53 protein-coding genes and 1 tRNA gene (2 of these 54 running past the window's edge) are annotated in these 56940 nt (G+C 54.8%); 24 read left to right on the top strand and 30 right to left on the bottom strand.

Features of this window, described 5'->3' with window-relative positions; translation table 11 throughout:
• Positions 1-14: the final stretch of a GSCFA domain-containing protein gene (locus tag ABD851_RS07830; protein ID WP_344977939.1), read on the top strand. Its footprint begins 967 nt before the window's first position; 14 of the gene's 981 nt are visible here — the last part of the coding sequence; the start codon falls outside the window, past its left edge; its stop codon occupies positions 12-14.
• Positions 15-76: 62 nt separating this feature from the next.
• Here ABD851_RS07830 and ABD851_RS07825 read toward each other — a convergent pair.
• A tRNA-Cys gene (locus ABD851_RS07825) sits at positions 77-147 on the bottom strand.
• A 142-nt stretch (positions 148-289) separates the two neighbouring features.
• Here ABD851_RS07825 and ABD851_RS07820 point away from each other — a divergent pair.
• A complete protein-coding gene (locus ABD851_RS07820) occupies positions 290-1165 on the top strand; it encodes a nucleoside phosphorylase (RefSeq protein WP_344977937.1) in 876 nt (291 codons plus the stop codon).
• 17 nt (positions 1166-1182) lie between these two features.
• Positions 1183-1965 carry a diaminopimelate epimerase gene (gene dapF / locus ABD851_RS07815; RefSeq protein WP_344977935.1) on the top strand — a complete coding sequence of 261 codons (783 nt, stop codon included), beginning with the start codon at positions 1183-1185 and terminating at the stop codon, positions 1963-1965.
• Positions 1966-1992: 27 nt separating this feature from the next.
• On the opposite strand, the gene ABD851_RS07810 is transcribed toward dapF, so the two are convergent.
• The 13 genes from ABD851_RS07810 to ABD851_RS07750 form a co-directional block, all read right to left on the bottom strand.
• The gene (locus ABD851_RS07810) at positions 1993-2985 is read right to left on the bottom strand and encodes a DUF5777 family beta-barrel protein (protein WP_344977933.1); all 993 of its coding nucleotides are present in this window, start codon (positions 2983-2985) and stop codon (positions 1993-1995) included.
• A gap of 6 nt (positions 2986-2991) precedes the next feature.
• Positions 2992-3537, bottom strand: coding sequence for a YceI family protein (locus ABD851_RS07805; RefSeq protein ID WP_344977931.1), 546 nt, complete (start codon positions 3535-3537; stop codon positions 2992-2994).
• A 4-nt stretch (positions 3538-3541) separates the two neighbouring features.
• Positions 3542-3925 (bottom strand): hypothetical protein, encoded by a 384-nt coding sequence (locus ABD851_RS07800; protein WP_344977929.1) that lies wholly within the window; start codon positions 3923-3925, stop codon positions 3542-3544.
• Between the two features lie 122 nt (positions 3926-4047).
• Positions 4048-4611: a CHRD domain-containing protein gene (locus tag ABD851_RS07795; protein WP_344977927.1), complete on the bottom strand. Its 564-nt coding sequence runs from the start codon at positions 4609-4611 to the stop codon at positions 4048-4050.
• A gap of 176 nt (positions 4612-4787) precedes the next feature.
• Complete coding sequence (locus ABD851_RS07790; RefSeq protein WP_344977926.1) at positions 4788-6227, bottom strand: porin family protein; 1440 nt, start codon at positions 6225-6227, stop codon at positions 4788-4790.
• Complete coding sequence (locus ABD851_RS07785) at positions 6196-6792, bottom strand: RNA polymerase sigma factor (protein WP_344977924.1); 597 nt, start codon at positions 6790-6792, stop codon at positions 6196-6198. The genes ABD851_RS07790 and ABD851_RS07785 overlap by 32 nt, the downstream gene beginning before the upstream one ends.
• Positions 6793-6997: 205 nt before the next feature.
• Complete coding sequence (locus ABD851_RS07780; protein ID WP_344977922.1) at positions 6998-7480, bottom strand: hypothetical protein; 483 nt, start codon at positions 7478-7480, stop codon at positions 6998-7000.
• A gap of 90 nt (positions 7481-7570) precedes the next feature.
• Positions 7571-9835 carry a cation:proton antiporter domain-containing protein gene (locus ABD851_RS07775; protein WP_344977919.1) on the bottom strand — a complete coding sequence of 755 codons (2265 nt, stop codon included), beginning with the start codon at positions 9833-9835 and terminating at the stop codon, positions 7571-7573.
• Positions 9836-9877: 42 nt separating this feature from the next.
• Positions 9878-10597 (bottom strand): LytR/AlgR family response regulator transcription factor, encoded by a 720-nt coding sequence (locus ABD851_RS07770; RefSeq protein ID WP_344977917.1) that lies wholly within the window; start codon positions 10595-10597, stop codon positions 9878-9880.
• Complete coding sequence (locus ABD851_RS07765; RefSeq protein WP_344977915.1) at positions 10563-11372, bottom strand: sensor histidine kinase; 810 nt, start codon at positions 11370-11372, stop codon at positions 10563-10565. Before ABD851_RS07765 ends, ABD851_RS07770 begins: the two co-directional genes overlap by 35 nt.
• Positions 11373-11403: 31 nt before the next feature.
• Entirely contained in the window at positions 11404-12186 is a 783-nt protein-coding gene (locus ABD851_RS07760; RefSeq protein WP_344977913.1) for a 3-keto-disaccharide hydrolase, read from the bottom strand.
• Between the two features lie 31 nt (positions 12187-12217).
• The gene (locus tag ABD851_RS07755) at positions 12218-13714 is read right to left on the bottom strand and encodes a sigma 54-interacting transcriptional regulator (RefSeq protein ID WP_344977911.1); all 1497 of its coding nucleotides are present in this window, start codon (positions 13712-13714) and stop codon (positions 12218-12220) included.
• Positions 13715-13720: 6 nt separating this feature from the next.
• Positions 13721-14818: a vWA domain-containing protein gene (locus ABD851_RS07750; RefSeq protein WP_344977909.1), complete on the bottom strand. Its 1098-nt coding sequence runs from the start codon at positions 14816-14818 to the stop codon at positions 13721-13723.
• A gap of 181 nt (positions 14819-14999) precedes the next feature.
• On the opposite strand from ABD851_RS07750, the gene ABD851_RS07745 reads away from it, so the two are divergent.
• Both ABD851_RS07745 and ABD851_RS07740 read left to right on the top strand, forming a co-directional pair.
• Positions 15000-16118, top strand: a complete 1119-nt coding sequence (locus ABD851_RS07745; RefSeq protein WP_344977907.1) for an AI-2E family transporter — start codon at positions 15000-15002, stop codon at positions 16116-16118.
• A gap of 93 nt (positions 16119-16211) precedes the next feature.
• Entirely contained in the window at positions 16212-17096 is an 885-nt protein-coding gene (locus ABD851_RS07740; RefSeq protein WP_344977905.1) for a sugar phosphate isomerase/epimerase family protein, read from the top strand.
• A 170-nt stretch (positions 17097-17266) separates the two neighbouring features.
• Here ABD851_RS07740 and ABD851_RS07735 read toward each other — a convergent pair whose 3' ends face one another.
• From ABD851_RS07735 to ABD851_RS07725, 3 genes are all read right to left on the bottom strand, one after another.
• Complete coding sequence (locus ABD851_RS07735) at positions 17267-20350, bottom strand: glycosyltransferase family 117 protein (protein WP_344977903.1); 3084 nt, start codon at positions 20348-20350, stop codon at positions 17267-17269.
• Positions 20351-20434: 84 nt separating this feature from the next.
• Entirely contained in the window at positions 20435-21262 is an 828-nt protein-coding gene (locus tag ABD851_RS07730; protein ID WP_344977901.1) for an SAM hydrolase/SAM-dependent halogenase family protein, read from the bottom strand.
• A 79-nt stretch (positions 21263-21341) separates the two neighbouring features.
• The gene (locus tag ABD851_RS07725) at positions 21342-22157 is read right to left on the bottom strand and encodes an SDR family oxidoreductase (RefSeq protein ID WP_344977899.1); all 816 of its coding nucleotides are present in this window, start codon (positions 22155-22157) and stop codon (positions 21342-21344) included.
• A gap of 102 nt (positions 22158-22259) precedes the next feature.
• Here ABD851_RS07725 and ABD851_RS07720 point away from each other — a divergent pair, with 102 nt between their 5' ends.
• The 3 genes from ABD851_RS07720 (at position 22260) to ABD851_RS07710 (ending at position 23722) form a co-directional block, all read left to right on the top strand.
• Positions 22260-22517: a hypothetical protein gene (locus tag ABD851_RS07720; RefSeq protein WP_344977897.1), complete on the top strand. Its 258-nt coding sequence runs from the start codon at positions 22260-22262 to the stop codon at positions 22515-22517.
• An 89-nt stretch (positions 22518-22606) separates the two neighbouring features.
• Positions 22607-22954, top strand: coding sequence for a hypothetical protein (locus ABD851_RS07715; protein ID WP_344977895.1), 348 nt, complete (start codon positions 22607-22609; stop codon positions 22952-22954).
• Positions 22955-23188: 234 nt separating this feature from the next.
• Entirely contained in the window at positions 23189-23722 is a 534-nt protein-coding gene (locus ABD851_RS07710; protein WP_344977893.1) for a hypothetical protein, read from the top strand.
• On the opposite strand, the gene ABD851_RS07705 is transcribed toward ABD851_RS07710, so the two are convergent.
• Entirely contained in the window at positions 23605-24693 is a 1089-nt protein-coding gene (locus ABD851_RS07705; protein ID WP_344977891.1) for a sensor histidine kinase, read from the bottom strand. The genes ABD851_RS07710 and ABD851_RS07705 overlap by 118 nt on opposite strands.
• A 427-nt stretch (positions 24694-25120) precedes the next feature.
• On the opposite strand from ABD851_RS07705, the gene ABD851_RS07700 reads away from it, so the two are divergent.
• From ABD851_RS07700 to ABD851_RS07685, 4 genes are read left to right on the top strand one after another with little or no spacing between them, the layout of a single operon-like run.
• Positions 25121-26545 (top strand): sigma-54-dependent transcriptional regulator, encoded by a 1425-nt coding sequence (locus ABD851_RS07700; protein WP_344977889.1) that lies wholly within the window; start codon positions 25121-25123, stop codon positions 26543-26545.
• A gap of 7 nt (positions 26546-26552) precedes the next feature.
• Positions 26553-28160 carry a PAS domain-containing sensor histidine kinase gene (locus tag ABD851_RS07695; protein WP_344977887.1) on the top strand — a complete coding sequence of 536 codons (1608 nt, stop codon included), beginning with the start codon at positions 26553-26555 and terminating at the stop codon, positions 28158-28160.
• 10 nt (positions 28161-28170) lie between these two features.
• Positions 28171-29619 (top strand): hybrid sensor histidine kinase/response regulator, encoded by a 1449-nt coding sequence (locus tag ABD851_RS07690; RefSeq protein WP_344977885.1) that lies wholly within the window; start codon positions 28171-28173, stop codon positions 29617-29619.
• A 12-nt stretch (positions 29620-29631) separates the two neighbouring features.
• Positions 29632-31113 (top strand): alpha-amylase, encoded by a 1482-nt coding sequence (locus ABD851_RS07685; RefSeq protein ID WP_344977883.1) that lies wholly within the window; start codon positions 29632-29634, stop codon positions 31111-31113.
• Positions 31114-31168: 55 nt separating this feature from the next.
• Here the strand turns inward: ABD851_RS07685 and ABD851_RS07680 are convergent, their stop codons facing one another.
• Complete coding sequence (locus ABD851_RS07680) at positions 31169-31321, bottom strand: lmo0937 family membrane protein (protein ID WP_344977881.1); 153 nt, start codon at positions 31319-31321, stop codon at positions 31169-31171.
• 442 nt (positions 31322-31763) lie between these two features.
• Between ABD851_RS07680 and ABD851_RS07675 the strand changes: the two genes are divergently transcribed.
• Positions 31764-32108 (top strand): response regulator, encoded by a 345-nt coding sequence (locus tag ABD851_RS07675; RefSeq protein WP_344977879.1) that lies wholly within the window; start codon positions 31764-31766, stop codon positions 32106-32108.
• 10 nt (positions 32109-32118) lie between these two features.
• Positions 32119-32754: an NUDIX hydrolase gene (locus ABD851_RS07670; RefSeq protein WP_344977877.1), complete on the top strand. Its 636-nt coding sequence runs from the start codon at positions 32119-32121 to the stop codon at positions 32752-32754.
• On the opposite strand, the gene ABD851_RS07665 is transcribed toward ABD851_RS07670, so the two are convergent.
• Complete coding sequence (locus ABD851_RS07665) at positions 32722-34062, bottom strand: bifunctional folylpolyglutamate synthase/dihydrofolate synthase (RefSeq protein WP_344977875.1); 1341 nt, start codon at positions 34060-34062, stop codon at positions 32722-32724. The genes ABD851_RS07670 and ABD851_RS07665 overlap by 33 nt on opposite strands.
• Positions 34063-34074: 12 nt before the next feature.
• On the bottom strand, positions 34075-34950 hold the full coding sequence (locus ABD851_RS07660; protein ID WP_344977872.1) for an energy transducer TonB: 876 nt from the start codon (positions 34948-34950) through the stop codon (positions 34075-34077).
• A 99-nt stretch (positions 34951-35049) separates the two neighbouring features.
• Here ABD851_RS07660 and ABD851_RS07655 point away from each other — a divergent pair, with 99 nt between their 5' ends.
• Positions 35050-38871, top strand: coding sequence for a sensor histidine kinase (locus ABD851_RS07655; protein WP_344977870.1), 3822 nt, complete (start codon positions 35050-35052; stop codon positions 38869-38871).
• Between the two features lie 55 nt (positions 38872-38926).
• Here ABD851_RS07655 and plsX read toward each other — a convergent pair whose 3' ends face one another.
• Genes plsX through ABD851_RS07640 form a run of 3 tightly spaced genes read right to left on the bottom strand, consistent with a single transcriptional unit; the run spans position 38927 to position 40675 of the window.
• On the bottom strand, positions 38927-39883 hold the full coding sequence (gene plsX / locus ABD851_RS07650; RefSeq protein WP_344977868.1) for a phosphate acyltransferase PlsX: 957 nt from the start codon (positions 39881-39883) through the stop codon (positions 38927-38929).
• A gap of 42 nt (positions 39884-39925) precedes the next feature.
• Entirely contained in the window at positions 39926-40123 is a 198-nt protein-coding gene (gene rpmF, locus ABD851_RS07645) for a 50S ribosomal protein L32 (protein WP_344977866.1), read from the bottom strand.
• A 12-nt stretch (positions 40124-40135) separates the two neighbouring features.
• On the bottom strand, positions 40136-40675 hold the full coding sequence (locus tag ABD851_RS07640; RefSeq protein WP_344977864.1) for a YceD family protein: 540 nt from the start codon (positions 40673-40675) through the stop codon (positions 40136-40138).
• A 392-nt stretch (positions 40676-41067) separates the two neighbouring features.
• On the opposite strand from ABD851_RS07640, the gene ABD851_RS07635 reads away from it, so the two are divergent.
• Together ABD851_RS07635 and ABD851_RS07630 are read left to right on the top strand one after the other, a co-directional pair.
• On the top strand, positions 41068-41820 hold the full coding sequence (locus tag ABD851_RS07635; RefSeq protein WP_344977862.1) for a DUF4397 domain-containing protein: 753 nt from the start codon (positions 41068-41070) through the stop codon (positions 41818-41820).
• Positions 41821-41980: 160 nt separating this feature from the next.
• A complete protein-coding gene (locus ABD851_RS07630; RefSeq protein WP_344977860.1) occupies positions 41981-42775 on the top strand; it encodes a DUF4397 domain-containing protein in 795 nt (264 codons plus the stop codon).
• 23 nt (positions 42776-42798) lie between these two features.
• On the opposite strand, the gene ABD851_RS07625 is transcribed toward ABD851_RS07630, so the two are convergent.
• Positions 42799-43650 carry a hypothetical protein gene (locus ABD851_RS07625; RefSeq protein ID WP_344977858.1) on the bottom strand — a complete coding sequence of 284 codons (852 nt, stop codon included), beginning with the start codon at positions 43648-43650 and terminating at the stop codon, positions 42799-42801.
• Between the two features lie 136 nt (positions 43651-43786).
• Between ABD851_RS07625 and ABD851_RS07620 the strand changes: the two genes are divergently transcribed.
• Together ABD851_RS07620 and ABD851_RS07615 are read left to right on the top strand one after the other, a co-directional pair.
• Positions 43787-45226, top strand: coding sequence for an L-serine ammonia-lyase (locus ABD851_RS07620; RefSeq protein WP_344977856.1), 1440 nt, complete (start codon positions 43787-43789; stop codon positions 45224-45226).
• Between the two features lie 47 nt (positions 45227-45273).
• Entirely contained in the window at positions 45274-48201 is a 2928-nt protein-coding gene (locus ABD851_RS07615; protein WP_344977854.1) for a hypothetical protein, read from the top strand.
• A 35-nt stretch (positions 48202-48236) separates the two neighbouring features.
• Here ABD851_RS07615 and ABD851_RS07610 read toward each other — a convergent pair whose 3' ends face one another.
• Positions 48237-50897, bottom strand: a complete 2661-nt coding sequence (locus tag ABD851_RS07610) for a valine--tRNA ligase (protein ID WP_344977852.1) — start codon at positions 50895-50897, stop codon at positions 48237-48239.
• 482 nt (positions 50898-51379) lie between these two features.
• On the opposite strand from ABD851_RS07610, the gene ABD851_RS07605 reads away from it, so the two are divergent.
• The 3 genes from ABD851_RS07605 to ABD851_RS07595 are packed head-to-tail and all read left to right on the top strand — an operon-like array spanning position 51380 to position 52500.
• The gene (locus ABD851_RS07605; RefSeq protein ID WP_344977850.1) at positions 51380-51556 is read left to right on the top strand and encodes a hypothetical protein; all 177 of its coding nucleotides are present in this window, start codon (positions 51380-51382) and stop codon (positions 51554-51556) included.
• Positions 51546-52007, top strand: a complete 462-nt coding sequence (locus ABD851_RS07600) for a helix-turn-helix domain-containing protein (protein ID WP_344977848.1) — start codon at positions 51546-51548, stop codon at positions 52005-52007. The genes ABD851_RS07605 and ABD851_RS07600 overlap by 11 nt, the downstream gene beginning before the upstream one ends.
• A 1-nt stretch (position 52008) precedes the next feature.
• Positions 52009-52500, top strand: coding sequence for a hypothetical protein (locus tag ABD851_RS07595; protein ID WP_344977846.1), 492 nt, complete (start codon positions 52009-52011; stop codon positions 52498-52500).
• A 104-nt stretch (positions 52501-52604) separates the two neighbouring features.
• On the opposite strand, the gene ABD851_RS07590 is transcribed toward ABD851_RS07595, so the two are convergent.
• From ABD851_RS07590 to ABD851_RS07575, 4 genes are all read right to left on the bottom strand, one after another.
• Positions 52605-53012: a GNAT family N-acetyltransferase gene (locus ABD851_RS07590; protein WP_344977844.1), complete on the bottom strand. Its 408-nt coding sequence runs from the start codon at positions 53010-53012 to the stop codon at positions 52605-52607.
• A 215-nt stretch (positions 53013-53227) separates the two neighbouring features.
• Positions 53228-54526 carry a radical SAM family protein gene (locus tag ABD851_RS07585; RefSeq protein ID WP_344977843.1) on the bottom strand — a complete coding sequence of 433 codons (1299 nt, stop codon included), beginning with the start codon at positions 54524-54526 and terminating at the stop codon, positions 53228-53230.
• Between the two features lie 37 nt (positions 54527-54563).
• A complete protein-coding gene (locus ABD851_RS07580) occupies positions 54564-55193 on the bottom strand; it encodes a hypothetical protein (RefSeq protein ID WP_344977841.1) in 630 nt (209 codons plus the stop codon).
• A 63-nt stretch (positions 55194-55256) separates the two neighbouring features.
• Positions 55257-56294 (bottom strand): agmatinase family protein, encoded by a 1038-nt coding sequence (locus tag ABD851_RS07575; RefSeq protein ID WP_344977839.1) that lies wholly within the window; start codon positions 56292-56294, stop codon positions 55257-55259.
• A gap of 115 nt (positions 56295-56409) precedes the next feature.
• Between ABD851_RS07575 and ABD851_RS07570 the strand changes: the two genes are divergently transcribed.
• The gene (locus ABD851_RS07570; protein WP_344977837.1) at positions 56410-56823 is read left to right on the top strand and encodes a cytochrome c maturation protein CcmE domain-containing protein; all 414 of its coding nucleotides are present in this window, start codon (positions 56410-56412) and stop codon (positions 56821-56823) included.
• Between the two features lie 98 nt (positions 56824-56921).
• Positions 56922-56940, top strand: partial view of a cytochrome c biogenesis protein CcsA gene (gene ccsA / locus ABD851_RS07565; protein WP_344977835.1) — the 5' end (the start) only. The gene runs 2435 nt beyond the window's last position; the window shows 19 of its 2454 coding nt (coding positions 1-19); its start codon is at positions 56922-56924; the stop codon falls past the right edge of the window.

The raw sequence follows: 56940 nt of genomic DNA, 5'->3' as shown, positions 1-56940 counted from the left end.
GCGCTGTAAACTAAAAAACAGCTGGTTACCAGCTGTTTTACGATTTTGTTCTTATCCCGGGCGGACCCGGTGTAAGAGGTGCTGAGCGGATTCGAACCGCTGTATAAGGTTTTGCAGACCTCTGCCTAGCCACTCGGCCACAGCACCTTTTTTGGGAAGGCAAATGTAGTGTTTTTTCCGTAAAACAAGCAAGGATTACCGTACCCTCCTCAGGAATACGCGTGTTTCCGGGTGAGGGTCTGTTTTTTCAGTTAATTTCCTGTAGGTTTGCTCCGTCAAATCACCGGTTATGACCGTCCTTGCCGCATCCGAAATGATCCTGAACGAACGCGGCGCAGTGTATCACCTGAACCTGCGACCGGAAGAGCTGGCTCCCCTTGTGATTACCGTTGGCGATCCGGACAGAGTAAAGGAAGTGTCTGCGCATTTTGACAGGGTGGAATGGCAAACCGCTCACCGCGAGTTTGTCACCCATACCGGGTATATCGGACCGCAACGTATATCCGTAGTGTCTACCGGCATCGGTACCGACAATATCGATATCGTGCTCACCGAGCTCGATGCGCTGGTGAATATCGACCTTGAGGAGCGTCGGGTGAAAAAGCAGCATACTGCGCTGAAGATCATCCGTATGGGAACCTGCGGCGGGCTGCAGCCCGATATCCCTACGGACGGCCTTGTGGTCTCGGTCTTCGGTATCGGTATGGACAATCTGCTGCACTTTTATCGCCGGGAAACACCGCCGGAAGAGCAGCGGCTGCTGGACGCCTTTACTACCCATGTCAGCGCCGGCAATGCAGTGCATCCCTATATCGCCGGTGCGGACAGCGGATTGCTGGAGCGGTTCGGGGAAAAGGATTTTATTCCCGGCATCACGGTCACCTGTCCTGGTTTTTACGGCCCGCAGGGACGGCGTATCCGTGCAGTCCCGGCTTTCCCTGACCTGCAGGAGCAGCTTTGCTCCTTCGTTCATGAAGGGCGCCGCATCACCAATTTCGAAATGGAAACGGCGGGTATCTACGGGATGGGAAGATTGCTGGGTCATGCCTGTCTTTCGATCAGCACCGTAGTGGCCAACCGGAGCTCCGGTACTTTCAGCGCCGACGGCAGAAAAGCGGTAAAGCGGATGATCGAGCGTTCGCTGGCCGTTCTGCCGGGCATTTAAAACACAAATTTTTGAGTATGCAGATCCATTTTTATAAATACCAGGGCGCCGGCAACGACTTTGTGGTGCTGGACAACCGCGAAGGCATCTACGACGGGCTTTCCACGGCGCAGATCCATTTTTTATGCGACCGCCGTTTCGGTATCGGGGCAGACGGTCTTATGATGCTGAACCCGCATACGGAAGGCGATTTCGAAATGCGGTATTTTAATGCCGACGGCCGGGAAGGCAGCATGTGCGGAAACGGCGGACGATGCCTGGTGGCCTTTGCCCGCCACCGGGAGCTTATCGGAACATCTACCCGCTTTTATGCCGTGGACGGCTGGCACGAGGCCCATATACAGGACGATGGCTGGGTAAGCCTGAAAATGCAGGATGTCGGCGAAGTGGAGCGCAGCGGCGATGACTTTGTCCTCGATACCGGTTCCCCGCACTATGTAAGGTTTGTGCCTGATGTGGATGCGGTGGATGTGTGGAGATCCGGGCGGGATATCCGGTATAACGAGCGGTTTTCCGGGGAAGGTATCAACGTGAATTTTGTACAGCGTACGGACGGAGGACTGAAGATACGGACCTACGAACGCGGCGTGGAAGCGGAAACGCTGGCCTGCGGCACAGGGGTGACCGCCGCCGCTATTGCGGCCGCCGGAGATCAGCCCGGTTCCCACGCCGTAGCGGTGAATGCCCGGGGAGGCCGGCTCGAGGTCCGTTACCGGCAGACGGATGAACAGCATTTTACAGACGTCTGGCTTTGCGGGCCGGCCGCTTACGTCTTTGAAGGCAATATTCCGGTGGAATAACGGTGCCGGGTAAACGCCGTTAAGACGCTATTTCCCGTATCCCGTCCCTTCCTTCCTGCTTTGCCGGGGAGAGAGGCTGAACGTGCGGGAGATATTGAACCCCCAGCGGAAGCCTCCATGCGTCCAGGAACGGGTGGTATAGGGTATAAACTGGTTTTCCAGCAGGGCGGTGGAGTTGGTAAAGTTGATGTGAAAAACATGCCCTCCCGTTTCGATCTCCCAGCCTATGGCCAGGGGCGGGTAAAACGTGATATCCTGCTGTTTGAAATAGTCCCGGCTTTCCCGGCTGCGGAAAGGCAGGAAGCAGTCCATGATAATAGCCATATGTCGTGTGAATTTTATCCTTCCGCCGAGTCCCAGTGAAAAAAGATTGTTCATATCCCCAAAGGCCACCAGGTTGCGCCTGGAATAGGTGGGCAGCACCGCCAGCGAAAAATTGTCGCTGAACTTGCGGGCAATGATCGCCTGCCCGGTAAAGCTCCACCGGTCGCCGAAATCGCTGAAGCTGATGTCGGAGGTAGGGTCGTCGAGCGCGGCCCGGGAAGAAATCACCGCGTTGGAAAAGAGGGTGATGGCAAGGGGAACCTTGTTGTCCGTGGTCTGCTGCAGCAGCCGGAATTTGAGGCTGCCTTCCCAGAGCTGTGTCTCCGAGTTGAAACCAATGGCGGTGGCGCGGGCTTCCGGAGCGCCCTTGGCCCTGGCAAGACCCGCCGTCAGGCGGTCGCTGATGCCGTACTCCAGCTGGATCTTTATGTCGGTGGAATTATCGAGACCAAAAAATGTTTTGATGCCTCCGTATTTACCGGCGATGTCGTCGAAGCGGTGAGATATATTGACCACCAGGTCTTGCCGGTGCAGCGTTTCGTTGGATTGTCCGTTTACAATATGATCCGACTTAAAAGTGGCCGTTACCGGCTGGGGCTGCTGCAGCGAATCGCCGGAAAAAAGCCGGCTCAGGGATTCCTGGGCGGCTACCGGGGCAGATATGACCGGTAGCAGTAGAAAAAAGAGGTACTTCATAGCGGATTATGTTTTTTTATACAGGGCATGGACCTTTACGGCAACCACTTCTGCGATGTTGTTAAAAAGCAGACGCGGGATGGTTATCTTATGATCTGTCAGGCGTACCTTGAAGGCGGCATCGATGGTGATCTGCCCGTTCTTTACCGTCATCGTTCCCGTTTCCCGGTAGGTTTTGTTAACGCCGTGGATGGAAAGCTGTCCTTCCACGGTCACCGTATGGCTTCCTTCGGCGGAGATATTTTCGGCATCTGCAAAGCGGCCGTTGAACTCAGCATAGGGGTAACGGTCGCTTTCCAGATAGTCTTCGTTGAAATGCTCCTGCATCAGCTGTTTCCTGAACCGGAAGCTTTTAACAGGTACCTTGAAATAGATGGTCTTCCGGCTGGTGTCCAGGGCCGAGAGGCCTTGTTCGGTCCGGGCTTCGATATCTTCGATAGGGGCAGATGAAAAAAAGGAGACCTGCGCATTTTTGCAGACAAATACATCCTGACCGGTAGCTGCGCCGGCGACGCCCAGGCTTAACAGTCCTGCCAATAATAACTTTTTCATAAGCTTAGTTTTCCGGTGCGCAGTTGCCGATCCAGATATTCAGGGAATCCCGGATGCTTTTCGGCAGGGGGGCATTGCCCTGTGGCATGTCTGCGTGGTCCTGTATGACCCGGATGTTGAATGCCCCGGTATAGGGACGCAGGCCGGCATAGGTTCTGAAATCACCCGGGGAAATGCCGCCGTTGCCGTTGTGACAACTGGAGGTGCAGTAGGTGCGGATGATATTTTTTACATAGTTTTCGTAGGTCACGTGTTGGTCGGGGAAGCGGGGGGTGCAGTCGCTTCCGTTTCCGGTTTCCGCCGGTTTCTCGGCTGTCTTGGTACAGCCCCAGTATAGGGAAACGGCGGTCAGCAGCAGGGCTGCCACGGCTAAGGTTTTCTTTTGCATAACAGTGGTTGTTTGTGTGTGCAGTCCGGGGTGGCTCCGTGCAGCGGGTTTTCTGTGGGGCGGGTCCTCCGGGCCCTGCCATCCCGGCCGCGCCGGGATGGCATGCCGAAGGAATAGCAGGTTTAATACGAATAGCCCCCGCCGCCGCCATTATCAGGGGGAGGCGTGGTGGTGCCCCCGGTAGCGGATTTTTTCTTTAACGGGAAAATGATTTCCCCGCCGGGATATTTGGCCGTATGGATCTGGCCGTACAGCTTGCCCGCTTCGAGATCCTGTATCCAGGCATCGTCTGTCAGCGTGGCCGATCCTGAAAAGGTGCCGCTGGCATCGGTAGGGAAGTCGCCTTCTTCGAAATGTATGATAATGGATCCATCGCCCTTATGGATATGAAAGCCGCCTATGGTACCGGTAAGCCCGCTCCATTGGAAGGTATAGGACAGCTTTTTGGTAGCCGGGTCATACGTGGCGCTTGCCGTGCCGGTAGCGGTGGTTTCCACAGATGAGGAGGAGGGTTCGGCCGTACTTTCAAACGTTTCCTTGCTCGGGGCCGGAGGGGTATCGCTATCCTTGTTGCAGGCGCTGAAGAACAGTGCGCCGCTCAGGGCGAGACAGCTGAAAAGGGCCGGGACCAGGGCTGCCGACGGACGGGCTGCTGTCTTAAGGGATGTAATGCATGATCGTTTCATGGCTTTGTTTTTTTAAGGGTGAAATGATAACTGAATAGCGCGCAGGCGGCCTGTCTGCCGGCGTGAGCACAGCAGTCCCTCCTGACGTCACCGGCGGGTGACAGTCCGCACATTACGCAATGCGTCTGATAAATGGTTGTTTGGCTTTTTACGCCGCCCTGCAGGATTTGCGGCGTTTAAAATCCGTATTTTAAAGAGACGAGAATACCTGTTCCGGTCAGCCGCACCTTTCCGTATCCTATGCCGCCCATGGGTATTTTTACATACGGCGCTGCCTGTAAGGAAAGGCGCTTCCAGCGGTATTCGTATCCCATGGATAAGTTGACTATGGAAAACAGGTGCCGGTTTTGGTTATAGATGCTCCATTCCCGGCTCCGGGTTATCCCGTCTGTTTTATAGTTATAGGTATAATCTTCTTTTTTCATCCAGAATGAAGAAAGGCCGGCGCTGGCATACAGACGACTGTTGCTTTTCTGCAGGAAGTCGTATTGTATGTTCAATGGCAGGTCCAGGACCGTACAGTTGGCGTCCACGCTGCTGAGCGGATATCCCGGAAGCGTAGGCGGGTGATAATCTTCCGGCCTTGAGGAATAGATCTTGGTGGCGGCCAGCAGACCTGTTTCCACGGACCAGCGCCGCGAGAAACGGTACTGCAGGGTCAGGCCCGCATTGACGCCGGGGGCATGGCCGCTCTTGCCGTGGATAAAGCCCATATCAGGGCCGGCGGTCAATCCTATCTGCCATCTGGGCGCTTTATATCCTGCTGCTTTCTTTCTCGCGTTGCCGTGTACAGCCCCGCTATCTTCTGATAAAGCGTCGGGGAGGCTTTTCCTTTGCCCCGGCGTTTCGGTGTCCCCGGTAAGTCCCCTTTCCGCATCTCCGGCAGCTTGCGCGGCGGCGGGAACCGTGTTCTTTCCGGCGGCCGGGAGCGCGGCATGGCCTTCAACGCCCTGATCCGCGGCCGGGGAAACGGCGTTATCCGGAGTACGCTGCGCTGCAACCTGGGATGCCGTATGGTTTGCCCTGCCGGACCGGGGGAGCGGCGCACCGGATACGCCGGCTGCGGCATTGTCTGATCCTCCGGACCCGGGCAGCCCGGTCCTTCCGGAGAGACCGGAAGCCTCCCGGGCAGGCTTCCCGGCTGCTTCTCCTGCAACATCTCCGGGGGCATCCTCGGCAATCCTCTCTTGTCCCCCGGCATCCGGCTGTTGCCTTCCGGTGCCTGTCTGCTGTCCCCCGGCGCCCGTTTGCTGTTCTCCGGCATTTGTTTGCTGTCCGTCGGCATTTGGCTGATGCAGTCCTCCGGTCGTTGCGGATGCTCCGGCTTCCCCGGAACTTCCGGCGGCGCTATGGAGGTCCGGTCCCGCAGCCACTTTGTTTTCCTGCTGCCGGCCCGGCATCTGCCAGAGCAGCACGGCCACGGACAATAGCAGCAGCAGCGCTATCCATCCGTATTTCAGGAAACGGTTTTTGTTTTCCTTCCCGGGAGGCTTGTCCAGACGCTGTGCAAACCTGTCCCAGGCATCCGGTTCGGGAGGGGGTTCATACTGCGCTGCCGCTTCCCGGAATAACCGGTCCAACTCCTCATCGCTCATATTTGGCGGCGATTTCTTCATGCGTATTTTTTAACAGGTGGCGTAAATGAAGTCTCGCCTTGGACAGGTTCGACTTTGAGGTTCCTACCGAGATGCCCAGTATGGCGGCGACTTCCTCGTGGGAAAACCCGTCGATAACAAAAAGGTTGAACACAGCCCGGTAAGCCGGGCTCAGCTGCTGGACCACCCCGATCAGCTCTGCATAGGTCATACGGTTCAACGGGTCTCCCTGCTCATACACCGCCTCTTTGCCTTCCTGCAGCTCATATTCATGTTCCTGTGCATGGTGTCTGGCGGAGCGGTAATAATCGATGGCGGTATGGATCATGATCTTCCTGATCCAGGTAACCAGGGAACTGGGCAGCCGGTTTTCGTCCTCAGGATAAGAGAAGCGGGGCAGGCCTCGGAATACTTTCAGAAAGCCGTCGTTCAGGATTTCCAGGGCATCTTCATAATGCCGGGCATACCGCATGCAAATGCTCATGCCATACCCGTAAAACCGGTTATACAGCTCCTTCTGACTCGCCCGTTGCTCCCGCTTGCACCCTTCCAGGATAATCCGCAGGTTATGATCAGCAGGTATCACTCATTTAGTTTTCATCTGTTAAGATATGTTTTTAATGATCATCCCGCCTTAGGCGGGAACATATCAACATATCCGGTGCGATCCGCCTTTGGTGGATTGCCATGCTCGGTTTCCTGCATGATAATCCGTAATGCATCAGTAATAGCGGAACTGAAGGCATAAAGGTTGCCCGGGAAAGAAAAAAACAGGGGAAGTAAGCGGCAGGTTACTGGCGCTGCAGGGTATAGATAATGGAAGCCTGCTGGCCCTCCACGTCTACCGCAGCCTTCCAGGTCATCATATTGCCTTCCAGCGAAGCGATGTTTACCCGGTAACCGGTTGCAATGTCTTTAGGCTTCACGCCCTGTTCCATTTTTTTGAACTGGAACTGGCCGCCTTCCACCGACCATATGATCTGCTGGGTAACGGCGTTACAACCCGGATTGGCCTGCAGGGTATACGATCCGTCGCCATTTACCTTGAGGTTCCAGCTGCTGCCTTTGAAACAGGGGTACGCCGCTTCATCGAACAGGGTGACTTTGGATCCGTCGGGTATGCCTTCGAAGCGGATATCCGAGATCACCCAGTTGCCGGTAAGGGATCGCATAGTGATGCCGGAATTGCCGGTGGTGCCCATCTGTGTAGCGCAGGAGCTGAAGATGACGGCGGTAACGAGGGCGGCGGAGATAAGATGCAGGGCTTTTTTCATCGTCTGGTTTTTTTATGAGGACAGGGCATAGGGATCATGCCTGTTTTCCGATTAAAAGTAAGGGATTTTTGGCATAAATCCATCTGTCGTTTAAGGTTTTATGACCAGTACGGACGGAATATGGCTGAGCCATAAGCTTTGGGTGCCGATCAGCTTTCTCCAGCTTTCCAGGCTGACCAGCATCAGGTCCTGCCGGCTGAGCAGCTCCTTTTCAATGGCGTTGTCTTCATAAAAAGCAATATGATTGGGTGCGGTCTGCTCAATGCTCCGGATCGTTTCCTTGATGGCCGTGTGCTGCCGGATGGTGCCGGAGGCGTCGAGAATGATCACCCTTGCCTCATTGTTATGGATCAGCTTTTGGGCATACTGCAGCAGGAAATGATCCTCGCCGGAAAAAAAGGGGATAAATACCGAGTTGGAAGCACGGAATCCCTTGTTGATGAATATGCCGAGCGGAACGCGCGCATAGCGGATGATCTGCCGGACCCGTTCGTCGAAGATCTTCTCAAAAAATTTCTCCCGGCCGGTGATCGAGTCCAGCCAGCGTTCGGGGTTGATGATATGGGAGGTAATGCCCAGGATCTTGCCCAGCATGGAGCCGGTGTATATGGACTGTCCGCTGCCGATCAGCAGCAGATCGTAGTTGCCGTTGTTGGCAGCTTCGGGTATGGACCTGTCGATATCCGGAGAGGGTCTGAACAGCAGCTTCACCGTTATGCCCAGGCGGCCGGACTCGGCCTGCAGGGGCGAAAAGCTCTGACGTTCGTAGGTAACGGTATTGAACCGGCCGATATCATTGACGGGGGTAAGATGCAGGGCCGTGATGTCGGCATGATGGGGAGATTTCCGGGTAAAGCCGTGTGCCAGCCGTAGCAGACTGCGCCCGCCTTCGGGGTTACCCAGGGCAATCAGTATCCGGTATTTGCGGTGTTCCTCGATCTCGTTGGGTATGGGGCGCGCTTTTCCGGGTCTGCCGATCCGGCCGGTGAGGGCCAGCAGGGGAGCGGTCATGAGGGTAGTGATCAGCGTGATGATGACCATCAGGGTGAACAGCGCAGGCGGCAGCACGCCCAGATCGTACCCGATGTTCAGCACCACCAGTTCCACGAGCCCGCGGGTATTCATCAGCGTTCCCGTCATAAAGCTTTCCCGCCAGCGCTGTCCGGTAAACCGGGCGGCCAGCGCAGTACCCAGCAGCTTGCCGGCAACAGCGGTCAGCAGCATCCAGGTGAGGGCGGTCCATGCAAGACCGCTCGCCAATATGCCGGTATGGGTGCGTAAGCCCGTATAAAGGAGAAAAAGCGGCAACAGCAGCACGAGCGCCACATCTTCGATCTTTTCGATGAAGATCCGGCGGAAGTTGACATTTACCGGCATGATCACACCCGCCAGAAAAGCGCCGAACAGGACATGGATGCCGATCGCCTCCGAAATATAGGCCGATCCCGCCAGCGTCAGGAAGAAAACGGCAACCACCGGTTTGCCGAAGTTTTCCCGGTTGGAATAGATATCGCCCAACCTTTTCAGAAAGGGACGGATGAGCTTCAGCATAGCGGTGACATAGATCACCGCCAGCAATATCGTATATCCGGCACCGTAAAGAGAGCCGGCTTTTATAAAAGCGATCATTATGGCCAACAGGCACCAGGTAACGATATTGCTGACCGCGGCGCTGCCCAGCGCAAGGCTGCCTGTTTTTGTCCTGCTGAGCTCCCGCTCCTGCACGATCCGGGCCAGCACCGGAAAAGCCGTGACGCTCATGCAGATGCCCAGGAACAGGGCCAGAGCGGGGAAGGAGACGGCCCCGTAAACAAAACGGGGATAGAGATATCGCGCCAGTCCCACCCCGAGGACGAAGGATAAGAGGATGCCGGCGTAGCTGATCATCGCGGTATCGCCGGCACGACGTTTCAGCATTTTCAGGTTCAGCTCCATGCCGATGATGAACATGAACAGGATGAGGCCGATGCGGCTGAGCAGCTGCAGATTGCCGAGCGAGGCAGCGGGGAAAAGAAAACCCGAAAAGGCCGGAAAGCAGGCGCCGAGAAACGAGGGCCCCAGCAGAATGCCGGCCAGGATTTCGCCGGTAACGGCCGGCTGTCCGATCTTTTTAAAAAGATAGCCCAGTATCCGGGCCGCTCCGATGATGATGACCAGCTGCAGCAGCAGGACGGAGAGCGGCGCCGCAATATTGCTTTGCAGGGAGCCGGCAAACTGGAGCCAGGGAGGGGCGTCCGGCTGCGGAGAAGCAGGCTGTAAGCTTTGTTCTCCCCGCAGCCACCAGGCTGTCAGCAGAACAAAAACGAGGGCGCTGCTGCCGTAGAACAAACTATTCCTGAATTTTCTGCTCCGCATTGGCCGGTGATTGTAAACCATTAAAACGGCTGGCCGCCCGCTTTATTTTTGCAACAACCGGAGGAAACGGCTTCTGTAGGCGTCGCCGAGGGGCAGGCGAACTTCTTCATCCTGGTTTTGCTTCAGCTGGATGACTGCTTCGTCGTGCGAAAAGTACAATAAAGTTTTCAGGGCGATGATGTCGCGTTTGTTGATCCTGCAGAACCGTTCGGCAGGCAGCTGCTCGAGCAGCCTTTCCAGCGAGAGGTTTTTGATCAGCAGGTCCTGACCGTTGCGAAGGTACACCTTCTTGTCCCGCTTGTCGTTTTCCGAAACGGTGATATAGGCGATACGGTCAAAGAAGAGGACAGTTTTTCCCCTGTCGCTGTTGACCTGCAGAAAGGTCTTTTCCGGAAAAACGGCCCTGAGGTAGTGCGCGGCCTTTTCCACCGCTTTCTGCAGACGCTCCTGCTGCACGGGCTTGCGGATATAATCCACGGCTTCGAGGTCATAGGCCTCTGCGGCATACTCCTTATAGGCGGTGACAAAAATAACGGGTTTGTTCTTCAGCAGCCGCACCAGCTCCAGGCCATTGATACCGGGCATTTCTATATCCAGTATGCAAAGGTCGAAGTCCAGCGCAGCGCTTTCCTTCAGCAGCTTCATCGGATCGTTGAACGCCTTTACCACCTCCAGCTCCGGCATCTGCTCGCAAAGCATCTTCAGGTAGGTAAGACCCGGCAGCTCGTCATCCAGCAGCAAGCATTTTAGTTTTGTGTGCAAGCAGGTCTATTTTTAGGTGTGCGGTATATACGTCCTTATCGGCAAACTGTTCCAGCTTGTAGTTGCCGCTGTACAGGATATCCAGTCTTTTTTTGAAGTTTTCCTGTCCGAAGCCGCTCTTGTTTTTTTTCAGGGCGGGCCGGCTGCTGATCTTGTTGGATACGGTAAGGGCAAACTTATTATCCTTCAGCTCAAAGACGATGCTGATAAAGGCATCGGGACTTTGCAGGTCGGCATGCTTGAAGGCATTTTCGATCAGGTCGATGCTGATCATCGGGGCCACCAGCTTCTGCAGAAAAAGCGGGTCCGATTCATTGATCTTCTTTTTTATGTTCAGCTCAAAAAGCGGGCTCAGCTTTAAACGGTTGACTTCGATCAGGCTGAGCGCAAAGTCCAGCTCGTCTTTCAGCGTCACATACTGGCGGTCGCTCTCATACAAAATATAATCCAATACCTCGGCCAGCTTGTCCAGCGCGTAATAGGTCTGATAGGCGTGGGACTGGATGGCGTTGAGGGTATTTTTAAAAAGATGCGGGTTCATCTTGTACCGGATGGTATCCAGCTGGATATTGTTCAGCTCCGACTGCATATGCAGCAGCTCTTCTTTCATCTGTCTGTTGCGCCGCGCCGCGCTGCGGAGCTTCCAGCCCGTCCAGAGAAGGGCGAGCAGGAAGAGCAGCAGCAGTCCCGGCAGCAGCCATCCCTGTCCTCCCGCGGGAGCTACCCGTAACAGGAGAGGAGTGCAGGCGGCGGTGCAGGCTTCAAAGATCATCATAGCTGAAATTTTCCTGAAGGGGTCTTTGATATTACAGCTTCCGGATCCAGATATTCCGGTAGCTTACCGGATGATTATGGTCCTGGAGCTCCAGCGGCAGGTCGCCGTGCTTTTTATAAAAATGCTTACCGACATAGAGGGTCTGCCCTTTTATATCGACGTGGTTCTGGATGAGCACCCCGTTTTGCAGCACGGTTTCATAGGCTGGGCTTTTCACAGAGCCGTCCTCGTTAAACCGGGGAGCGGTATAGAAAATATCGTAGGTCTGCCATACGCCGGGCGGGCGGCAGGCATTTACCAGGGGCGGGGAGTCCTTATAGATGCTGCCGGCCTGTCCGTCCACATACGTGGAGGCATGATAGGAGTCCAGCACCTGCAGCTCGTACTGGCTCTGCAGGAAGATGCCGCTGTTGCCCCGGTCCTGGCCGGTGCCCTTCGGTGGGTTTGGCGTTCGCCATTCCACATGCAGCTGACAGTCCCCGAAAGATTGTTTGGTATGGATGGGCCCGGTGCCGGTTTTGGTAGTCATCGCGCCGTCGCTGACGGTCCACCCGGCCGGTCCGCCGTCCTTGGAGCTGACCCAGTTATTCAGGTTTTTACCGTCAAACAGGACGATGGCATCGGAGGGCGCTTCCCCGCAGTCTTTTCCGGGTGTAACGACCGGAGGCACGGGAGTATAATACTCGGTTTCTTCGGGTTTCATGTTTTTGTTTTCCGCCGGCTCGCTGGAAAGGTATTTGGCCGGTTCCTGGGCGAAGGTTTGCAGGGCGGCCAGCAGCAAGGCGGATGTCAAAAACAGGGCGGTTTTTTGCATAGTGCGTGATTATGGTTTGAGGAAAGAGGGTTTACATTTCCGCTTCTTCGTCTCCCAGGTTGAAGTTCATCATGGTGCCCAGCAGATCGCCGAACTCGGTCTGCTGCTCGGCGTTTTTCCGGCTGATGAGGGAGTGGGCCGCCAGGCCGTAGAGGACGAATTCCATCAGCAGGGCCGTTTCGCGGGCGTTGGCGCCCGGCACATGTTTTTTTACAAGATCCCGCAGACCCTGTACCCGGTTCAGCAGTTTTTCCTGCTCCCGATCCGGCGCATCCTGTATGAGGGGCAGCTTGTTGCCCTGTTCGAACCAGCTGATCACCGATTTATAGGGGTTCTGTCCGTTCGTCTGCTTCTTTTTCTTAAAAAGCTCGGGATCGGGGAAGTAATGTACAAAGGTGCTGCGGATAGACTTGTCGAGCAGATTGTGCGCCACCTGCTGGGGACCTTCCTGTTCGCCTTCGTATACCAGCTCTATCTTACCGGTGATGGCGGGGATGATGCCGATCAGGTCGCCGATCCTGACCTGGGTGTCTTTTTCCCCGTTGATCAGGGTACGCCGCTCCGCCGCGCTGACGGCATTTTCGTAGGCGGCGATGGAAAGACGGGCGGATACCCCGCTTCGTTTATCCACAAACTCGCTTTCCCGGGCTTCGAAGGCCACCTGCTCGATGATCCGTTTTACCAGGTCGGCTATCTTTACCCGGGCAGACTGGGCCGCGTCTATATTCGATTCCTGCGCGGTAATGCGCAAGGCCGTTTCCACATTGGCGGGGTAGTGCGTGATGATCTGGCTTTCTATCCGGTCCTTAAGAGGCGTCACGATGGAGCCGCGGTTCGTATAGTCCTCGGGGTTAGCCGTGAATACAAAAAGGATGTCCAGCGGCATCCGCAGCTTGAAGCCGCGGATCTGGATATCGCCCTCCTGCAGGATATTGAACAGGGCCACCTGAATGCGGGCCTGGAGGTCGGGCAGCTCGTTGATGACAAAGATGCCCCGGTTGCTGCGGGGAATGATGCCGTAATGCAGGGCCCTTTCATCGGCAAAGCTCAGCCGCAGGTTGGCGGCTTTAATAGGATCGATATCGCCTACCAGGTCGGCCACCGATACGTCGGGGGTGGCCAGCTTTTCGCCATAGCGTTCGCTGCGGTGCATCCAGCCGATTGGGGTATTGTCTCCCTCCGCGGCCAGCAGCTCGCGGGCGTAATGCGAAACCGGGTGAAACGGATCGTCGTTGATCTCCGAACCGGCCACCACGGGTATATATTCGTCCAGCAGATCGGTCAGCTGGCGCGCCATGCGGGTTTTGGCCTGCCCGCGCAGACCGAGGAACAGAATATTGTGCCGCGACAGCAAGGCTCTTTCCACATCGGGGATCACCGTATCCTCATATCCGAAAATACCGGGAAAAGGGGTTTTCCCGGCGCCGAGCTGCTGTATCAGATTGTTCCGGATTTCTTCTTTGACCGGCCGGGTGGCATGGCCGTGCTTCTTCAACTGTCCAAACGTCTTGATGTTTTTCAATGCCATACTTATTCAACTTAAATACTTCCGTTTATTCCGTTCAAAATCTACAAATACGAACTTGCCCAGCTGATCCAGTCCCGAGAAAAAGGCCTTGCCGTTGTTGGTTTGGGTAAACTCCCTGACGAACTGCTGCAGCCAGGGATCGCTGGCTACCATAAAGGTGGTGATCGGTATTTTCAGCTTGCGGCATTGTGCCGCCAGGTTCAGCGTACGGCTCAGGATCTTCCGGTCCAGGCCGAAACTGTTTTTATAATACTGCTTGCCCTGCTTCAGACAGGTGGGCTTGCCGTCGGTGATCATAAAGATCTGCTTGTTGGGATTTTTCCGCCTGCGCAGCAGGTCCATGGCCAGCTCCAGGCCGGCGACGGTATTGGTGTGGAAAGGTCCGACCTGCAGATAAGGAAGATCTTTGATGGCGATCTGCCAGGCATCGTTTCCGAAAACGATGATGTCCAGGGTGTCTTTCGGGTACTTGGTCGAAATGAGCTCGCTCAGCGCCATGGCGACCTTTTTAGCCGGCGTGATGCGGTCTTCCCCGTACAGGATCATGGAGTGGGAAATGTCGATCATCAGCACGGTGGAGGTCTGCGCCTTGAAATCGGTTTCCCGGATCTCCAGGTCGTCCTGCGCCATGTTAAAGCTTTCCAGCCCGTGGTTGATCTGGGCATTGCGGATGGAAGCGGTAAAATCGATCTGCTCCAGCGTATCCCCGAACTGGTAAGGGCGGGTGTCCGGATTCAGCTCATCGCCCATGCCCGAGGTATAGGTAGGATGATTGCCGGGTGACGATTTTTTCAGCTTTCCGAAGATCTCCTCCAGGGAACGTTTGCGGATGCCCTGCTCGGTTTTCGGCGTAATCTTGAACCGGCCGCTGCCCGGGTCCCTGTCCAGGTAACCTTTTTCTTCCAGGTTTTCGATAAAGTCCCCGATGCCGTACTTGCCGTCGGTCAGCTGATATTCCTTATCCAGCTCGGTCAGCCAGCTCAGGGCTTCCCCGGCATCTCCGTTCGTATAGGTAAGCAGTTGTAAAAAAATATCGAGCAGCTGCTCAAACGGCGACTTCCCCTCCGCAGCAGGCATGATTTTGCTAAACAATACTGCACGCATGATCGTTTCTTTTTCCGTTTCTGCGGTTACTGATGTGCTCTCAACACTGAAATTACACCAAAATGAGGGATTTGGTTGCGTTCTTTTTTCGTGTTTAGCAGATGCTAAAAAGGCATAACTTCGGAAGACGATGTAATGCCCTGTTAATGTACCGGTTTCAAATAAATTCAAATTATATATCATGCAAGTAAAAGCCCCTGTCCTGCCGTTTTACGCCAAGCTGGCCTTTGTGCTGGTATCGCTGCTGATCACCGGTTACCTGGCCATCATCGGGAAGGAGATCATCTCTCCGCTGCTGTTTGCGTTTTTGTTTTCCATCCTGCTGCTGCCCCTGGCCAATTTTTTTGAACGGAGGTGGTATTTTCCGCGCAGCCTTTCGGCATTGCTGTGCGTGCTGTTGCTGGCGGCGGCGATATGCGCGGTGCTGCTCCTGATCGGCTCGGAGCTGGTATCGCTGATGAAGGACTGGCCCCGGTTTAAGGCGCAGCTGATCAATTCTGTGCACGATATACAGGCCTGGATACAGGTACAGTTTCACCTGAACCTGGAAAAGCAGCGCGATCTGGTGCAGAATGCCACCAGCAATATGGTTTCCACGAGTCCTTCTGTCATCGGCAGAACGCTGCTCTCCCTGTCTTCGCAGATCATCCTGTTTATTTTTATGCTGGTCTACGTGTTTTTCCTGCTGTTCTACCGGCACCTGCTGGTGCGTTTCCTGGCTGCGGTATTTCATCCGCGGCACAGCACCACGGTATATGAGGTGGTGAGGCAGACCAAGTATATCATCAAGCGGTATGTGGTGGGGCTCTTTTTCCAGCTCTGCATCGTGGCCGCCCTTACTACCGCCGTGTTCTGGATAGCGGGTATCCCGTATGCGGGGTTGCTGGGCATCTTTACCGGTCTGCTGAACGTCATCCCTTATGTAGGCATCTTTGTGGCGCTTTTTCTCAGCATGTTCATCACCTTCAGCAGCGCGGCGGCCGGCAAGCTGCTGCTGGTGGTCATCGCCGTGCTGGTCATCCATTTCCTGGACAGCAATGTCATCCGGCCGCGTATCGTGGGCTCGCAGGTGCGGGTCAATGCGCTTATCTCGGTGCTGGGGGTGATCGTAGGGGAGGTCATCTGGGGCGTTGCGGGCATGTTTCTTTCTATTCCCATTATCGCTATCGCCAAGATTGTGTTCGACCGGGTGGAAGAGCTTCGCCCCTGGGGGCTGATCCTGGGCGAAGAGCCGGAAGAGCCGGGCAGCAGGATGCTCAGGCTGCGCCGGAAGGCGGGACGGCGCAGGGCCGACAGATGAGCCCGCAAGCGCCGGCACATATTGCCCGGTTAACCGATATTTTGTAATCTTGGGCTTCCGACATCGCTTTTTCTAACCTTTTAAACACAATGTATGAAACGTATCGTTCAATTTGCCGCAGTGCTGCTGCTGGCCGGCAGTATCTCCGCCTGCCAGTCTTCGGGCGGAAGCGGTTCCGCTGAGCAGGGAGACTCCACACAGGACTCCGTCACGGCTGATGCCCTCGGCTGGAAGATGGGCGTACAGGCCTATACCTTCCGCAACTTTTCTTTCTTTGAGGCGGTAGACAAGACCAAGTCGCTGGGGCTGCACTATATCGAGGGCTTCCCCGGTCAGAAGATCGGCGGGGGGCTCGAAGGCACGCTCGATTTCAAGATGGATGCCGCCGCTCAGCAAAAGGTGCTGGACTATCTGAAACAGCAGGATGTCAAGATGATGGCCTACGGGGTGATCACTCCGGAAACGCCGGAGGATTGGAAAAAGCTGTTTGACTTTGCCCGGAATATGGGGATCGAGAACATCGTTTCCGAGCCCAAGCCCGAGCATATGGATCTGGTATCGCAGCTGTGCGATCAGTACAGCATCAACGTAGCCATCCACAATCATCCCGCCCCTTCGCATTACTGGAGCCCGGATACCCTGCTGGCCGCCATACAGGGGAAAAGCAAACGTATCGGCTCCTGCGCAGATGTGGGCCATTGGATCCGTTCCGGTCTCGATCCGGTGGAATGCCTGAAAAAGCTGGAAGGGCGCATTATCGAATCGCACTTTAAGGATGTCAGCGCACGGGAGCCCAAGGCCGAAGATACCATCTGGGGCACCGGCGTCTGCAATCTGCCCGCCATGCTGGAAGAGCTGCACCGGCAGCATTTCCAGGGCTTGTTTTCCATCGAGTACGAAAGTCATCCGGAAGATAATATCCCGCAGATCCGGGAGAGCCTGCAGCATTTCGATCAGGCGCTGGCTAACCTGAAATAGCGCCGGAGCCCCCTTCGGGCACACCGGATATTCCCGGCGCTGTATCGCATAAAAAAACCTGTCTCGCCTTGGTGAGACAGGTTTTTTTATGCGATCGTCTGCGGCTGTATGACCGTCTGCAGATGGCCGGCTTGCCGCCGTACGGCTGGCGGCCCCCCGTAAGCCACGGGTTATTTTGCCCTTCCGGAGTCGGCGGCTTTCTTGCCGGAATCGAGCACCTGCGGCAGCTCCGGGGAAACGGTACCGGTTTTTCCGAGCTTTTCCTTCCACTCCTGCAGCTGGGAGATGATCATATTGGCCATCCGGGCATCCTGCTGCAGCCCCTGGCTGAATTTGCTCTGCGGCAGCGCATTGTAATAGTTGAGCTGCTGCTGACAATCCCGCATGATCTCGTCGGAGATCTTGCCGGCCTTGACCGTATCCCCCGCCATATAGTAGGCATACACCGTGGTGAGGGAGGTAATGTTATGCGAGTTGTTGGGGGACGTTAACGCATACGGGAAATTCTCCTCCAGGATGTTTTTATCGCTGCGGTTCAGGGCCTTCAGGGCGCTGTCCTTCTTGCCTTCCTGGGCAAGCGCAAGGCCCAGCTTGGCATAAGCGCTGCGGATAGACATCAGCATACGGCGGTTCGGCTCGTCGAAATAGGTGCCGGGCGTTTGCGCACCTCCGAAGCTGAACTTGTCCATCATGTTTTCGTAGGCGAAGCTCACATTTACATTTCCGGCGTCAAACAGGCTGTTGTTGTCCCCGGCGCTGCGCATGGGTACCAGCCGGTAGGTGAGGCCGTCCATCTCCAGATAGCTGCCCAGGCCGATGCGGCTGGGGCTCAGCGGGCTGGTGAAATAGACGGGGCGTTCCCAGTGGCTGGCCGCGATGATATTGAGCATCAGCAGGTCGTTCTTGAACAGCAGGGTCTTGGGGATCTGGAAGGGTACCTGGGCCAGGATCTGGCTGGTATCCGTTCCGGGGGGCACTACCTTGTCCCGGACAGCCTTTTCCTTATCCACCGGGATAAATACATTCTTGGTGGGCAGGTAGTTGAGCGGCTCCCCGCCGCCGCCGGATACTTTGTATTTGGGATCGTCATTGCCCATGAAGTTCATGATCTCGTTGAGGTCGAAATACCGGTCCTTGGGGATATTCTGAGCTTCTACCAGCGGAATATAATTGCGCTTGTCTCCCACATATTTATCCGGGGCCCAGCTCATGGGCACGGGAGCAGATTTGTTCACCGCATGGCGCAGGGCATCGATATACCAGTCTACCCCCAGCAGGCTGAGGTTGATGATCCGGATATCGGGCCGGACGCCTTCCACCTCCTGGGCATACCAGAGGGGATAGGTATCATTATCACCTTCGGTGAAGAGGATGGCATTGGGAGCGCAGGATTCGAGATAATCCGAAGCCACATCCCGGGGCAGCGTTTTCTGGGAGCGGTCGTGATCGTCCCATTCCTGGAAGCCCATGATGACGGGTACCGCCAGCAGGCAGAGCACGGAGGCGCCGGCCGCCGACAGGGTCCCGGAAACTTTCTTTTTAAAGAAGTCGTAGACGGACAGCACGCCCAGGCCTATCCAGATCGCAAAGGCATAGAAGGAGCCCGCGTAGGCATAGTCCCGTTCGCGGGGCTGGTTGCCCGGCTGGTTCAGATAGATAACGATGGCGATGCCGGTGAAGAAAAACAGCAGCAGGTTCACGAGGAAGTCGCGCCGGTGCCGGTTCAGGTGAAACAGCAGCCCGATGATGCCCAGGATAAAGGGCAGGCCGTACAGCTTGTTATGCGCCTTGTTGTGCTGGAGGCTGTCCGGCATCTGATGCTGATCGCCCAGCCGGATATTGTCCACGAAGGGGATACCGGTAATCCAGTTGCCGTCGCGCACGTTACCAAAGCCCTGTACATCGTTCTGCCGCCCGCTGAAGTTCCACAGGAAATAGCGTGTATACATCCAGGTAAGCTGGTAGGAAAAGAACCAGCTGAGGTTGTCGCCGAAAGTCGGTTTCTGTCCCTCGGCCAGCCCGAGCCACTGCCGGTAGAAGTCGGCATGTCCCTGCTCGTTGCCCGCATCCCAGATACGCGGGAAAAGGTGTTCGTCGCCCGCGTCGTATACCGGAACGGGCTTTCTGCCGGCTACCTCGTACTTGCCGGTCTTGAGGTTCTTTTCATAGACCTTGGCTCCGTCGTCGTAACGGATGGGCTTGGCGGTAAAGTCCGGCCCGTAAACAATGGGGAAGTCGCCATACTGGCTCCGGTCCAGGTAAGAGACCAGTGCGATGGGGTCGCTTACGTCCTGCATATTGATGGAGGGGCTGGCATTGGCGCGGATGAGCGTGGTGAAATAAACGGAATAGCCGATCAGGATAAATACCACGGAATACAGGCCCAGATGCACAAAATAATGTTGTTTTTTCCGGGCCCAGCGGATACCGAGGATCAGCAGCACAATGAGCAGGGCCAGATAAAAATAAGAGCCGCTGTTAAAGGGCATTCCGAAGCCGTTGACGAACATCACATCAAAAGCGCCGGCGCCTTTTACCGAATACTGGATCACAAAGACCTGCACAAAGCCGGTGATCAGGCATCCGATGACGAAGGCCCACAGGGTACCCCAGCGGGTAACCTTATACCGGCGGAAGTAATAGATCATCACGATGGCCGGGATGGTCAGTATACACAGCAGGTGGACACCGATAGAGAGCCCGATCATCAGCGCGATAAAGAGTATCCAGCGGTCCGCATGCGGATCGTCGGCCTGGTGTTCCCATTTCAGCATGGCCCAGATGATGAGCGCTGTGAAGAGGGAGGCCAGGGCATATACTTCGCCTTCCACGGCGGAGAACCAGAAAGTATCCGAAAAGGTATAGGCCAGCGCGCCGACAACGCCGGCTCCCATGATGGCGATGATCTTTTCGGTGCTGAGCACCTCATCCCGGCCGGCCATGGTCCGCCGGGCAAAATGGGTGATGGTCCAGAACAGGAACAGGATGGTGAAGCCGCTGGCCAGGGCGGAAAGCAGGTTCACATCCCGGGCAGCCGTCTGGGCCGTACCCCCCAGAAAGATCACAAACAGGCGACCGAGCAGCAGGAAGGTGGGGGTGCCGGGCGGATGGGGCACCTGCATCTTAAAGGCGCTGGAGATAAACTCCCCGCAGTCCCAGAAGCTCGCGGTAGCCTCACGGGTAAGGGCATAGACCGTACAGGCGATAATGCAGACGATCCACCCCGTAATATTATTGATCTTTCTGAAGTTCATGGTGCCGGTTTAAGGTTGCGGCAAAAATAGAAAAATATTGGTGCTTCCCCGTATCTATTTGGATATTTGGCAGGGGGCGCGGCTTTATTCAAAATAGATGCGGACGGTTTGATAGAACAGCTGGCTCTGGTAGTAATTGCCGCCCTTGAGCTGTTCCTGGTTAAAGCTCTGCAGCCCGAAAAGACCGGCCGCGTTTCCCTTGTTGACGGCGATCTCCAGAAAGCCGGCCGTATTGAACAGGGCCAGCTTGTTGCCTTCCGCCACGTCGGCATAGGTGTCGCTGATCTGGCTGATATACTCGTCGCGCATCACCAGGATGCGAAAAGGGCGTCCCCGCCGCTGGGCCTCAAACTGCTGCCGGGTAATGTTGATCACCACATTTTCAAAATGGTCGATATGGATGATCTGTCCTTCTATCCAGTCGTCATGGATCAGGGGCTGCAGGCTGAGCCTTTCCACCAGGGTATCCGTTTCCTCACCCAGTCGGTTGAGGGCTTCTCCCCGGGACAGGCGGTCGATGGCCATTCCGAAAAGCCGGACCACGCCCACCAGATGCCGGGGTTGATCCTGTCCGAAAGGCAGCCGGATGGTCATATCCGGTTTTCCGCCGAGGATCATGGTGAGCAGCCCGTTGTCGGCGCAGCAGAAATAATGGCCGTCGTGCCAGGCCAGCAGGAAGTGATCCGGCCGCCGGTCGAACAGGTTGACCAGGATAAGGTGAAAGGTGTTGTCCGGGAAATGCGGATAGGCGCTTTTGCAGAGATAGGCCGTTTGGGGGAAGTTGAAGGGGGTAATATTATGTGAAATGTCAATCACCTCGTGATCGCGGCACAGCTGATGAAGCTGTCCCCGGATAGCCCCGATCAGATAGTCCTGCATACCAATATCAGATGTAAGCGTAATGACTGACATGAAACCTATAAAATGTGCGAACCGGCAGGGCCCGGGTGCAAGTTTACTAAAAGCGGGGCATAAAACCCGTAATGACCGCCTATTTTAAAGGAGATCCGGGCTCTTTTTTAAAATGATTATAGACGATCCTGTCCATCATACCGGGTATCAGCCGGTTCAGCCATACGGTAAGTTTTCCCTGTCCGGTGAGCACGAGGGTGCGTTTCCGCTTCCGGATGGCGCCGAGGGTAGCCGCGGCCACTTCGGCAGCGGTCATCAGCCGGTCTTCCTGCAGCGGCGTTTCTCCCTGCACTTCCCCTTTTTCATTCAGCGCCGTATTCCGGATGTTGGAGGCGGTGAAGCCGGGGCATACCCACATCACATGCACGCCTGTATGAAGGAGCTCGGTCCTGAGGGTCTCCAGAAAGCCCTGCATGGCAAATTTGGAAGCGGAGTACCCGGTACGGCCCGGCAGCCCCCGGTAACCCGCAATGGAAGATATCCCCGCAATGACGCCCCGGCGCTCCCGGATATGGGGGAGGGCGTAGTGCGTGCAGTAGACCGTTCCCCAGAAATTGCTGTCCATCAGCTTCTTTAATACGGCCATGTCTTTCATGTCTCCGAACAGGCCCCGCATGGAGCCGCCGGCATTGTTGATGAGGATGTCGATGCCTCCCCAGGCGTGGACAACCGCGTCGATGAAGTCGCGGCAATCCGTTTCCCGGCTGACGTCGGCCCGGCGGGTGAGCAGGTCGCTGCCGGCGTGGCTGCTTTGCAGCGCAGCAAGCGCGGCTTCCTGCCGTCCGCAGGCGGCCACCTTGGCCCCTTCCTGTAAAAAGGCCTTTACCAAGGCTTCCCCGATACCGGAGCTGCCTCCGGTGATGACCACTACTTTGTCCTTAAAATCGGCGCTCATAGATCGTTTGCTTGGTTTGGAATGCAAAAATAGGAGAGATGGGGAGAATACCCCTATGTCGGGCATGTTTTTTGAAGTTTAACCGGAAAGACAGGCGATCACATGGTCGAGTTCAATATAAATTTCAACTATGACGCGGCGGACCACATGGCCGTGGTGCTGAAATCCGTCACGGCCGACCGTACAGACTATATCGTACGGCCGGTGGACCCCGAGTTGGTGCTTCGTTTTGGCAAGCAGGTCATTATCTTCAAGGAGCACGACAACTATAACTGCGGCAGCCATGTGGACGAGACCTTTATGGATTTTGTGGATGCGCTGGCCAATGCCATCCGGCGTCAGGACCGGTATGAAGCCTGAGCTGCCGGTTATCGTCCGCAGGATCCGGGATCCGGCTGCAAGCCGGTGAACGGAACGCCACTTTTCAACAGGTATCAATACAGCATCATATGGAAAAGCCATCAGAAATGACCACCGTCACGGCGGTGCTGGAGCAGCTTCATGCCCGCCGCATGGATGAGGAATTCGTATATACGCCGCAGGGTCTCGGCCTGGGCAGCGGAGCGGCCGAGTACTACCAGCCGGATGAGCTGAAGATCATAAAGGTCTATCGCTTCGAAGGCGAGTCCGACCCCGCCGATTCGGCCATACTTTATCTGATAGAAGCGCCGGGCCACAAGATCGGCTATAGCCTCGACGCTTATGTGGCCGATAACGGGCACAGCCAGGAATACAACAACTTTATCCGGCAGATACCGGTAGAAGACCGCGACGAAGCCCTCATCTTCAACTTGTAGAACCCGGCCGGCCCGGCGGGTTTTTCTTACCCAGAAAAATGCGGAGCTGTGGAGATTTTACCGCGACCTCAGGGTAGCGGAACCGTACGCAGCGCCTCTTGCAGAATGGCGCATTTCTTGTAAAATAAAAAGAAGAATCAACCAACATAACCCGATCATTTTTTGTTGGAAGAGAAGACAGCGCGACGGTCAAATCAGACGTCGGCTTTTGTAACCCCCCATAAGCGGATCATTATGCGTACACCACTCAGCCAGGCCGAAATCAGCCGTATACTTTATGAAAAGGATAACGGGTATATCGGTTTTTATGATGGGCTTCTGTCCCATCTGACCGCCGTAAAGTTTTTCCGTTCTGCCCACTATATTGTGGCGAGCACGCTGAGTAACAAGGTGCTGGATCACCTGCACGGGGGTATGGATGTTTGCCTGGTCGTGAACGACATCACCGAAACGGGCGATACCATAGAGGTGACGGTAAGGGGCCGGTATGTCGTACAGTCTTTCCCGCCCACCGAATCGATGCTGCCGGAGGCGGTCCAGATCCTGCACCAGCCCGGGGGGCAGTTCACGCCCACGGCGGCCGTGATCCGCGTAAAAATGCAACACCTTTCCGGCTGCCGGATATCCGTTCCCCGTGCGCTCAAAAGCCTTCACGCGGAGGAAGTGCCGCGCGAAGCGGTGCCTGTGATCTCTTTCCGCGAAGGAAGAGGAAAGTACAGTTCGAACAGCGCGCCGGTAGGAGAGCCGCTGGCCGTCACCAGGCCCTGATGATTGGTCATGACCTTGTGCACCACAGAGAGCCCCAGGCCGCGCCCGGGATAGTGTGAGGGAGTGGCGTGGAGGCGTTGGAAAAGCCGGAATATCTTTTTCCGGTAGAGGTTATCAAATCCGATTCCGTTGTCGCCGACGGCTATTTTATAGTATTGCTGTCCTTCCACAGCAAGGTCGTCTCCGATGTTTTCCCCGTTGACGACCGCACAGGAAAGGCGGATATGAAGGGGGACTTCCGGACGGGAAAATTTCAGCGCATTATCCACCAGCGAGCGGAAAAGGGCTTCGAGCTGATGCGGATAACCATATATCACAGGCAGCTCGGGAAGATCGAGGGTCGCCTTTTTTTTCCGCAGCTCCCCGGCAAAATCCTGCCACACCTTTTTTAACAAACGGTTCAGATTTACTTCCTCCGGCTGCTCGTCATGCAGGGAGAGGTTGGCGTAATGAACGATATCCTCCACCAACGACTGCATACGCAGCGCGGCCTCCTCGGTTCGTCTCAGCATCTGCTGCGCCTGATCGTTTAGATCCTGACTGTGACGCTGTATCAGCAGGTTGTTGAAAACCCGGATCTTCCGGATGGGTTCCTGGAGATGATGGGCAGTGGCAAAAGCGATCTGCTCCAGCTCCGAAGCATGCAGCTTCAGGGCCTGGTTATTTTTTTCCAATTCTATCCGGTACAGAAATCTCCGCCGGAATTCCAGTATGCCAAACAGAAAGGACCCCAGCAACAGAAAAAGCGACAGGTAGAAGATGGTATTAAAGTATTGGAACGATATTCTTTCGTACCGCTGAAGCCCGTGTTTCAGCTTTCCGATATTTGCACTGGCGGTATGGCCGGGATTTGTCTGGCCTGCGTATACCGAAAGGGTTTTTAGCTGGCGGTGAAACTGGATAGTAAGCCCGCTCAGCAGGGCCAGGGACAGGAAGAGGGCAATTCCGGCGAGTAGAAGACCGCGTTTCATGTGTCTGTTTGTTTTTTGACCGGAAAAACCTTGTGCTGGAGACGTTTTCTCCATCAGCTTTTAACCATCTCTTCCCCCGTGCCGGCTTTTTATGCCGGAAAGTAATCCCACATTTCCGTTCATTCATCGTTCTTTCGAGCAACACGGTGTCTCTGCAATATAAAACCAAAGAGGGCTGGGTAAAAGATGATCCGGTTTGCCGGGGAAACGGCTTTTGTTGTGGAAAAAAATCCCCATTTTATGGTAACTTTAACCTAAAGGAGATCTGTCTGCCACAACATGCGGTTCGTGTTCCTATGCAAAGATAAAGGACAGACGCCGGAATTTATATTTTACTTTTCAGGGAAGTCTGGCGTTATAGTTGCGGAAAATAAAGGATAGTGCTTTGGAAAAAACTCCGCAGCAGGAAAGCCATCAAAAAGAAACCATGCAGCAGTTGCTAATTATTGACGATGATCAGGACATGTGCCTGTTACTCAGCCGCTTTTTAAAAAAGCACGGATATACCGTACATATCGCCCACAGCGGGAAGGGCGGGATGGCCCTGCTGGAGCGTCATAAGGTAAACCTCGTGATCACCGATTTCCGGCTGGGGGATACGGACGGGGATAAATTGTTACAGGGTATAAAAACCAATTATCCGCAGCTGCCGGTGATCATCATGACCGGATACAGCGATATCAAGATGGCCGTGCAGGTCATGCGGGCCGGCGCTTATGATTATGTAGCCAAGCCCTTGCTGCCGGACGAGATCCTGCTCAGCATACGGCATGCCTTGTCGGATTTTGGGGAGAGCGCTCCCGAACCGGTTCCGGAAGAAAATACCGTCCGTCCTTCATTGCCGGCTCCCCAGACCTCGGGACCTTATATCTTCGGCGGCAGTCCGGCTTTCCTGCAGATCCTGGACCAGGTGGACCGGGTAGCGCCTACCAACTACAGTGTGATCCTCTATGGGGAAAGCGGCAGCGGCAAGGAAGTGATCGCGCGGGAGATTCATAGCCGGAGCCTGCGGGCAGACCGTCCCTTTGTAGCGATCGACTGCGGGGCCTTGTCCAGGGAGCTGGCCGGCAGCGAGCTGTTTGGTCATGAAAAGGGGTCTTTTACGGGCGCCTTTCTGCAGAAAACCGGGAGCCTGGAGCTGGCCAACGGCGGCACAGTGTTCCTCGACGAGGTAGGCAACCTCTCCTATGATATCCAGGTTTCGCTGCTGCGGGTGACCCAGGAACGGGAAATGCGCCGGATAGGAAGCAATAAGAACATCGTGCTGGACGTGCGCATTATCGTGGCCAGCAATGAAAAGCTCTGGGATGCCGTACAGGAGGGAAAATTCCGCGAGGACCTGTATCACCGGCTCAATGAATTTTCCATTGAGATACCGCCGCTCAGGGAAAGGCGGTATGATATTCCCGTTTTTGCCGCCCATTTTCTGAAAATGACCAACAAGGAGCTGGATAAGCATATCAGGGGCTTTAGCCCGGAGGTAGAGGAAATATTTAATAACTATGCCTGGTACGGAAACCTCCGCGAGCTGAAGAATGTGATCAAAAGGGCGGCATTGCTGACAGACGGGGAGTATATATCGCCCGTTTCCCTGCCCTTTGAGATTTCGCATTACCAGCGGCTGCAGTTTCCCGACACGGAAAAAGCCTCTCTGCCTGCCGGTCCTGCACTGACGGAAGCATCAGGAGCCAACAAGCTGAAAGGGAAAGGCCTGAATGCGGAATATGAAATGATCATTTCCACCTTGCAGAAAGTCAACTTTAACAAAAGTGAGGCTGCCAGGATACTGAATATCGACCGGAAGACGCTCTATAATAAAATGAAGCAATACCAGCAATTAAATAACGTTTAGCCCGTTCATGATGTCACCGTCTTCTTCGAAGGATGAAAGCCGCCGCGAGATACCAAGGCCGGGGCTTGGGGATGAGCTGGAACAGATGAGCTCCATGTTCCCGGGCATCGTGTATATCTATGAGGTAGGCAGCCAGAAATTCCGTTTCGTCAACGAGAAGATCAAGGATTTTCTGGGCTATACCCGGGAGGAGATCAGCGCCTGGGAGGACGACCTGGGCAACCTCGTTTTTAAGGACGATGTGGAGGTCGTGCGGAAAGCTTTTGAGGAGTATGCCAGCTTGCAGCAGTCGGTGAACGAGACCAGTTTTGAATGCCGCTTTAACCGGAAGCAGGGCGACTGGCGCTATTTCCGCACCCACGGAAAGGTATTGCATCGCGATGAACAGGGGAAGCCCGTCTCCTTCCTGATGATCTCCCAGGATATTACCGAACAGCTTTTGTCCGAAGAAGAGTTCCGTAAAGCCCGGGAGCTGGCCCTGGAAACCGAGCGGATGCTGCAGTACGGTATTTTCGAATGGGATTTCAAGAGAGAAAACGGCTCCTGGTCCCCCGGCTTATACGAGCTGCTGGAATATCCTGCAGAGCAGCGGCAGCCCAGTCCCGGCTACCGGCAGTACCAGAAACATCTGCATGCCCCGGAACGGCGCCAGCTGGATCTGATGGTGAAAGAAGCCCTGGAAAAACGTTCTGAGTTTGAATATGAGCACCAGGTGCTGACCGAGCAGAACCAGGAACGGACGGTGATCACCATGGGGAAGGTAATCGTAAACGAAGAGGATGATCCCGTAAAAATTATCGGGAACACCCGCGACGTTACCCGTATTCGCGAATATGAAAAGACCCTCAAAAAGAACCTGCAGGAGCTGAACCGTTCCAACAAAGAGCTCGAGGAATTTGCTTATGTAGCTTCACATGACCTGCAGGATCCGCTGCGGAAGATCATTATCTTCACGGAGCGCATCCAGGCCAAGGCCGGCCATCTGCTCAACGAGGAGGGCGTTATGTACTTCAGCCGTATCATGAATTCAGCCTCCACCATGCGCCGGCTGATTGACGATCTGCTGGAGTTTTCGCGCGTGAGCCGGCGCAATACCGAATTTGAACCCACCGATCTGAATGTGGTGCTGAAGAGTATCAAGAACGACCTGGAACTGAAGATGGAGGACACCCACACAACACTGATCATCAGAGATCTGCCGGTGCTTGAGGCCATTCCGCTGCAGATGAGCCAGCTTTTTGGCAACCTGCTGGGCAACGCCATAAAGTTCAGAAGAAAAGATATACAGCCGGTGATCACGGTGTCTTCGGCTCCGCTCAGCGCCGCGGAAAAGAAAAAGTTCCGTCTTCCGCACAACCGGAAGTTTTTTAAGCTGTCGGTAAAAGACAACGGTATCGGCTTTGAAGCCGCTTATTCCACAAAGATATTCCAGCTTTTCCAGCGTATGCACGGAAAAACGGAATATCCCGGCTCGGGAATCGGACTGGCCATCTGTAAAAAGATTGTGGATTATCATCAGGGGGTTATATTCGCAGAGAGCGACGGGGAGACCGGAGCTACCTTTATCATTATCCTGCCGGAGCGGCAGGAGGAGCGTATACCTGACCATTTATGATCTGTAAGTCATGAACCATCTCAAAGATATCATACGGGTATTGATCGTTGACGATGACGAGGATGATTATTTCATCACCTCCGAGTATCTCCGGGAGATCGAAAGCCGGCATTTTCATACAGACTGGTGCTACCGGTATGAAGATGCCTTGTCTCATATCCGGGAGCGCACCCATGATATCTATCTGGTGGACTACCGCCTTGGCGCCCAGACCGGGCTGGACCTGCTGAAGGCCGCCATGGAGCGGGGCTGCGAAGAGCCCATCGTGCTGCTTACCGGGAAGGGCAATAAGGTGGTGGATAACGAAGCCATGGCCACGGGCGCCACGGACTATCTTATTAAGACGGAGCTGAACGCCGAAAAGCTGGAAAGATGTATCCGGTACAGCCTCGACCGCTCGTCCTCGCTGAAGGCGCTGCGCGCTAACGAAAGGAAATACCGCGGAGTATTCGAACGGTCGAAGGATGCCGTTTTTATCGCCAGCAGCACACTTCAGTTTCTCGATGTCAACGAAGCCGCGACCCAGCTGTCCGAATATTCCCGCGAGGCGCTGCTCGCCATGAAGCTGCCGGACCTTATCCCCGGACGCCAGCAGCAGGCGCAGCTGTACGATATCCTGGCCGAGACCGGCGAGATCAACGATTATGAAACCGACCTGGCCGGAAGCGGGGGACAGAAAAAGCATTGCATCATTTCCGCCACGCAGGAGCGCGATCTGGAGGGAGGCATATACGTGCACGGTATTATCCATGACATCACCAACCTGCGGCAGGCCCAGAAAGCCCGGCTGCAGGTGGAGAAGCTCGCCGCCGCCGGGCGGCTGGTACGGACGCTGGCCCATGAGGTGCGCAATCCCCTGAACAATATCAACATGTCGGTGGAGCAGCTGAATGGGGAGATGCAGGACGAAGAGAACCGCGTTTACCTCGATATCATCAGCCGCAACAGCAAGCGTATCGGCGACCTGATCAGCGAGCTGCTGGACTCCTCGCTGCCTTCGGAAGTGACGCTCCGGCGGATCAGCCTGCAGAACATCCTGGACGAAAGTATGGAGGTGGCTTCAGACCGCATCCGTCTGCAGAAGATCCTGCTGCAGCGCAAATATCCGGATAAGGCCGTTTATATCCGGGCCGACAAGGGAAAGCTGAAGCTGGCCTTTCAGAATATTATCATCAATGCCATCGAGGCGATGGAAAGCGAAAACCGGATGCTCGATGTGGAAATACTTCCCGGTAAGGAAAGACATACGGTGGCCGTAAGGGATTCGGGCTGCGGGATCAGCGAAGAGCACCTGACGCGGCTTTTTGAGCCCTACTTTACGGCAAAGCGCAACGGGATGGGGCTGGGCCTTTCCACCTCTTTCAATATCTTTCAATCTCATCTGGCACATATTGACGTTTCCTCAACGCCGGGCAGCGGAACCGTATTCACCATTTCTTTCCCGGTCGTAACCCCTTAACATTACTACTTCATGCAGCAAGGAACCCTGATGCAGTTCTTCCACTGGTATTACCCGGAAGGACAATTATGGAAACAGGTGATCCGTGAATCCGGCCGCCTGTCCGAACTCGGTATCACCGCCGTATGGCTGCCCCCGGCTTATAAGGGGAGCAACGGTTCGCACTCGGTAGGATACGACACCTACGATCTGTACGACCTTGGAGAGTTCGACCAGAAAGGAAGCACAGTCACCCGTTACGGATCGCGCAGGGATTATATCCGGGCAGTGCAGGCTCTCCATGACCACGGCATTCAGGTATATGCGGATATCGTGTTGAACCATAAGGCGGGGGCCGACGAAGCGGAGGATATCCATGTCCGGAAGATGAATCCCGACAAACGGAACGAAGCCATCAGCGAGCCTTATGTCATCCGGGCCTATACCAAGTTTACCTTTCCGGGACGCCAGGGAAAATATTCCGGGTTTATCTGGGACCAGCAGTGCTTTACGGGCATAGACTGGGATGAGCAGCACCAGGAAAAAGGCATCTTTAAGATCATGAATGAATACGGTGAGGACTGGGCTGAGGTGATAGAAACGGAGAAAGGGAATTATGATTACCTGATGTATGCCGATATCGAATTCAGGAATCCTGCCGTACGCGAAGAGCTGAAGCGCTGGGGAGGCTGGTATCTTGAAAATACGGGTGTGGATGGCTTCCGGCTGGATGCGCTGAAGCATATCAGCCCGGCCTTCTACGTGGAATGGCTGGATCATCTGCGGCAGCATACGGGCAGCGAGCTGTTTACCGTAGGTGAATTCTGGCAGCCGGATAACCGGGATGTGCTCATGGAATATATGCATGCCACCGGTCAGCGTATGCATCTCTTTGACGCCCCGCTGCACCGTAACTTTCACGAAGCTTCCCGTACCGGTAAGGACTATGATCTGCGTAACATCTTTAGCGGTACCCTGCTGGAAGCCGACCCGGAGCATGCCGTAACGCTGGTGGATAATCATGACACACAACCGCTGCAGGCACTGGAATCGCCGGTAGAGGCCTGGTTCAAGCCCCTGGCCTATGCCCTGATCCTGCTGCGTGAAAAAGGATATCCCTGTATTTTTTATCCCGACCTCTATGGTGCGGAATATGACGATAAAGGAAAAGATGGCGGAACACATCATATCGTGCTCGAGCCCTGTGCACACCTGGAGAAGATGCTTGATATCCGTAAGACAATCGCCCGCGGCGGGCAACGGGATTATTTTGATCATCCCAACCTCCTGGGCTGGACCCGCGAAGGCGTAAAAGAAGATGCCGCTTCAGGCTGTGCAGTCCTGATCTCCGGCGGAGACGGAGGCGAAAAGGAGATGGAGCTGGGCGCCGCGCATGCCGGAAAGACATTTTCGGAGCTTACCGGCAGCCGGGAAGAAAAAGTAACGCTCGATGAAAACGGGAAAGGCGTCTTTTTTGTAAATGGTGGGAGCATTGCCATCTGGGGCGCAGCATAAAGCCCGGGTATACAATACCCGGGCAGTAGTTTAATGGTTTAAGCAGGCTGCGGTATTATGCCCGCCGTCCGCGAATGATATCCAGCAGGATGACAATTACGGCGATCACCAGCAATACATGGATGATGGCTCCCACGGAATAGACGAAGAAACCCAATATCCATCCGATGATCAGAATAACGGCAATCAGATACAATAGTCCTCTCATAAGTAAGCGTTTTTAATAAAAAAATACCGGGATGTGGATAGGCAACCATGCCCGGGTTGATTTTCGTCAGCGTTTTTTATACTGATATATAAAACAGGGGCTGATGATAAGCCTTACAAGAAATTGACAATTGTCATGCCAATGTTATCTTGCGGGAATGAAGGCCCGGCGGGGGACATGCCGTGATTATTTTAGTGCATATTGTTATCTTTGTGGTATGATTTTTTGGGATAAAGACTAACAGCTGGTACTAACTGGGACGGATATGTGGAATTTTCTCCGCATGGGCGCCCCGCGTTTACTGTATCTGCAGCAGCATATGCTTCCTGATGATCAAACCGCTCTTTATTGAGCTTATCACTGTGGAAACAAACAAATTGTATCTTGCTGTACACAAACCTTCTCGCGGGTATTATCGTATATATCGGAGAGGTACAGTGGCATGGAGGAAAAGAAGAAAATATTGATCATTGATGATGAGGAAGATCTCTGTCTTCTGCTGGGCAATTACCTGATGCGCAAGCAATACGAGGTATACATTGCGCATACGCTGAAGGAGGGCCTGGCCGTCCTGAAAGAGATCAATCCCGCTATCCTGTTTCTCGACAACAATCTTCCCGACGGTATGGGCTGGGAAAAAGCAATGGCTTTCCTCGAGATCAATCCCGCGCTGCAGATTCATTTTATCAGCGCCTACCAGCACAACACCGTCTATCAGAAACCCGGCATCTCCATGAAGATATGGGAAAAGCCGCTCAGCTTCAGAGAGCTGGACCGCTATTTTTAGGGAAACCCGCATGATAGTCTTGCCGGAGGCGGGAGGGAACCGGCGCTTGTTGTACCTTGCAGGACTTCAAACCGATGACGATATGCACGCGCTGGACTGGAAAACACTTTCTTCCGAATACCTTTACCGCGATCAATGGCTGACCGCACGGCGCGACCGCTGCGTTACGCCCGAGGGCAAGATCGTGGATCCTTATTATGTACTGGAGTACCCCGACTGGGTAAATGCGGTAGCCCTGACAGACGCGGGGCAGCTGCTGCTGATCCGGCAATACCGGCAGGCATACGGGGCCACCATCCTGGAGCTGCCGGGCGGCGGCATGGAGCCGGAGGATGCCGGACCCGAAGCGGCTATGCGGCGGGAGCTGCTGGAAGAAACCGGCTTTGCTTTCGACCGTTTTGAGTACCTGGGAAAAGTATCCCCGAACCCGGCCACCAGCAGTAATCTTACGCATATGTTCCTGGCCACCGGCGGAAAAAAGGTGCAGGAGCAGCAGCTGGATATGAATGAAGAGATCATCGTGGAACCGGTGGAGCGGGAGGATATTTTCCGGCTGCTGGCCGGAAACCAAATCGTCCAGAGCCTGCATGTCAGCTGTCTGTATTATGCTTTTCTACGGCTGGGCTGGCTGAAGCCGGCCGGCTGATCCTTCTTCCGGTAGCACTTCACCTACCACAAAAAAGCTGCCGCATACCAGGATCATATCTTCCGGCCCGGCCCGGCGCTGCGCCGCCCGGAAAGCTTCCTGCACGCCGGGCCAGGCTTCGCCCTGCAGTCCGGCTGCCGCCGCCTGCGCCTGCAGCACCTTTTCATCCATCGCGCGGGGAAGGGCCGCCCGGCAGAAATAATAGACTGCGTTGCGGGGCAGCAGGGTCAGGATATGTCCTACCGTCTTGTCCTTTACAAAGCCCATCACCACATGCAGCTGCCGGTAAGAAGTATGGGAAAGCTGTGCAACGATTTCCCGGATGCCCCCTTCGTTATGGGCCACGTCAAATACTGTCAGCGGGCGGTATCCGGCGATTTCCCAGCGCCCGCGCAGGCCTGTGACCGCGCGGACCTGCTTTATGCCCTGCTGTATGACGGGAAGGGTGAGCCCCCATCCCCGCTCTTCCAGGAGGGTGCAGGCCGCGAGCAGCGTGCACAGGTTCTTGGACTGGTAAGCGCCGCCGAGGTCCGGCTCCAGGATATGATCAGCGCCGTCTTTTCCCCGGAAATAATACCGGGGCTCTCCCTGCTGCAGCGCCTGCCGGTGGAGCTGCCATTCCTGGTCGGCAAAGCGCAGAGGAGATCCCAGCCGCCGGGCGGTCTCCCGGAAAACGGGAGCGGTTTCCGGCTGCGTTTCCCCGATGACTACGGGTATGCCGGGTTTGATGATGCCGGCTTTTTCCCCCGCTATTTCGGGCAGCGTGTGGCCGAGTATATCCTGGTGGTCCAGGCTGATATTGGTGATGACGGACAATTCCGGCAGGATGATGTTGGTGCTGTCCAGTCGCCCGCCCAGTCCGGTTTCAATAATGGCAACATCCACCCGCTCCCGGGCGAAATGCGCAAAGGCCATGGCCACCGTGATCTCAAAAAAGGAAGGCTGCAGCGCTTCCATCATCGGCAGCAGGCGGTTGACAAAGTCCACGACCGCTTCCCGGGGGATCATCGTTCCGTCGATGCGGATGCGTTCCCTGAAATCCTTGAGATGCGGCGAGGTGTACAGCCCTGTCCGGTACCCCGCCGTCTGGCAAACGGCCGCCAGCATATGGCTGACAGAGCCCTTGCCGTTGGTGCCGGCGATATGAATGCTTTTGAAATGCTGTTCGGGGTGATCCAGGGCTGCGCAAAGCGCCCTGATATTGTCCAGGTCGGCCCGGAAAGCCGCGCTGCCGACCCGGCTGAACATAGGAAGCCGTTTGTACAGGTAATCGAGGGCCTCCCCATAGCTGCTCACCGTAAAAGACATGGCTGCGCCGCTTTACTGCTGTATTTTGAATACGAATACGATCTCGCCGAACTGCACGACGGGCGCGTTGGGGTTGACATTGAACTTGATCTGCTTCACCTTTTTCTCTGCCAGGCGGCTGATGGTGGGGTTGTCCGCGCTGATAATGCTGTATCCCGTGACATTACCCTGCTGATCCACCTTGATGCTGAGCCGTACCCGGCCCGGCTCCCGGAAAGCCCCTTCGCGGGAAGGATAGGTGACAATATGACGACCGTTCAGCCGGTAGCTGAGGCTGTTGCCGCCGAGCCCGGAAAATTCGCCGTTGTGATTGGCCGCGGTGGGATTGCCGTTTACCGCACCCTGGTCGCCCTGGCCGCTGGTGAGGCCCTCGTTCCGCGAATCGTTGGAAGTGCCGGCGCTGTTGCCGCTGCTGGCCTGGCTCGACGTGCCGCCGCTGTATATGGCCTTGGGCTTCCGCGTGGGCTTGGGCTCTACGGGAGCGTCGGGGCGGGGCGTTTTTGCTTTATTTTTTACTTCTTCATTGATGTTTTTGGAAACATCGGGCTTTTTCTTTTCTTCGGGTACTTTCTTGATCACGGCAGGAGCGTCCTCGGCGTCGTCGGTGACCACGTCCTCCGTGCGGGAGCCCGTTTCTGAACTGGCGGGGCTGGCTTCTGCAGGCTGGGCCGGCACGGGAGTAGGAGATTGCGGATTGGGATTCAGCGGCTGCTCGGTGCCGGAGCCGTCCCGGGCGTTACCCAGGTTGATCTCCATGCCCATATCCTGGTTGGGCAGGGGGGGAGGAGCCGAAAAGCCGACCAGAATGCACACGACGATCACCAGGCCGTATACCAGCACGGTAATGCCCAACGCCTTCACATTTTTTTGTTGCTCAAAACTGCGCATGAATGCTCCTTGCTTGGTTAACCCAAAAGTAATCATTTTATGCCTTCCGGCATAGGGTTCTCAAAGGTACCGTATCCTTAGTATATTTACACCGGCTTGATGGATGCAAAAGAAATACGGCTCTTTTTTCTCCGGCACGGCTATCTGCTCATTACGGCAGCCTGGCTGGTGACCATTGCTTTCCTGGTCAACAATTACTGGTTGTATTATTCTTCCCCCGCAGGGGTCAGGAACTCGCTGGAGAAAAACCTGCAGCGCCGGGAGCTGGAATTTAACAAGCTCTGTGACGATACGTCGCTGATGCGGCAGCTGCTGAACCGGGATTATGACGAGGCCCTCCTGCGACGGCTCACCCGTCCCCAGAGCGACTTCCATTTTTTTGTATTCAACGGTGAATGGGAGACCTTCTGGAGCACCAACAGCGTGGATCCAAGATCGCTGACCGCCCACCGCCTGACCGAAGGAAGTCATTTCCAGAAGCTAAAAAGCGGGTATTACGAAATTATCCGTAAAAATCTCAGCGAAGACGGCCAGCAATACATCCTGGGCATTGTTCCCGTAAAGGAGGAGTACTATTTCACCAACAGCTACCTGCCCAACCGCTATTACCAGCTGTCCCGCATCGGCAGGGAATATGTGATCAATCAGGAGGGGGAAGGGCAGCCTGTGCACACCGTTACCGGCCGCACCCTTTTTTACCTGGAGCACCTTCCCACCCGCCAGATGCTCCAGCCCAGCGGCATCAGCGGTATCCTGAAAATGCTGGCCACGCTCTGCATCCTGATCTTTGTCAACCTGTTTGCCGTATTTATCGGCCGGCGCAGCAATCCCTGGGTCGGTTTTTTCTTCCTGGCGGCCTTTTTGTTCCTGATCCGGCTGATCAGCTATGTCAGCGTATTCCCCTTCGCGTACCGGAGCTATGCGCTGTTTGACCCGAAGATATACGCCTCCAGCAATATCCTGCAATCCCTCGGCGATCTTTTTATCAACGTGGTGCTGGTCTTCTGGCTGATCCTGTATTTCCGGACACAGCTGGGCGACCGGCTGAAGCTGCCTGAGATGCCGCGGCGCTGGAAGTACCTGCTAACGGTGGCGCTGTCGTTTATCATGTATTATACAGGGCAGTTTTTTTCCCATATCGTACAGACGCTGGTCATTGATTCCAAGATATCATTCGACGTTACCGATTTCTTCAGCCTGAATTTCTTCAGCATCATCTACAGCATTATCGGTTTTGTGGTGCTGGGACTGATCGCTTTCTGCTTTTTCTTCTTTTCCCAGATCGTGAACCGGCTGCTGGACCAGCTGACCGGGGAACGGTATACCACCAAATATATCATCCTCGGTCTGGTGGGACTGCTATGGCTGCTGCTGCGGGTAAGGAATCCGGAGCTGGGTTACTCCGTAGGACTGATGATCTGGCTGCTGGCCTATATCTTTCTACTGGACATCATCCACCAGCGGATCAGCCCGGGGCTTTCCACCATCCCTTTTATCTTCTGGCTGCTGCTGCTTACAGTCACCACCACCGCCATACTGGTATATTACAACAACCAGCGGGAGCTGGAGAACAGGGAGCAGGTAGCCCGCCGCCTGTCCAAGCAGAAAGACCCCACCCTGGAATTCAACCTTGAGGTGATCAATAACAACCTGCTGCAGGATCCCCCGCTCCGCAATTTCCTCGTTACCCGCGATTCCGCCCATAAGCGCGATCTGGAAGAAAGACTGCTGGCCAGCTACTTCGGAAGGCTGGACAACCGCTACGAAGTCAGCTTTTATACTTACGATGATACGGGCCGCGCTATCAACAACGTGGATACCACCGGCATACGAACCTTCAACTATGTGCTGGAAAACCGGTCGGAGCCTTCGAGCTCTCCCAACCTGTATTTTCACGAGACCTCATTTAACAATTACAGCTACATCGCCCGGCTGCCGGTGTATGATACGGTACTGCTGTATAACTTTCCCCAGCGCAGGCTGGATGGCTTTCTGTATTACCGTCTTACCCCCAAGACGTTCAAAAAGGAAAGCCTGTACCCCGAGCTGCTGACCAAAACGGAGGATTATAACCTGGACCTGAACCTGGACAAATATTCCTATGCGGTATACGACAAGCTGCAGCTGGTCAGCAATCACAACGATTACCCGTTCCCGTTACAGCTGTCCATGAAAGACGTGCCGCTGATGGAGTTTTCCTATCGCGATGAAGACGGTTTCTCCCAGCTGTGGTACAAGCCGACCAAAGATAAAGTGGTGGTGATCGTGAGGCGGAACCGCAATGTGATCGAGGCCATCACCCTCTTTGCCTACATGTTCTGCATCTTCCTGGTGCTGGCGGGCATTTACCGGCTTTTCGACATGCTCATCCGCGTCGGTATGCGGCCGGCGGCCATCCGCGATATGATCCGGATCACCATACGGGTGCAGATCCATGGTCTGATCATCTTTATCGTGGCTTTTGCCTTTGTCATCCTGGGGGTATCCACCATCTCCTTTTTTATCAACCGGTACGATAAAAACCACCGGGACAAGCTGAGCAAGGATATCAACATACTCCTGGCGGATGTGCAGAAGGTCTATCATAACTTCCTGGAGTTTGACGATACGCAGCATTTCTATTCTCCCGCTTTCCAGAGCCGGCTGCAGACCACCATACAGAACATTGCCGATACCCACGGCGTGGATATCAACATCTACGACCTGGACGGCAACCTGGATATTACCACGCAGAACCTCATCTTTGAGAACGGGCTGCTTTCCGCCAAGATGGATCCGCTGGCCTATTACAAGCTGCACTATATGAAGCAGGTGCAGGTGACCCAGAAGGAGGATGTGGGCAACCTGGACTACCTGTCCAGCTACGCGCCCATCCGTGACTACAACGGGGAAACCCTGGCCTACCTGAACCGGCCGTATTTTACCTCGGAAACCGACCTGAACCAGGAGATATCCAACTTCCTGGTGGCGCTGATCAATCTGAATGCGTTTATCTTCCTGCTGTCCGGTTTGCTGGCCGTCTTTATCACCAACTCCATCACCCGTTCTTTTACGCTGATCAGCGAAAAATTCAGCCAGGTGAACCTTTCCCGTCAGAACGAGGAGATCGAGTGGCACCGCGATGATGAGATCGGCATGCTGGTGCGGGAGTACAATAAGATGGTGAACAAGCTGGAAGAAAGCGCGGCCATGCTGGCCAAAAGCGAACGCGAAGGCGCCTGGCGGGAAATGGCGCGGCAGATCGCCCATGAGATCAAGAATCCGCTTACCCCCATGAAGCTCAGCCTGCAGTACCTGCAGAAAGCCATGGGGCGCGACAATGCCGATGTGCGGTCGCTGGCGGAGAATGTGGCCCGCACCCTGATCGAGCAGATCGAGCACCTGTCACAGATCGCTTCCGACTTTTCAGCCTTTGCCAATATTGCTTACGCACATAACGAGGTGCTTTCGCTGAACGAGGTGCTGCATTCCGTGGTTTCGCTTTTCGGGGGCTATGCCAATGCGCGCGTGGAATACCACGAGCCGGAAGAGCGCCTGTATGTATATGCTGATAAGACGCAGCTCAACCGGGTGTTTACCAATCTGCTGCAAAATGCGGTACAATCCATTCCCGAAGAGCGGATCGACGGACTGATCAGCATTACGGCGGTAAGGGAGGGAGATCATGTGGTGGCGGCCATCCGCGACAACGGTACCGGCATACCCGAAGAAGCGCGGGCCAGGATATTCACGCCCAACTTCACCACCAAAAGTTCGGGGACGGGGCTGGGCCTGGCGATGTGCAAAAATATGGTGGAAAGGGCCAAAGGGCGGATATGGTTCGAGACGGAAACCGATACCGGCTCTACCTTCTTTGTGCAGCTGCCGTTGGTCCCGGATCACGGGCAGGGGGCATTGCCCGGAGCGGAAGAGGCCGGCTGAGGCCGAAAGTATCCGCAGCGTCCATAAAAAAGCCGGCTACGGCCGGATAAAAAAGTTAATCTTTGGCGGGGGTGAAGTTTTCCCGGAACTTGTCGAGCAGGCGGGTCTCCAGCACTTCTCCGGCGAGGGAGATCATCTTTTCAAAAGTGCTGCCTTTGGAGATGCCGTGCCCGATGATGACGGGTTCGTTGACCCCGAGCACCGGCGTGCCGCCGTAGTATTCGTAGTTGAACAGCTCGAAGTATTCGTCGCGGATCTGCCGCCGGTTCATGATGTCATAGACCGATTCGGCCATTTTCAGGACGATATTGCCGGTAAAGCCGTCGCAGACGATCACGTCGGCCTTCCTGCTGAACAGGTCGCGCCCTTCGATATTGCCGACGAAGCGTATCTTGTTGTTGTCTCTGAGCAGGGGATAGGCCGACTGGGACAGCAGGTTGCCTTTCCCTTCTTCTTCCCCGATATTGAGCAGGCCTACGCCGGGATCGGCGACCTTCAGGATGTTTTTGGCGTAAAGCGTACCGAGGATGGCGAACTGGACCAGGTGTTCGGGCTTGCAGTCCGCATTCACGCCCACATCCAGCAGCAGACCCGTCGAGCCGTCTTCACGGGGAACAAGGGTGGATATGGTGGGCCGCTGTATGCCGGGCATGCTTTTGATCGAATACAGCGCGCCGACCATTACGGCGCCGGTATTCCCGGCACTGATAAAAGCCTGGATCTTGCCTTCTTTGAGAAGATGCAGACCGGTATTGATGGAGGAGCGGATCTTCTCTTTCAGGGCCTTGGTGGGATGCTCGTGCATCCCGATTACTTCGGGAGCATGGATCAGGCGGTAACGGGAAGCGTCTATGCCGGCCTCATCCAGAAGCGGCTGGACCTGCGCTTGGTCTCCGATAAGGGCCAGATGAACGGCAGGAGAGGGGTGTTTGTCTAAAAATAATTTTACTCCGTTTACCGCTTCGCGGGGGGCGAAGTCTCCCCCCATCATATCAAGCCCTATGACCATCATGCGCTGCGTCGTTTAATCATTTTCCCGGTAAAGATAGCAAAATTATGACGCGCTGCTCTGTTGTTTTTCCATGACCACTTTACCCTTGTAATACAGCTTGTCTTCAGACCAGTGGGCACGGTGGCGCACATGGGTTTCGCCGCTGGCAGCGTCGGTGCTCAGGGTATCGGCTACCGCCTTGTAATGCGTTCTGCGTTTGGCGGAACGCTGCTGGGAATGGCGTCTTTTCGGATTTGGCATTTTATTCGGATTTTAAATATTCTTGAATTGGTCTAAATCTTTCCAGATGGGATTCCCGGTCTTCTCCTGCTGCTGCCGCATGGCATCAAGCCTTGCCAGCACCTGCGGGTTACAGCCGCTCTGGCCGTCGGGCCCATCGGGATGAATCCGCTGCATGGGGACGCTGAGCAGGATAAATTCATACAGCCAGTCTTCCACATGCAGGTGGGAATCGGTGCGTGCGATATAGGCCACATCCGGATCTTCATCCTGCGGCAGCGCATCGGGATCATCCACCAGCTTCACCACCATGGGAAACTCGTCCCAGATGTCGAGCATAAAGGGATCCCCGCAGCGGTCACAGATCACTTCCACAGCGCCGGTTACCTCGAACTTCAGCAGGAAAAATCCCGGCTGTTTATCCAGCGTCAGGTTCACCTGCAGCTGGCAAACGCCAAAATCCGGTTTTGTTTCCCGCGCCTCGAAAAAACGGTTATCAATATCATAACCGAAATGATGCACACCCTGCTTCAGCCCTACAAAAGCAATGTCGTATTGATGTCGCGGCTTCATGCCCGTACGTTATTCCCTCCGGAATTAAGGCTGCAAAGGTAAGTAAATCATTCGATAATGGGAAAAATAATGCACAGTTATTATCTTTGCATCCGCCGGGCAGGAGGGGAAGGCCGGGCACGCTCCCGGAATTACCCCGCCCGGAAAATATTTACCGGCTTTTGGCGTTTTCTCCCTGATATTTCCGGAGGTATGCAGCGTTTGTGCCCGGATGGCTGTCTCGCATGAGAAAGGTCCCCGGATCCTGTAAAACATTGAAACAAAACAGTCAAGGTCCCGGGGGCGGTTAAACGGAAAACAATTATAGGAAACCGAGCATAATACTGTCTTCTGTATACGGAAGTATGGATAAGCGAGGTTCGACCTGATCCTTAAAAAACAAAAAACCACAGATGAAAAAGAAACTCCTTTTTGTTGGTGCACTGGCTTGTTGCGGTCTCTTCCTGCTGACGGCCTGTCTGAAGAGCAATGACGACAATCCTTACCCCAATGGTCAGGCCTTTTATTTCCTGATCCAGACCTCACCCGACGCCACCCCGCTGCAGGTGCTGCTGAACGGGCAGGATATTACCGGCGGGAAAACCCTTTCCTATCCGCAGCGTACGCAGGGTTACCTGGCGGTGGGCGCCGGTCCTTTCCAGATGCGTCTGGTCGACGTTGCCAGCAAGGATACGGTGATCCGGATCGATGATTCCCTGTCCATGGGCGAGCCGGCTACCGTTGTGCTGTACGACTCTGCCGCTGCGCTCAAAAAGATGTTCATCCGGGACGATTACAGCGATTTTAACCCCCAAAAGGTGCTGGTACGGTTTATGAACCTCAGCCCCGATGCCGGTCCTGTAGACGTGTACCTGGATTCCACCCTGCAGTTTTCCGGACGTACTTTTGCGGATAATGCGGGTAATTCGTCCTATAATATGTATACTTCCATTAATCCCGGGAAGTTTAAATTAACCGTTACGAAAGCCGGAACCACCGATACGCTGGCTTCCTACAGCAATGAGAGCACAGGCGATAATCAAGTGGACCTTTCCGGAAGCGATGCCGCCGGCGGCTTTACCCTCTTCCTGCGGGGATATGCCTCCCATACGGACAGCCTTGGTCTGAAGGCCGATTACATGGTTCATTATGTAAGCGGATATTAAGTAAATGTTTTTTTGCGCCGCTCTGCCGGGCGATATCTCCCGGCATCGGCGCATTTTAAATATCTTTGTGATCCGATACCCTGTATAACCAGGTCATCGCACTTTAGTAGGTTTTGCTGATTATCCGGTAAAACAAAACTTATCTTAAAGAGCGCAGCATATGGTGAAAAGAATTGTACGGCCCCTGGGTGCCCTGTCTGTGATAGCTTTGTTTACGGGTCTGGCTTGTACCAAGTACCGCAATAACGACCCGCTTTCCAATTCCGGAATCATGTTTGTGCAGGCGTCGCCCGACACCCTGCCTCTGACGGTGCTGGTCAACGGCAAGGAAACCGGCGCCCCGCTGGGATTCGGGGACAGGACCGGCTATGTCAATGTGTCATCCGGCAGCGCTTCCCTGGAAATACGGCAAAACGCGAGGATCATTGACAGCATTACCGCCGATACCCTTGTCACCGACAGTGTCAGCATGACGGACTCCGTTGTGCTCGATACCATCTACCGTGATACGGTCTATAACCTGCTGGACGCCTCGGTGGACGTCGACGGCAACCGGGCCTACTCCATATTTGCCTATGATACCACCCGGCCGGTCAAATACCTGCTGCTGAATGACGGGCTGACCACCACTCCCCTGGAGGAAAAAGCACGGGTGCGCTTCCTGCAGCTTGTGCCCGGCGACAGCGCCCTTACCCTGTATGCCAATAATACGCCTGTATTTAAAGACCGGGAGTTTGCCGATGTGGCCAAGGATCCTTCAAAAGGCGCGTACCTGGAAATGGACCCCGGCAATTATACCATCTCGTTGAAATCTGCGGTCACGGACAGCCTGACGGCTCCCCCGTCCAGCGTTTCCTTCCGCGAAGGCGGTATCTATACGCTTTATGCCGGCGGATTGCCCGGCGATACCTCAACTCCGGTGATCCTCCACCTGGTCACCAGCTATGAGCCCTGACGGCTGCGCCGTTCTCCGACGGCTTACGGCAAACGGATATAGACGGGCCTTCCGTATTGGATAAATATGGAGTCTTTCATGGCGCTGCTGTCTTCCGGGGCTGTCCGGAAAGGCACCGAGAGCGTATAGCGAACGGAATCATGTGTGGTCAGGCGGATATGATGTCCCCAGCTTTTCAGCTCCTCATAGCGGTGCAGGGCGCGACTTTTCCCTGCTGTTTCGAATACCACTTCATATTGCAATAAACCGGTCGCAGCAGCGGCGCTATCGGTTGCCGGAGGCTGTTGCGGCTTCACCAGCGCCGATTCCTGCGGGGCGGCAGGCGCCGGTAAAGGGCCTTTCCGGATACCCTGCATCCGGAAAAAATAAAATCCTGCCAGCAGGGCCAGCACCACGAACAGAAAGGACAAAGCAAGCAGCAGGTTCCTGCCCGTCCGTTTTTTCCCGGCCGGATGGGCTTTTACCCGGCTCAGCGGATGAGCGGAGGAGGGAGCCGCAGCGGTTTCCCGGGTGCGGGGCGCCTCCCGCAGGTGGATAAGTCCCCGCGGGTCCATATAAAGCGTGCCTATGCCTTCAAAATCAAAAGGCTGGCGGATATTCAGCATTTCACGGGCCTGCCCGGCGAATGATTGCAGATCGGCAAGCGCCAGCGAGCGCATCTTCCCGGTTTTTTCCATAATATAGCGGATGAGCGCGTCATCCGCCTCCGTCCGGGCATCCTGGGTAAAGCTTAGTTCGACAGGCATTTCCGCCCCGTCCTGCTCCGCCTTTTCCCCCGTCCCCGCACGAAAGGTTCCCAGCCCGGGAACGGGAAGTACCCGCTGGGCATAGAAATACTGTTTCAGGAGGGAGGCCAGTGTCTGCGTATGCAACATAATACGGACAAATATAATGAAACAGGGCAGAAAAGTATATTAAACTTGATAGATATTATGACTTTTTCTAAAAAGAAAAAGTCGCCGGCGGCAGTTCGCCGAAACGAAGCTATCTTTATCATTACAGCTATACATCATGACAGCGCAGGAAGACATTTCCGTATTCGATATCTTTAAGATCGGGATAGGTCCCTCCAGCTCCCATACCCTGGGGCCCTGGAAGGCAGCCCGCTGCTTCCTGGAGAAGCTGTCGGCCTGCGGAGCCCTGCCCCGCGTCCGCCGCGTGACGGTCCGGCTGTACGGTTCCCTGGCCAAAACAGGAAAAGGTCACGGTACCGATATCGCCGTACAGCTGGGGCTTTGCGGGGAAGACCCGGTTACCTTCGACACCGGCAGCCTGCGTGCCAAAATCGCCGCTATCCGGGAGCGACGGCAGCTGCTGCTGCAGGGAACGGTCCCGCTGTCCTTCGATCCGGACAGCGATATTCTTTTTCTGGTCATGGAAAGCCTGCCCCTTCACCCCAATGCCCTTACCTTCGGCGCCGAGCTGGAAGGCGGGGACAGCATCGCGGAAACCTATTACTCGGTAGGCGGCGGTTTTGTGGCCACGGAAACGGAGCTGGAGCATCCTCCCGCCGGAGAAAAGACGCTGCAGTTTCCTACCGACACCGCCCGCGATCTGCTGCAATGGTGTATAAAAACAGGCCTGAATATCTCGGATATCGTACTGGAAAACGAAGCCAGCTGGCGGCCGGAAGAAGCTACCCGTGCGGGATTGCATCATATCTTTGAAACCATGAGCGGCTGCATATACCGGGGCTGCCATACCGAAGGAACCCTTCCCGGCGGGCTTGGGGTAGCCCGGAGGGCGGCGGCGCTGAATAAAAAATTACTGGGCCGCAACGCTGCCTATGACGGGTATGAGGCCTGGATAGCCGCCACCCGGAAAGGCGGACAGGGATTTAAATATACGCTGGACTGGGTAAACTGCTTCGCCCTCGCGGTGAATGAGGAAAACGCCGCTTTCGGACGGGTGGTGACGGCGCCTACCAACGGCGCGGCAGGCGTAATCCCGGCCGTGCTGCAATATTGGACTGTCTTTTGCGAAGAGCAGGCGGCCGCGGAGCGCATTGTTCCGTTTCTGCTGACGGCCGGGGCTATCGGGAGCCTGTTTAAAAAAGGCGCTACCATCTCGGCGGCGATGGGCGGATGCCAAGCGGAGATCGGCGTATCTGCCGCCATGGCGGCGGCGGGTCTTACCGAATGTCTCGGCGGCACGCAACGGCAGGTGCTCATGGCGGCGGAGATTGCCATGGAGCATCACCTGGGGCTGACCTGCGATCCGATCGGCGGCCTGGTACAGGTGCCTTGCATTGAACGGAATACCATGGGGGCGGTAAAGGCCATCACGGCCTCGCAGCTGGCCCTGCAAAGCAACCCCGATCTGGCCAAGGTTTCCCTGGATGCCGTGGTAAGGACCATGTGGGAAACGGCGCTGGACATGAATTCCAAATATAAAGAAACCTCCGAAGGGGGACTTGCCGTACGAATACCGATCAGCCTCAGCGAATGCTGAGGACAGTAGCCAGTAACCCGATTTACGGAAAGACAGCAGATAACGGTATGACCGAAAACAATTTCCCGGGGAGGAAATCTTTCTTTGGGCAGCCTTTCAGAAAAGGACTGCTCCTGTTGTGCGCGGTATTGCTGTCGGCAGGATATGCCGCCGCACAGGTTTTCGGCGGCAATCCCCCCTCCGTAAAATGGCGGCAGATCAACACCGATACCCTGCGGGTGATTTTTCCCGAGGGGCTGGAAACGCAGGCCCGGCGGGTAGCGGGCACCGCCACCTATCTGAATGCGCAGGTCCGCCGATCCATCGGGGACCGGCAGCGCAAGCTCGATATCGTGCTCCAGCCCCGGGTCAGCTATTCCAACGGATATGTGGCCCTGTCGCCCTTCCGCTCGGAATTTGAAGGCGGTCCGGCCCAGGATCCCTTTACGTTGGGAACGCTGAACTGGATGCAGCAGCTGTCTCTCCATGAGTACCGCCACGCCCTGCAGAACATGAATTTCCGGGCCGGCGTGGGCCGGACCCTCGGCATCGTTTTCGGAGACAACGGTCAGGCTGCGTCGACCAGCGCGCTGATACCAGGTTGGTTCTGGGAGGGCGAGGCCGTATTTATGGAAACCGCTCTCAGCAGCCAGGGACGGGGACGGCAGCCGGCCTTTTTTGATGAGTTCCGGGGCATGTATCTCGAAAACAAGGATTATCCTTATGCAAAAGTGTTTAACGGCTCCTACAAGGATCGTCTTCCGGACAACCGCTACCAGCTGGGATACCTGATGATCTCCTACGGGCGGCAGCAATACGGGATGCATTTCTGGGAAAAAATCGCGCATGAGGGGCTGCTGGACAGCCGTTATATCCACGGGCAGGAAGGCCGGAAGGGCTTCAAATGGCTGCATTATGATATCTTTCCCCTGGCCGCTTCCCTGAAGGAGAATACAGGTCATAAGATCCCCGGATTCTACCGGCAGTCCTTCCGCTATTATGGCGACCGCTGGGAGCAGCAAAGGAAAAACACTTCGGAAACGTCCACGTCAGCGCTGCCGGTACCCCGCCGGCGGGCGGTCACCGATTACCTGTACCCTTACCCGATGCCGGACGGAAGGGTGCTGGCCTTGCGCCGGGGCTTTGACCGTACGGCAGCCATCGTGGCGGTAGACAGCGCCGGTCATACTGAGGTGCTGGTAAGACCGGGACTGCCGGACGATACCTATTTCTCCTTCCGGGGGAATAAGATAGTATGGTCCGAAACCCGTCCCGATGTCCGCTGGGGCTGGCGGTCCTATTCGGTCATCCGCATCTTTGACCTATCCGCGCGCCGTACGCATACCCTTACCCATCGCAGCCGGCTTTTCGCCCCGGACATCTCCGCCGACGGAAAGCATATCGTGGCGCTGGAAGTCGGCGATACCCTGCATTATGCCCTGGTGGTGCTGGATGCCGCCACGGGAACCTCGCAAAAAAGGCTGCCCAACCCCGAAGGATTTTATTACAGCTATCCCAAGTTTAGTGCAGACGGGACACATGTATACGCCTCCGCACGGGACCGGGAGGGCAAGACCGGTCTGGTGAGCGTGGACCTGCAGACCGGCCGGCTGCAGCGCCTGACCCCTTTTTCCTGGCATGTCACCGGCATGCCCGTGCCCGCAGGGGATTACGTCCTGTATCCTGCGGCGTACGGCGCTGTAGTAAACCTCTATGCAGTGCGGCTGCGGGACCATCGGATATTCCGGGTCACGGAGCGGTTGCGGGACAGCTATGGGGCCGCCGCCGACACGGCGGAGCAGCGTATCCTGTTTTCCGAATTTCAGCTGGAGGGCAGCCGGCTGCTGCAAACGGACTGGAACCCTGCCGCCTGGGCCCCTTTCGATACGGCGCGGCTTGCCGGCGTACAGAATCCTTATGTGGATGAGGCCCTGGGACAGGAAGGTGGAGATATCAGCGCTAAAATACCGGCGCGTGACTTTGCGGTTACGCGTTATAAAAAAGGACAGCATCTGTTTCGCGTGCACAGCTGGTCGCCCCTGCCGGAGTTTCCCGAAACCGGTATTTTCCTGCAGTCCGGCAATACGCTGAACACCTTGCAGATGAATGCCGGCGGCGGCTATAACTTCAACGACAAAAACCCATTTGCCCGTTTCCAGGTACAATACGGCGGCTGGTATCCCATGCTCAACGCCACGGTGGAAGAACAGTTTCACCGGTACGAATATACGTCGCAGCACCGCAAGGTGGTATGGAACGAAACGGATATCTCCGGCGGATTTACGCTGCCGTTCAACTTCTCAACCGGCCGTTACCTGCGTTACCTCAGCCTCGGGGCCAACCTGCATGCGGACTATGTACGGTTTCTGCCGGATCAGCATCTGCAGGGCAGCAACTATACCTTTACCTATCTGGCGCCGGCGCTGCAATTCACCAATACCCGGTTTACGGCCCCGCAGCAGTTCAATCCCCGTTTTGGTCAGACCCTGCTGCTGACCTATCGTCACAGCATGGGCGGCCTGTATGCAACGCAGCTGACGGCTGCGGCCACCCTGTTTTTCCCCGGTCTTTTTCCTACCCACAGCCTGTATTTCGACCTGGGATACGGTCGTCGAGATCGCCGGGAAGAATATCTTTATACGGATGATTTTATCTATGCCGCCGGCTATGAAAAGGCGCCCTACCGGCAAATATGGCGGGCAGGGGTAAATTACCAGCTGCCGCTTTTATATCCGGATGTGGGGTTTAGCTGGCTGTACCTGAAACGGGTACGCGCCCAGGGATTTTTTGATTACAGCAGGGCCCGCCTGTCTGCCCGGGCCGGAGGCGACAACCGCATGTTCCGCTCGGTGGGCGGTACCCTGTACCTGGATGTGCAGCTCTTTGGGGTGCTGCAGCTTCCGTTGGGGATCCGTTACAGCTATCTGCTGGATCCGGACTGGTTCTATCCGGACCGCAGCGGCCGCTGGCAGCTGACGGTGCCTTTGCAGTTTTAAAAGAGATTCTTAAAATGACTTTAACCTTTTACTCTTTACCTTTCGCCTGATTCCAGGCTCTCGGTAATGGCTTTTATGCGGGCTTCGGCATCGGATTTTTTCTTCCGTTCGTTCTCCACGACGGCAGGGCTGGCATTTTGCACAAAGCGCTCATTCCCCAGCTTTTTCTCCACCGCAGCGAGAAACTGTTGCTGGTAAAGGAGATCTTTTTGCAGCTGTTCCCGTTGGGCCGTTGTATCGGCCGGTTTGTCTGCTTCGATGAAGAATTTATCAGCGTCTACCACCAGGGTCAGGCTCCCGGTGATGGCTTTATCCGTATAGTGCAGCGCGCCGGCGTTGACCTGCCGTACCAGGATGGATTCGAGCTCGCGGTAGGCGGCGGGCTGAGCGGTAAGGATATGCAGCGTGATGGGGTCCCGCGGCTTCAGCCGGTTTTTGTTGCGCGCATCGCGGAGCGCCGTGATCACGGTCTGTGCCAGGCGTCCCTGTTCCAGCGCCTGAGGATCCGGTTCAGCGACAGCCGGCAGTTGCCGTACGATCAGGTCGTCCCCTTCGGTGCGTTCGCGGAGCAGATGATAAAGCTCTTCGGTTACGAAAGGCATAAAGGGATGCAGCAGCTGCAGCAGCTGTTCAAAAAAGCTTACTGTGCGTTCATAAGCTGCAGCGGAGATGGACGCTCCCTGCGCGGGCTTTATCCATTCCAGGTACCAGGAGCAGAAATCGTCCCAGATAAGGCTGTAGATGACCTTCAGGGCTTCGTTGAGCCGGAAGTCGCGAAACAGTTCTTCCAGCTGCCGGGAGGCTTCCCGCAGGCGGTGCTCAAACCATTGCAGGGCAAAATTATCATTCTCATCAGGTATCTCCGCCTGCCGTTCTTCCCACAACTTTACCAGCTTCATAGCGTTCCAGAGCTTATTGCAGAAAAAGCGTCCCTGTTCCAGCGAAGACTCGTCAAAAAGCAGGTCGTTGCCGGCGGGGGAGGAGATGAGGATGCCGAAGCGCACGGCATCCGCACCGTACTGATCGATCAGCTGCAGCAGGTCAGGAGAGTTGCCCAGCGATTTGCTCATCTTGCGGCCGAGCTTATCGCGCACCATGCCGGTGAAATAGACCTCGTGGAAAGGCTTCTGATGCTCGTATTCGAGACCCGCCATGATCATCCGCGCTACCCAGAAGAAGATAATGTCCTGCCCTGTGACCAGCACGGAAGTGGGATAGTAGTACCGGATGTCTGCATTGCCGGGCTCGGTGATGCCCCGGAAAACTTCCATGGGCCAGAGCCAGGATGAAAACCAGGTATCCAGCACATCATCGTCCTGCCGCAGCTGCCCCACATCCGCTGGGGAAGGTTCTTCCTTTCCGTTGGCTTCCGCCCATTGCTGCAGCGCTTCGGTTTCGGTTTCGGCGACATAGATATTCCCGTCCCCGTCGTACCAGGCGGGGATGCGTTGTCCCCACCAGAGCTGTCGGCTGATGCACCAGTCCTTCACATTTTCCATCCAGTATTTGTAGGTGGCCATAAAGCGGTCGCCCGGGTAGATCTTTACATCCCCTTGTGTTACCGCTTCCAGGGCAGGCTGTGCCAGCTCCCGCATTTTTACGAACCATTGCGTGCTGATGCGCGGCTCCACTACCGTATCCGGGTTACGCTGACTGTAGCCGAGGCGGGTAGGATAAGTTTCTTCCTTTACCAGCAGGCCCTGCTCGCGGAGGACGGCCACAGTTTTTTCGCGCGCCAGGAAGCGGTCCATCCCTACAAAAACCTGGGCGGCATCGCTGAGGGTACCGTCTTCATTGAGGGTATCGATCACCTCCAGGTTGTATTTCAGCCCCAGGTTATAGTCGTTGATGTCGTGGGCGGGCGTTACCTTCAGCGCCCCGGTACCGAAGGAGGGGTCCACATAATCATCGAAGATCAGCGGTACCCGCCGGTTCACCAGGGGAATGATGGCAAAGTGCCCGGAGAGGTGCTTATATCGCTCATCGTCCGGGTTCACGCATACGGCGGTGTCGCCCATGATGGTTTCGGGGCGTTGTGTGGCGATGGTGATGCTTTCACCGGTCAGCTGTCCTTCTCCGTCTTCCAGGGCGTAGCGGACATAGTAAAGCTTGCCTTCGAGGTCTTTGTATTCCACCTCTTCGTCGCTCAGCGCGGTTTTTGCTTTGGGGTCCCAGTTGATCATCCGCGCCCCCCGGTAAACCAGTCCTTTGCGGTAAAGATCTGTGAATACCTTGATCACAGCCCGGTAATAGTGGTCGTCCATGGTGAAATTGACCCGCTCCCAGTCGCAGGAGCAGCCCAGCTTCCTGATCTGGCTGTAGATGATGCCGCCGTATTTTTCCTTCCATTCAAAAGCATACCGGAGAAATTCCTCCCGGCTCAAGCTGCTTTTCTCGATATTTTTTTCCCTGAGCATGTTGACCACGCGGGCTTCGGTGGCAATGGAGGCATGGTCGCTGCCGGGCACCCAGCAGGCGTTGTATCCCTTCATGCGGGCGCGGCGGATGAGGATATCCTGCACCGTTTCGTTCAGGGTATGTCCCATGTGCAGCACGCCGGTCACGTTGGGCGGAGGGATCACCACCGTATAGGGCGTCCTTTCGTCCGGTTCGGAGCGGAAATAACCGCGTTCCATCCAGTGCTGGTACCATTTTTCCGCGGCAGCCGCCGCCTCGTAGTTTTTTGCTAATTCCATATCACCAAAGATAACGAAGTGCAAAAGTATTGCAGAAGGGGGGGATTTCAAACTTTGGGGGAAGCGGTGGACGAAATGCGCGGAATAGCAAAATTATCAAATGGCAATAGAGCCTCTATTATTGAAGACCAACAGTCCCATTTGAATGAGCTTAAATCCAATAACATTGAATATAGCGCTGTACTTATCATATATAAGTACGATTAGATAATTAATTATTTCAAATAAATTGAAAATTTGTTTATTTTTTGCATAAATTAATTTTCATTTGTTAGTCTGCAAAAATCACAGATATTTTGTGATCGGTTTAATTGTATAATGATTATTTGTTATGAGGTCAAATTTTTCAACCTTTTCTGGAATAAGATAATTTTAAAAAAAATTGAATAAAATTCATATCTGATATAATTTTAGGCGGTCACAGAAACACAGAAGTTTACAGCAAAGAAGAAATCAATGACAAATGCAAAGATGTTACAGCAATGAAATTTTTCAAGGGACAGGAAAATGATAGAATTTATTGTAAAGAAGTCCATAGTGCTGAAGGTACATTTATTGTTGTAGCTGCTATACTTTATGAAAAGAAAAAAACTCAAGAATTAAATCAGGAGCAAATTAACCTGGTTGAAAAAGTTGGAGGATTTAATTATGAAATTTAAAGACAAACATAGTATTGCTCCAGAGTTTGAAGATCTTTTTTCTTTTAAAAACAAAGAAGAAGAATTAGAACATGAGGCAAAAATGATTATGTTTCGCTTTTTAAGTGAATTGGAAAAATTGAATCCTGAAAAGCCAATTAAAAAAAAGGAATTGGCAAAAGCTATTGATACTTCTGCAAGTTATGTAACACAGTTATATCAAGGGGATAAACTGATTAACCTATTAACCTTAGCTAAAATACAAGATGCTTATAATTTAAGTTTTGAAATCAAGGCCAAGCATAACGCCGAAAACTACAAAGAGGAAGTAGAGCAGAATTATCAAAGTTTTGCTCCTCAAACTAATTGGACTGATAAAAACGGTTATTGGGTTTGCATAGATAAAAACCCTGACTACAAAAGCGAAGATATAGAACCATTAAAAAATCATCCTGCTTTAAAAGTAGCATAGAATGGAAGCTCAATTATCACCGTTAGTTTTATTAGATTTTGCTATCATAAATAGCATTTTTAAGTTTATTGCCCCACCTGAAAATGTTGAGGTGCAAAAACTGGTTAGTGAATATTTAATTGACATTGATTTTGCAATAATTCAAGAAGAAGACGGTGCTCGAGTATTTGTAAAATCAGCAATTAACCAGGGTGAGACTGAATCTCCTGGTTATTCAATCTTTGCAGAAGGGGTAGCGATTTTAGAGTTATCTAAAACTGCAACTTTAACAGAAAAAGACAGGAAAGCATTACTTCAATATTCTGCTGTATCAATTGCATTAAACAGCCTGAGAGGTTTTATTTCTTCTCTAACTGCTAACGCGCCTTTTGGAAAATATATTTTACCATCTATTGATGTAAATAATTTATTTCAACAAAAAGCTAAAGCTGGTCAAAACCTACCCCAAAACAAAAGAGGGAGTAAAAGAAGCTCCCGCTCTACCAATTCATAATAACAGCTTGTGCAGCGATGCTATCCCACAAAGCGATACTCCCCTTGCAAAATAGTAACTCAATTCTGTCTCTGATTTATCGTTAATAATTGTAAAGGCCCCTTTCAATTCAGATTTTCCACCTCATCCAGGTAGTAGCAGTATTCATGATGGGTCATGCCGATCCTGGGATAGTAATGGATGGCAGCAGGAGCAGCCAGTAAGATCAGCTTGGCCTGGGGCGCCGCCAACTTGGTATGCCGGATCAGCTCCCGGCCGACGCCGCGTCGCTGGTAAGCCTGGTCGACAGCGAGGTCGGAAAGATAGGTGCAGTAGGAAAAGTCGGTCAGCGCACGGGATACGCCGACTAACATTTCATGCTCGCGTGCGGTAACGATCAGATTGGCATGTTCGAGCATCCGCTGCAGCCGTTCCGGATCGTCAACAGGTCTTCTTTCTCCCAGGGTGGACCGGATCAGGACATCCCTGAATTCCTCGACGCTTAGGTCGTTCTCAATTTTATATTCGATCATCTGTATACAGATTGTGTGCGTGAATAATGAAGCTTCGCCTTTTTTAAAACCTTTCCCCTCCTTTAAAAAGACCCCGGGCCGAATCCGGGATAATGTTTGGACCCGATGTCATTCAGGTCCGGGATGATGTCCGGACATGTCTTCTCCGCTTAACGACGAACTCCCGGAGATCAGCTCGGGTAACCCATGAAGTTCGAATAAGTCTTCCCGCTTCCTCAATGGGCGAAATCCTTCGTGTAGTCGCCGCGGATCCTTTCCATAGGCGGATTATAATAGCCGAATTTCAGCTGGGGAAACTCCTCGCGTATCAGCCGCAGCAGCTGCTCCACACCCAGGCATTCACCGGTGTCGGCGACGTTGATGCGACCGAGGTACCAGTCCGGGTCGATGTTGAAGTTACGCCACTGGATCATGTTCAGACCGGTGCTGCGGATCAGCTTGCGCAGGGCTTCGTACTCGGCAACGCGGTCGGTCATACCGGGGAATACAAAGTAGTTGATAGCGCTCCAGCCTCCGTGCTTCCTGACCACGCGCAGGCTTTCTACGATGTCTTCAAACCGGTAGTTGTTGGGCCGGTAATAGGGTGTATATACGGCTTCGAGGACGCTGTTGGTGCTGACGCGGATGCTATCAAGCCCGGCCTGCATCAGCTTTTCCACCGCATCCGGACGGCTGCCGTTGGTGTTGATGTTGATGCTGCCCCGCGAGGTATGTTTCCTGATCTCCAGGATGGCCTCCCGGATGGTCTCCCACATCAGCAGGGGCTCGCCCTCGCAACCCTGTCCGAAGCTGACGATCGGGTAAGGCGCCGTTTCCAGATGGGGAACGGTATATTCCACGATCTCTTCTGCGGTAGGACGGAAGCTGAGCCGGTCCTGGGTGGAGACGATGTTTTCTTCTTCCGGCTGGAACGAAATACAGCCGATGCAGTTGGCATTGCAGGCCGGCGATGAGGGAATGGGGCATTCCCAGCGGCCCAGGAAGAAGTTGCGCGCGGCGGGACATTCATAGGTGAGGGCGCAGTTTTCTCCCAGGTGCTTTACCAGGCGGTTGTGCGGATAAGTCTGCAGCAGCTGCGCCACCCCCGTCTGTACTTTTTGGGCGTCGAACCCGCCGCATTCCTGACGGATATCCTGTTCGATCCGGCAGGCCGGTACCACAAAGCCGTCGCCGTACCACCCCGCCGCCGTATAGCAGAACAGAGGAAGGGTAGGGGCATCGGGCAGGGTTTCGTAGGCAGACAGAAAAAAGCCGCTGTGCGCCGGCGGAAGGAAAGCTGCGACGGCCCAGCCTTTTTCGCAAAGCCGCATCTCGCCGCTGCGGACATCCACGCCGATGCCGCGGCGACCCGGCAGCTCGTAGAGCTGGCCGCCCTCCGGCAGCGGTATCCACTGGTTGTCCGGCACAGGCAGGGCATCCCAGCCGCTGCGGCCGGTGGCATACAGGCTGCGGTCTTCGAAAATGTTACCCTGCCCGTCTGAGTATAACAGATATGGTGAATGTCTTAAGTTCAAGCGTCAGTCATTTAAAGTCAGTAACCGGCTCCATTCCTTATCTGCCGGAATCTTTCTCCGGCCGGGGTGGAGCGCCTGTCCGGGAGGCGGCAAATCCGTTCAGCTCATCCTGCTGCTCCCCGCTGTAATTTGTCCGTGTCATCAGCTGCACCACCCGGTTGTTTTTAAAATCGAGGGTCAGCACATCATCCCGCAAAATTACGCGATTCAGCCGGTTCCAGCGCAATAGCTCATCCCGGAAAAGACGGGGGAACCAGACGCCTTCTTCCGCAAGCCGGATGATAAAAGGACGCTTCCACCGGTTCTCCAGCAGGGCCACCAGCAGGGAAAACAGCGCCACCGCCAGCATACAGGCGGCGATGGCCGGATGTCCACGCTGCCATAATCCCACGCCGTAAACAAAAAATACCAAGGCCGCCAGCAGCCGGATCAGCACGCCGGCCATATGGGCGCCCTTCAGCCAGCGGAAGGCCAGCAGCGCATAAGCCATTTCTCCGACGCCCAGCACAAACACCAGCCAGGGAACGGCGCTTTCGCTCTTCAGCGCGTGCCATTCGCTGAAAATGTTGAGCAGCAGAAAACCGGTGAAGAGGTGCAGCACCATAATGCTGAGACGCCGGTTTTTGAAATACGGGTTCACGGTTTCGATGGGGTAGTCGCTGGTCATGGGGCCGGTAGAGGTTAAGGGTAAAAGGTAACAGGTGAAAGGTGAAAGGTTAAGGTACAAACCTCAAACCTCTTTCACCAGCAGGTTGCACAGTTTAAACAGTACCCGCGCGCCCACATTGGCATCCCATTCTTCCGGGGCGAAGCCTACTTCCACCAGGTCCGCACCGATGAGCCGGCGGCCGCTTTCCTGCATCCTTTTTAACAGGTAAAAGACCTGGTCGGTATCCAGCCCGCCGGGTACGGGGGTGCCGGTATGGGGACAAAGCCGCGGGTCCAGCCCGTCGATGTCAAAGCTCAGGTACACCTTTTCCGGCAGGGCCGCAATGATCTTATCACAGATGCTTTTCCAGCTGTCTCCTTCGTAAAGCCGCTCCTTGATATCCCGGTCGAAAAACAGCTTCACCCGCTCTCCTTCGTTTTCGGCTACCTGCAGCTCTTCTTCACAGAAGTCCCGGATGCCTACCGACACCAGCTTCTTCAGGGCGGGCACTTCCTTCAGCGCGTTGTACATGATGGAGGCATGCGAATACCGGAAATCTTCATAAGCTTCCCGGAGATCACAGTGCGCATCGATATGGAGGATGCCGAACGAGCCCTCCTTCTCCGCAATGGCCTTATAATAACCCAGGGGCGTGCTGTGGTCGCCGCCCAGCAGGACAACCTGCTTACCCTGGTCCAGGAGGGCCCTGGTCTGTTCGTATACCCACTGGTTAAGCTTTTCGGACCCCTCGTTGATCTTCTGCAGGTTATTTTTCAGAAAAGCGTTTTCCCCGGGATTGCCGTCCTCCAGCAGACAGTGGACATACAGCTCGGCCTGCTTTCGCATGACATCGCTGTTCAGCAGGATGTTCTTATCCGGATGACGCATAAAAAAGCCCTTTTTCCATCCGTCTTTCGCATCCGCATCGTAAAGATCAACCTGCATGGAGGCGGTGAAGATCTTTTCCGGCGCCCTCGCCGTGCCCGCCGCATAGGAGACGGTGACCTCCCAGGGTACCGGCAGGATCACCACACGGGCGTCTTCCTCTCCGAAGGGCAGCCCGAAAATATTCTGATGGCTGGAGGCGGGCGCGTTCGGATCGAAATGAGTCAGGTCCATACTTCTTTTTGAGCTGCAAAGATAACCTATCGCGGCTTTTATCATTTCATTAACATTTTTGTCGCTTTTAACCTCCTTTTTGTGTTAATTTTGCATGGGAAAGCAGCATGCTATAATGAAAAAGTCCAATATTATATTACTCGTCGTCATCGCCGTCGCCATCGGGGTTATCATCAGCCTGGTGGGAGATTTCAGCACTTACGAAACCTTTTCTACGGCAAAGGAAAATCCGGACAGGGTATTCCAGGTGATCGGGGAGCTGGAAAAGAGCAGGCCCATGGAATATAATCCGCAAAAGGATGCCAACCTGTTCAGCTTCTATGTGAAGGATAAAACCGGCCAGGTGCAGCAGGTGATCTTTACCGGGACCAAACCCACGGATTTTGAAAAGTCCGAACGGATCGTGCTCACCGGGCGTATGGGCGAGGATCAGCAGTTTCATTGTTCCAAGATCCTGATGAAATGCCCGTCCAAATACAAGCAGGACCAGGTGGCGGTCGGAAAGGAGAGCCAGCAGGCCCAGCTCTGAGGCGGAAGCTCCGCTTACATTATTTCACTTTTTAAAATCGTTGATGTCCGCGTCTGTCCCTGACAGGATAGCGCCGGACAGCGGCACGGAACGGCGGCATGGAAACAAAGTATATCG

It is taken from the genome of Compostibacter hankyongensis (assembly GCF_039541075.1).
In the GTDB taxonomy this organism is placed as follows: Bacteria; Bacteroidota; Bacteroidia; order Chitinophagales; family Chitinophagaceae; genus Compostibacter; species Compostibacter hankyongensis.
This window is presented reverse-complemented; position numbering and strand designations above follow the sequence as displayed.

Excerpts from the sequence above, each read along its gene's own strand:
- ABD851_RS07700 (WP_344977889.1), top strand. The coding sequence starts at position 25,121 with ATGCAGCAGTTGCTAATTATTGACGATGATCAGGACATGTGCCTGTTA.
- ABD851_RS07800 (WP_344977929.1), bottom strand. The coding sequence starts at position 3,925 with ATGCAAAAGAAAACCTTAGCCGTGGCAGCCCTGCTGCTGACCGCCGTT.
- ABD851_RS07810 (WP_344977933.1), bottom strand. The coding sequence starts at position 2,985 with ATGAAGTACCTCTTTTTTCTACTGCTACCGGTCATATCTGCCCCGGTA.
- ABD851_RS07620 (WP_344977856.1), top strand. The coding sequence starts at position 43,787 with ATGACAGCGCAGGAAGACATTTCCGTATTCGATATCTTTAAGATCGGG.
- ABD851_RS07765 (WP_344977915.1), bottom strand. The coding sequence starts at position 11,372 with ATGATGATCTTTGAAGCCTGCACCGCCGCCTGCACTCCTCTCCTGTTA.
- ABD851_RS07775 (WP_344977919.1), bottom strand. The coding sequence starts at position 9,835 with ATGCGGAGCAGAAAATTCAGGAATAGTTTGTTCTACGGCAGCAGCGCC.
- ABD851_RS07690 (WP_344977885.1), top strand. The coding sequence starts at position 28,171 with ATGAACCATCTCAAAGATATCATACGGGTATTGATCGTTGACGATGAC.
- ABD851_RS07740 (WP_344977905.1), top strand. The coding sequence starts at position 16,212 with ATGAAACGTATCGTTCAATTTGCCGCAGTGCTGCTGCTGGCCGGCAGT.
- ABD851_RS07680 (WP_344977881.1), bottom strand. The coding sequence starts at position 31,321 with ATGAGAGGACTATTGTATCTGATTGCCGTTATTCTGATCATCGGATGG.
- plsX (WP_344977868.1), bottom strand. The coding sequence starts at position 39,883 with ATGATGGTCATAGGGCTTGATATGATGGGGGGAGACTTCGCCCCCCGC.
- ABD851_RS07660 (WP_344977872.1), bottom strand. The coding sequence starts at position 34,950 with ATGCGCAGTTTTGAGCAACAAAAAAATGTGAAGGCGTTGGGCATTACC.
- ABD851_RS07605 (WP_344977850.1), top strand. The coding sequence starts at position 51,380 with ATGAAATTTTTCAAGGGACAGGAAAATGATAGAATTTATTGTAAAGAA.
- ABD851_RS07730 (WP_344977901.1), bottom strand. The coding sequence starts at position 21,262 with ATGTCAGTCATTACGCTTACATCTGATATTGGTATGCAGGACTATCTG.
- ABD851_RS07695 (WP_344977887.1), top strand. The coding sequence starts at position 26,553 with ATGATGTCACCGTCTTCTTCGAAGGATGAAAGCCGCCGCGAGATACCA.
- ABD851_RS07665 (WP_344977875.1), bottom strand. The coding sequence starts at position 34,062 with ATGTCTTTTACGGTGAGCAGCTATGGGGAGGCCCTCGATTACCTGTAC.
- ABD851_RS07655 (WP_344977870.1), top strand. The coding sequence starts at position 35,050 with ATGGATGCAAAAGAAATACGGCTCTTTTTTCTCCGGCACGGCTATCTG.
- ABD851_RS07635 (WP_344977862.1), top strand. The coding sequence starts at position 41,068 with ATGAAAAAGAAACTCCTTTTTGTTGGTGCACTGGCTTGTTGCGGTCTC.
- ABD851_RS07805 (WP_344977931.1), bottom strand. The coding sequence starts at position 3,537 with ATGAAAAAGTTATTATTGGCAGGACTGTTAAGCCTGGGCGTCGCCGGC.
- ABD851_RS07725 (WP_344977899.1), bottom strand. The coding sequence starts at position 22,157 with ATGAGCGCCGATTTTAAGGACAAAGTAGTGGTCATCACCGGAGGCAGC.
- ABD851_RS07760 (WP_344977913.1), bottom strand. The coding sequence starts at position 12,186 with ATGCAAAAAACCGCCCTGTTTTTGACATCCGCCTTGCTGCTGGCCGCC.
- ABD851_RS07710 (WP_344977893.1), top strand. The coding sequence starts at position 23,189 with ATGCGTACACCACTCAGCCAGGCCGAAATCAGCCGTATACTTTATGAA.
- ABD851_RS07640 (WP_344977864.1), bottom strand. The coding sequence starts at position 40,675 with ATGAAGCCGCGACATCAATACGACATTGCTTTTGTAGGGCTGAAGCAG.
- ABD851_RS07580 (WP_344977841.1), bottom strand. The coding sequence starts at position 55,193 with ATGACCAGCGACTACCCCATCGAAACCGTGAACCCGTATTTCAAAAAC.
- ABD851_RS07670 (WP_344977877.1), top strand. The coding sequence starts at position 32,119 with ATGATAGTCTTGCCGGAGGCGGGAGGGAACCGGCGCTTGTTGTACCTT.
- ABD851_RS07750 (WP_344977909.1), bottom strand. The coding sequence starts at position 14,818 with ATGCGTGCAGTATTGTTTAGCAAAATCATGCCTGCTGCGGAGGGGAAG.
- ABD851_RS07735 (WP_344977903.1), bottom strand. The coding sequence starts at position 20,350 with ATGAACTTCAGAAAGATCAATAATATTACGGGGTGGATCGTCTGCATT.
- rpmF (WP_344977866.1), bottom strand. The coding sequence starts at position 40,123 with ATGCCAAATCCGAAAAGACGCCATTCCCAGCAGCGTTCCGCCAAACGC.
- ABD851_RS07675 (WP_344977879.1), top strand. The coding sequence starts at position 31,764 with ATGGAGGAAAAGAAGAAAATATTGATCATTGATGATGAGGAAGATCTC.
- ABD851_RS07780 (WP_344977922.1), bottom strand. The coding sequence starts at position 7,480 with ATGAAAAAAGCCCTGCATCTTATCTCCGCCGCCCTCGTTACCGCCGTC.
- ABD851_RS07705 (WP_344977891.1), bottom strand. The coding sequence starts at position 24,693 with ATGAAACGCGGTCTTCTACTCGCCGGAATTGCCCTCTTCCTGTCCCTG.
- ABD851_RS07685 (WP_344977883.1), top strand. The coding sequence starts at position 29,632 with ATGCAGCAAGGAACCCTGATGCAGTTCTTCCACTGGTATTACCCGGAA.
- ABD851_RS07575 (WP_344977839.1), bottom strand. The coding sequence starts at position 56,294 with ATGGACCTGACTCATTTCGATCCGAACGCGCCCGCCTCCAGCCATCAG.
- ABD851_RS07820 (WP_344977937.1), top strand. The coding sequence starts at position 290 with ATGACCGTCCTTGCCGCATCCGAAATGATCCTGAACGAACGCGGCGCA.
- ABD851_RS07600 (WP_344977848.1), top strand. The coding sequence starts at position 51,546 with ATGAAATTTAAAGACAAACATAGTATTGCTCCAGAGTTTGAAGATCTT.
- ABD851_RS07790 (WP_344977926.1), bottom strand. The coding sequence starts at position 6,227 with ATGAAGAAATCGCCGCCAAATATGAGCGATGAGGAGTTGGACCGGTTA.
- ABD851_RS07610 (WP_344977852.1), bottom strand. The coding sequence starts at position 50,897 with ATGGAATTAGCAAAAAACTACGAGGCGGCGGCTGCCGCGGAAAAATGG.
- ABD851_RS07590 (WP_344977844.1), bottom strand. The coding sequence starts at position 53,012 with ATGATCGAATATAAAATTGAGAACGACCTAAGCGTCGAGGAATTCAGG.
- ABD851_RS07745 (WP_344977907.1), top strand. The coding sequence starts at position 15,000 with ATGCAAGTAAAAGCCCCTGTCCTGCCGTTTTACGCCAAGCTGGCCTTT.
- ABD851_RS07615 (WP_344977854.1), top strand. The coding sequence starts at position 45,274 with ATGACCGAAAACAATTTCCCGGGGAGGAAATCTTTCTTTGGGCAGCCT.
- ABD851_RS07720 (WP_344977897.1), top strand. The coding sequence starts at position 22,260 with ATGGTCGAGTTCAATATAAATTTCAACTATGACGCGGCGGACCACATG.
- ABD851_RS07630 (WP_344977860.1), top strand. The coding sequence starts at position 41,981 with ATGGTGAAAAGAATTGTACGGCCCCTGGGTGCCCTGTCTGTGATAGCT.
- dapF (WP_344977935.1), top strand. The coding sequence starts at position 1,183 with ATGCAGATCCATTTTTATAAATACCAGGGCGCCGGCAACGACTTTGTG.
- ABD851_RS07595 (WP_344977846.1), top strand. The coding sequence starts at position 52,009 with ATGGAAGCTCAATTATCACCGTTAGTTTTATTAGATTTTGCTATCATA.
- ABD851_RS07715 (WP_344977895.1), top strand. The coding sequence starts at position 22,607 with ATGGAAAAGCCATCAGAAATGACCACCGTCACGGCGGTGCTGGAGCAG.
- ABD851_RS07755 (WP_344977911.1), bottom strand. The coding sequence starts at position 13,714 with ATGGCATTGAAAAACATCAAGACGTTTGGACAGTTGAAGAAGCACGGC.
- ABD851_RS07625 (WP_344977858.1), bottom strand. The coding sequence starts at position 43,650 with ATGTTGCATACGCAGACACTGGCCTCCCTCCTGAAACAGTATTTCTAT.
- ABD851_RS07795 (WP_344977927.1), bottom strand. The coding sequence starts at position 4,611 with ATGAAACGATCATGCATTACATCCCTTAAGACAGCAGCCCGTCCGTCG.
- ABD851_RS07570 (WP_344977837.1), top strand. The coding sequence starts at position 56,410 with ATGAAAAAGTCCAATATTATATTACTCGTCGTCATCGCCGTCGCCATC.